The sequence below is a fragment of the Amycolatopsis australiensis genome, from assembly GCF_900119165.1.
Lineage (GTDB): Bacteria > Actinomycetota > Actinomycetes > Mycobacteriales > Pseudonocardiaceae > Amycolatopsis > Amycolatopsis australiensis.
On the sequence record NZ_FPJG01000006.1, the window covers coordinates 5,293,055 to 5,349,097 of the forward strand.

Here is a 56,043-nt window from a genome sequence, read left to right on the forward strand (position 1 = left end):
ACAAGGCACTCGTCGACCTGCAGGCCGCCCAGGACGCCGCGGCGCAGGCGGAGAACGACGCCAAGGCCGCCCGGTCGGAGGCGGACGCGGCGTCGGCGGCCATCGAGCGGGCCCGGGCCGACCTCAAGACGTTCGCCGCCGCCAGCTTCCAGCAGGGCAGCACGGTCGGCTCGCTCTCGGCGTACCTGAGCGCCGACAGCCCCAAGGACATGCTTGCCCGCGCCCAGCTGCTCGACGCCGTCGGCGGCAACCGGCTCAACGCCCTCGAACGGCTCCAGCAGGCGCAGACGGAGAAGTCGAACAAGGACGCGGCGGCCCGCAAAGCCGCCGAGATCGCCCAGCAGAAGCAGGACGCGGCGCGCCAAGCCAAGAACAGCGCCGACGCGGCGCAGAACGCGGCGGTGCGGGCGCAGGACGACCAGGCGTCGCAGACCACGCAGCTGGAGAAGAACAAGTCCGACGTCGAGCAGCAGCTCTACGCCGCGCAGGCCAAGGTCAACGGGCTGCAGGGACAGCGCCAGCGCTACCAGGACTGGCTCGCCGAAAAGCAGCGCGAGGACGAGGAGCGTGCCCGCCAGGCCGCGCTCGGCTCGTCCGGCGGGGGCGGGCGGCCCGCGGGCGGCCCGGCGCCGGCGGGCCCGGCGGGCTCGTCGATCGAGGCGGTGATCGCGCGGGCGCTGTCGAAGCTCGGCATGCCGTACGCGTGGGGCGGCGGCAACGCGAGCGGCCCGACCCGCGGCATCCGCGACGGCGGCGTCGCCGACCAGTACGGCGACTACAACAAGATCGGCTTCGACTGCTCCGGCCTGATGATCTACGCGTTCGCCGGGGTGACGTCGCTGCCGCACTACAGCGGCTACCAGTACACGGCGGGGCGCCGCGTCCCGCTGTCCCAGATGCGCCGCGGTGACCTGCTGTTCTGGGATGGCCCCGGCGGCATCCACCACGTGGCGCTCTACCTCGGCGGCGGCCAGATGGTGGAGGCGCCGCAGTCCGGCCTGCGGGTCCGGGTCGCCCCGGTGCGCTACGGCGGGATCATGCCGTACGCCACGCGGTTGATCGGCTGAAAACCGGTCGACGCCGTCGCCGCCTGCCGCCAGGATCCGGCTGGTGGACGACGAGCTGAACGCGCTGCGGCGCGCCCGGATGCGGTGGAACGCGCCCCTGTCGGAGCCGCACGCCGAGCTGCTGCTCGACCGGATGGCCCTCGGCGGTGACCGGCTGGCCGACCTCGGCTGCGGCTGGGGCGAGCTGCTGCTGCGCGCCCTCGAGCGGGTCCCGGACCTGCGCGGCACGGGCATCGACACCGACCCGGAAGTGCTGGAGCGCGGGCGCGCGGCGGCCCGGGCGCGCGGGCTGGCGTCGCGGGTCGAGTTCACCGAAGCCGACGCCGCGACGTGGGACGGCCCGGCCGGGCGTGCGTTCTGCATCGGCGCGTCGCATGCCTTCGGGCCGGCGAAGGCCGCGCTCGACCGGCTGGCGCGGGTGGTGCCGTCCGGCCGCGTGCTCTACGGCGACGGGTTCTGGTCCGCTCCGCCGTCCGCGGCGGCCCGCGAGATCTTCGGCGAAGACGTCCTGACGCTGCCCGGCCTGCTGGAAGCCGTCGACGCCGCCGGCTGGCGGGTGCTGCACCTGAGCACCGCCGACCAGCTCGAATGGGACGGCTTCGAGTCGGCGTCGCGGCTGGCCTGGCAGGAGTGGCTGCTGGCCCACCCGGCCGATCCGCGCGCGCCCGGCGTCCGGGACTGGCTCGACCGGCGGTTGCGCGAGTACGTCCGGGACTACCGCGGCGTGCTGGGCTTCACCTACCTCGTGCTCGGCCGCTAGATTCGCCGGATGCGCTACGCGGGGATCGTGCTGGCCGGGGGTTCCGCCCGCAGGTTGTCCGGTGTGGACAAGCCGGCACTGTCGGTCGGCGGGAAACCCTTGCTGGCGCGCGCCGTCCACGCCCTCGACGGCGCCGCGCGGGTGATCGCGGTCGGCCCGCGCCGTCCGGGCTTCGACGTCGTGTGGACCCGGGAACCCGTCCCCGGCACCGGCCCGGTGGCCGCGCTGGCCGCCGGACTGGTGTTCGTGCCCGAGGACGCCGAAGCCGTCGTGGTGCTGGCCGCCGACCTGCCCGGCGTCCGGCGGTCCACAGTGGACCGCCTGCTGGCCGCGCTCGGCGACGGTGACGGCGCCGTCCTGGTCGACGCGGCGGGGGCGCGGCAGTGGCTGCTCGGGGCCTGGCGGGTCGCGTCGCTGCGCGCCGCCCTGCCCGCGGAGACCGAGCACGCGTCGCTGCGGCGCGTGCTCGGCGGCTTGCGGATCACCGAGGTCCCGGCCGAACGGGGCGAAGCGGACGATATCGACACGCCCGAAGATCTCGAGCGGCACCGCTGAGGGCGGGAACCGGACCAGCTTCACAGATGTCACACCGGGGTGGGTGTTGGCTACTGACGGGGCACCCCGTGCGTCCGCGTGCCGGAGGGACGGACGGCCGGGGGACGCAGTACGGTCGCACCGCGTGATCACCGTCGCGGGGGCGGCGCACGAACTTTCGAGGAGGCAGAGTGACCGAGCCCGGCTACGCCGAGGGCGGGAACGGGCAGCAGCCCGCGACGCCGGCCCGGGACGCCCAGTTGCTGGAGCGGACCGTGTTCGAGGTCAAGCGGATCATCGTCGGCCAGGACCGGCTGGTCGAACGGATGCTGGTCGGCCTGCTGGCCAAGGGCCACCTGCTGCTCGAAGGCGTGCCCGGCGTGGCGAAGACCCTGGCGGTGGAGACGTTCGCCCGGGTCGTCGGCGGCTCGTTCTCCCGCGTGCAGTTCACGCCCGACCTGGTGCCCGCGGACATCCTCGGCACCCGCATCTACCGCCAGGGCGCCGAGCGGTTCGACGTCGAGCTCGGCCCGGTCGTGGCCAACTTCGTGCTCGCCGACGAGATCAACCGCGCGCCGGCCAAGGTCCAGTCGGCGATGCTCGAGGTGATGGCCGAGCGGCACGTGTCGATCGGCGGGCAGACGTTCCCGATGCCCGACCCGTTCCTCGTGCTGGCCACCCAGAACCCGATCGAGAACGAGGGCGTGTACCCGCTGCCGGAAGCCCAGCGCGACCGCTTCCTGTTCAAGATCGTCGTCGAGTACCCTTCCGCCGAGGAGGAGCGCGAGATCATCTACCGGATGGGCGTCACGCCGCCCACCCCGCACGAGGTGCTCAGCCCGGCCGAGCTGGTCCGGCTGCAGGGCGTCGCGTCGCAAGTGTTCGTGCACCACGCCCTGGTCGACTACGTCGTGCGGCTCGTGCTGACCACCCGCACGCCGAACGAACACGGCCTCGCCGACGTCGCCGGCTGGGTGTCCTACGGCGCCTCGCCGCGGGCGAGCCTCGGCATCATCGCCGCCGCGCGGGCGCTGGCGCTGGTCCGCGGCCGGGACTACGTGCTGCCGCAGGACGTCGTCGACGTGGTACCGGACGTGCTGCGCCACCGGCTCGTGCTGTCCTACGACGCGCTCGCCGACGGTGTGCCCATCGACCACATCATCACGCGCGTGCTGCAGACCGTGCCGTTGCCGCAGGTCTCGGCCCGGCCGCAGGGCGGGCCGGGCCAGGGCGGCCCGGTCCCGGCGGGCGCGCCGGTCAGGTAACCCGGCGATGGCGAAGAACGAGAAGGGCACCCGCCCTTCGTGGGCGCCCCCCATCCTGCGGGGCGACCGGCTGGAGGCCGGGCTCCGGACGCTGGAGCTCGACGTCCGCCGCCGGCTCGACGGGCTGCTGCAGGGCAACCACCTCGGCCTGGTGCCGGGGCCGGGGTCCGAGCCCGGCGAGGCGCGTCCCTACCAGCCCGGCGACGACGTCCGCCGGATGGACTGGGCGGTCACCGCCCGCACGACCACCCCGCACATCCGCGAGACGGTGGCGGACCGCGAGCTGGAGACGTGGGTGGTCGCCGACCTCTCGGCCAGCCTCGACTTCGGGACCGCGCTGTGCGAGAAGCGCGACCTGGTGGTCTGCGCCGTCGCGGCGGTCGCGCACCTGACCGGGGGCGGCGGCAACCGGATCGGCGCGTTGATCTCCACCGGCGCGGAGACGACCCGCATCCCGGCGCGCGGCGGCCTGGCGCACGCCCGCGGGCTGGTGCGGAAGGTGGCCGAGACCCCGCGGGCGCCCGAGGGCACGCGCGGTGACTTCGCTGCCGCTTTGGAAGCGCTGCGCCGTCCGCCGCGCCGCCGTGGCCTGGCCGTGGTGATCTCGGACTTCCTGGGCGACACCTCCTGGGAGCGGCCGCTGCGGGCGCTGGGCGGGCGGCACGAGCTGATCGCGATCGAAGTCCTCGACCCGCGCGACGTCGACCTGCCCGAGGTCGGCACGGTCGTGCTCGCCGATCCGGAGACCGGGAGACAGCGCGAAGTGCACGCGTCGGCCTTGCTGCGCAAGGAGTTCGGGGCCGCGGCCCACGCCCACCGGCAGCAGGTGGCGGCCGGCCTGCGGCGCGCGGGGGCGGCGCACCTGACGTTGCGCACGGACGCCGACTGGATCGCCGACATGGTGCGGTTCGTCGTCGCCCGCAAGCGCCGCTGGTCGGGAGGTGTCGCGTGAGGGAGCTTGCGACCGAACCATTCGACACAGCGCTGCCGGCTCAGGCCGCACCGGGCGTCGGCGAGGTGTGCGCATGAGCTTGACGGGCTTCACCGCGCCTTGGTGGTTCCTGCTGCTGATCGCCGTCGCGGCGGTCGCCGTCGGATACGTGCTCGCGCAGCGGGCGCGGCGCAAGCGGACCATGCGGTTCGCGAACCTCGACCTCCTGGAGAAGGTCGCGCCGAAGAGCCAGGGCTGGACCCGGCACCTGCCGGCGGTGCTGATCGTGCTGTCGCTGCTGGTCCTCACCGTCGCGCTGGCCGGGCCGACCGCCGAGCAGAAGGTGCCGCGCAACCGGGCCACCGTGATGCTGGTGATCGACGTGTCGCTGTCGATGGAGGCCACCGACGTCGCGCCGACCCGGCTCAAGGCGGCCCAGGAAGCGGCGACGCAGTTCGCGCAGAACATGACCCCGGGCATCAACCTGGGCCTGATCTCGTTCGCCGGCACGGCGACGGTGCTGGTCAACCCGACCACCGACCGCAACGGCGTGATCAAGGCGATCGAGAACCTCAAGCTGGCGCAGTCGACGGCGACCGGGGAGGGCATCTTCGCGGCGTTGCAGTCGGTGGAGAGCTTCTCCAGCGTCGTGGGCGGAGCCGACGGCCCGCCGCCGGCCCGGATCGTGCTGATGTCCGACGGGAAGCAGACCGTCCCCGAGGACCTGTACGCGGCACGCGGCGGCTACACGGCGGCGCAGGCGGCGAAGCAGGCCGGGGTGCCGATTTCGTCGATCTCGTTCGGCACCACCCACGGCTCGGTCGACATCGACGGCAAGGCCCAGCCGGTGAGCGTCGACGACGAGTCGCTGCGCGAGATCGCGCGGCTGTCCGGCGGCGAGTTCTACAAGGCGGCCAGCGCCGAAGAGCTGAAGAAGGTCTACGCGGACCTCGGCGAGCAGATCGGCTACGAGCTGAAAGACGCCGACGCGAGCAAGCCGTGGGTGATCGTCGGGACGCTGCTGCTCATGCTGGGCGCCGCGGCCGGCTTGTTCCTCGGCCAGCGACTCCCATGACTCAGGCTCGGCGGACGCCGTAGAGGCTTCCGCCGAGCAGGGTCACCCCGGAGAGCACGCCGCTGACGAACGGCACCCACGCCGGGGCGCTGCCCAGCAGGGCGAGACCGGCCACGCCGAGCACCGTCAGCACCACCCCGACCACGAGGATCGACCGGGTCTGCCACGCCGAAGCGAGCGCGACGAAGTGGACGCCGACGATCGTGGCGATCCACGCGACGTTCGCCTGCACCGGCGCGTCGAGCAGGCGCAGCACGAAGAATCCGACGACGAGCAGCACGACCTCGGCGGCGACGATCACCCGGTAGCCCGGCCCGAACATCGGCCTGCCTTCGAGGGTGGGCCGGCCGCCCGCGCGCAGACCGAGCACCACCACCGCGGCGAGCGCGAGCACGGCGAACGCGCGCAGCACCCAGCCGAGCGCGGCCGGCACCGGCGGACCGGCGTTGACCAGGACGAACACCGTACCGAACGCGGCGCCGATGAGCGCCCCCAGGAACTGCTGTCGCATCCGGCGAACCTACCGGACGGCGCTCAGGGGATCGCGAAGCCGTTCTGGCGCCAGGCTTCGTACACCGTGATGGCCGCGGTGTTGGCGAGGTTCAGGGACCGGCTCGTCGGCAGCATCGGCAGCCGCACGCGATCGGTCACCTCCGGCGCTGCCTGCACCGAAGCGGGCAGTCCCACCGACTCCGGCCCGAACATCAGCACGTCCCCGGGCCCATACGCGACATCGGTGTACAGCCGCGTCGCCGACGCGCTGAACGCGTAGACCTTCGCCGGCAGCAGCACTTCCCAGGCCGCGGACAGGTCGGCGTGGACGTGCACGCGCGCCAGGTCGTGGTAGTCGAGCCCGGCCCGGCGCAGCTGCTTGTCCTCCAACGTGAAGCCGAGCGGCTCGACCAGGTGCAGCTCGCAGCCCGTGTTGGCCGCGAGCCGGATCGCGTTGCCCGTGTTCGGCGGGATTTCCGGGTGGTAGAAGAGAACGCGGAACACGGCTCAGGCCTCGAGCAGGGCCGCGTACACCTCGCGGACCGCGTCCGGGGGCGCGGCGGGCCGCAGGGTCGCCGGGTCGATGAACACGTACCGCAGGTTCGCCGCCAGCAGCGGGGTTTCCCCGCGGTGGATCTCGAAGTCGAAGATCAGCGACGTCGTCCCGAGGTGGTCGAGGTACTGCGAAACGACCAGTTCCTCGTCGTAGCGGGCGGGGGCGCGGAACTTGAGGTTCGCCTCCGCCACCACGACGTCCGCGCCGTGGGCCAGGAAGGCGTCGTGCGAGCCGAACAGCGTCTTCTCCGCCTCGAACGCGCACATGTCCACATAGGCCAGGTAGTGAGCGTTGAAGACGATGCCCTGGCCGTCGCACTCGTGGTAGCGCACGCGCAGCGGCATCTCGACGATCGGGCGGCGGGGTTCGGTCACGCGCCCAATCTAGTTCAGCCGTGCAGCGCCCGGTACGCGGCCGCCGCTCCGGGCTGCAGCGGCACCGGCTGGGTGCCGATCAGCGTGCGCACGTCCAAGAACTGCGTCCCGACCGCCTCCGCGGGCACCAGCGCGGTGGCCCGCTCGACGAGCACCCGGACCACGGCCGCGGCGACGTCGTCCGGCAGCGCGGGGGAGCAGACCAGCAGGTTGGCCACGCCGATCGTGCCCGCCGCGCCGACACCGCGGTACGCGCCGTCGGGGACCTGGACCTGGTCGTACACCGGCCCGTACGCGGCACGCAGCGCGGGCACCACCGAATCCAGGGGCAGCAGGGCGATCGGGGTCGCGCGGGCGAGGTCCGCGAGCTTCGGCGTCGGCACGCCGCCGGACCACAGCATGGCGTCGATCCGCCGTCCGGCCAGCGCGCGGACGGCGTCGTCGAAGAGCAGGTGGCGCGCTTCGACCGGCACCCCGGCCTTCCCGAACAGGCGCTCGCCGAGCTGGGCCGCGCCCGATCCGTTCGCGCCGAGCGACACCGGACGGCCCGCCAGGTCGGCGAGCCGGCGCACCGGCCCGTCCGCCCGCACGACCAGCTGCAGGTAGTTCTCGTAGACGCGCCCCAGCGCCAGCAGCGGCACCTTCCCGGTGAAGGGCGCCCCGCCGGTCAGGGCCGTCTGGGCGACGTCGGCGAGCACCAGACCGAGGTCGGCCTGCCCGCGGCGCACCAGGTCGACGTTGGCCACGCTGGCCTCGGTCGGCACGGCGGTCGCGTGCAGCCGCGGCTCGGCGCGGCTCAGCTCGGCGGAGAGCAGCTCGGCGAAGGCCAGGTAGAAGCCGCCGGGCTCGCCGGCCGCGATGGTGACCGCCCGGTCCGGGCCGCCGTAGCCGGCCGCCGAGCAGCCGGCCACGGCGAGCCCGAGGCCGCCGAGCAGCGCGGTGCGGCGGGTGAGCGTCATCGCGGCACCTCCCGCAGCGGCAGCGTGACGCGGACTTCGAGGCCGTGCGGGTCGGCCTGGCGCAGGTCGAGGACGCCGCCGCGGGTGCGCACCTGCTGCTGCGCGATGGCCAGCCCGAGCCCGGTCCCGCGCGGCGCGCCTTCCCCGCCCGCGCGCCAGAACCGCTCGGTCGCCCTGGCGCGGTCCTCTTCGGACAGTCCGGGACCGTCGTCGGAGACGACCAGGGTCGCCGTTTCCGCGCCGGTTTCCCAGCCCGTCGTGATCGTCGCGCCGTGGCCGGCGTAGTGCACGGCGTTGTCCAGCAGCACGTCGAGGACCTGAGCCAGCTCGCCTTCCGGGCACCGCACGATCACCGGCTCGGCGTGCCCGGGCGGCGGCACGATGACCGCGCCGGCGTCTTCGGCGGCCGGGCGCCAGGCGTCGACGCGTTCCGCGAGCACGGCCGCGAGGTCGCACGCCTCGTCGGCGCCGCCGGCCGCGACGCGCGTGGCGGTGCTCTCGGCCAAAGCGAGGGCCAGCAACCCGTCCAGAAGCTTTTCGAGACGTTCGACTTCGGCGACGGTGGCCCGGTAGGTCGTGTCGTCGCCCTCGATCCGGGCGGCCAGCGAGTCGACGCGCAACCGCAGCGCCGCCATGGGGTTGCGGAGCTGGTGCGAGGCATCGGCGACGAGCCGGTGCTGCTGCTCCGCGGCCTCCAGCACGGCCTCGGACATCCGGTTGACCTCCTTGGCGAGCACGCGCAGCTCGCGGGGCCCGGCGCGTTCGGGAACGTGCGCGCGATGCCCGGCGGCGACGGCCAGCACCCCGGTCTCCAGTTCGTGCAGCGGCCGCACCATCCACCGGGCCAGCAGCACGGCGAGCAGCACGAACACCACGGCGACCAGCAGCGCCCCGGCGGCGACGGTGCTCCAGCGGGCGGCGACGTCCGCGGCGGCCGCCGCGACCGACGCCCGCAGCACGACGACGCCGGACACGCGGGTGCCGGTGCCCACCGGGCGTGCGAAGTACGCGGGATCGGCCGACCACGGCGCGAGCCGGCCGACCCGCGGCGCCGGCTCGTTGCGCATCGTCGCCTCGATCAGCGCGTGCACCGCCGGGTCGGCGGCGGTCAGCCCGCCCGCCTGCACCAGCGGCACGCGCCGGGCGTCGACGATGACGACGCCTTCGCCGTACAGCTCGGCGTAGCGGGCCGCGTCGGCTACGAGGGCGGCCGGGTCGCGCGTGTCGACGGCCTGCTGGGCCAGCACGACGAACCGGTCGACGTCGGCGGTGCGCGCGATGACCAGCTGCTGGGTGCGCTGGTCGGCGGTGGCGCCGAGCAGCGGCACGGCGAACGCGGCGACGACCGCGAGCGCCAGCGCGACCAGGACCACCAGCAGCCGGGTGCGCACCGGTCAGTCCCGGCCGAGCCGGTAGCCGAAACCGCGGATGGTGGTGAGCAACCCCGGCCGGTCGAGCTTCGCGCGCAGCTGCGTCAGATGCACGTCGAGCGAGCGCGACACCGCCAGGTACGCGTCGCCCCAGACCTCGTCCATCAGCTGCTGGCGGCTGACCGCGGTGCCCGGCCGGGCGGCGAGCACGGCCAGGATCTCGAACTCCTTCGTGGTCAGCCCGGCGTCGCGCCCGGCGACGAGCACCCGCCGGGCGCCGAGGTCGATCTCGACGTCTTCGACGTGCACGACCTCTTCGGCCGGGGCGTCGCGGGCCACCGCGCGCCGCACGACGGCGTCCATCCGGGCCAGCAGCTCGGCCAGCCGCACCGGTTTGGTCAGGTAGTCGTCGGCGCCGAGCCGCAGGCCGCGCACGACGGACCGTTCGTCGCCGCGGGCGGTGAGCACGATCACCGGCACCGGCGACACGGCCCGGATCTTGCGGAGCACGTCGAGCCCGTCGAAATCGGGCAGGCCCAGGTCGAGCAGGACGAGGTCGGCGTCGCGGTGCCGGTGCAGCGCGTCGGCCCCGCGGCCGACCAGGGTGACCGGATGGCCGCGCGCGTGCAGCGACTCGGCGAGCGCGCCCGCGACCCCCGCGTCGTCTTCGACGAGGAGCACGCGCACGGCCATCCTTTCTCAGCGTTCTTCCGGGCGTTCTTCCAGCTCGGAGGTCTTCGAGGTTTCCCGCATTGTGCCGTAGACGATGAGGGAGACCAGCACACAGCCCGCGACGTACCAGAAGAACACCGGTTCGTGCCCGGCGCTCTTGAGCGCCTGCGCGATCAGCTCGGCGGTGCCGCCGAAGATCGCCACGGTCAGCGCGTACGGCAGCCCGACCCCGAGCGCGCGGATCTTCGTCGGGAACAGCTCGGCCTTCACGATCGCGTTGATCGAGGTGTATCCGGCGACGATCACCAGCCCGGCCAGCACGAGGAAGAACGCGCCGACGGGGTTGCGGGTCGAGCCCATGACCGTCATCAGCGGGACGGTGAGCAGCGTGCCGCCGATGCCGAAGAACAGCAGCAGCGGGCGGCGGCCGATCCGGTCGGAAAGCCGGCCGGCGACGGGCTGCAGGATCGCCGCGACCAGGATCGCGCAGAAGAGCACGACGGTGACCTGCCGGCGCGGGATGTGGGCGGTGTTCTCGAGGAACTTCTGGCTGTAGGTGGCGAAGGTGTAGAAGCCGACCGTGCCGCCGAGGGTGAGGCCGACGACGAGGGCGATCTCCTTGGGGTACTTGGCCAGCGCGCGCAGCGTGCCGCGTTCGCCCTTGGTTTCTTCCGCCTCGCGCCGGTAGCTCTCGGACTCGTCCATGCCGCGGCGCAGCCACATGACCGTCAGCGCGGCGATCGTCCCGACCACGAAAGCGATCCGCCAGCCCCAGGCCGTCAGCTGCTGCTCGGTGAGGATCGCCTGCAGGACGAGCTGCAGGCCGAGGGCCAGCAGCTGGCCGCCGTAGAGCGTCACGTACTGGAAGCTGGAGTAGAAGCCGCGCTTGCCGGGAGTGGCCACTTCGGACAGGTAGGTCGCCGAGGTGGAGTACTCGCCGCCGACGGACAGGCCCTGCACGAGCCGGGCGATGAGCAGCAGGATCGGCGCGGCGATCCCGATGGTGTGGTAGCTGGGCGTGACGGCGATGAGCAGCGAGCCACCGGCCATGAAGGTCACGGAGAGCACGAGCGCGCTGCGGCGGCCGAACCGGTCGGCGAACCGGCCGAGCATCCACCCGCCGAGCGGCCGCATGAGGAACCCGACGGCGAACACGGCGGCGGTCCCCAGGAAAGCGGCCGTGGTGTCCGTGGTGGGGAAGAAGGACTTGGCGAAGTAGGTGGTGAACGCGGCATAGGCGTACCAGTCGTACCACTCGATCAAGTTGCCGATCGAGCCGCGCAGCACGTTGCCGACAACGCGCTTTTCACTGACGGCCCCACCGGCGGAGCCGCTGATCCGGGTTGTCATCGTCGACCTCCTGTGTCGCGACTCACGGTGACCAACGAGGGGGTGAGCGGCAAGGCCGGAGGGGAGTTCCTAACACGCGCTTAGGACGATGACTCCGGGAGCGGATCCGGGCGGTACGGCAAGCTAGCCGGCCGGCCACTCGTAGGACAGTTCGTAGCGGTCGGCGGCGAGCACCATGTCGTTCATCTCCAGCGGCGTGCCGCCGACGGCGTACGCGATGCGGGTGACGGTGATGACCGCTACGCCGTCGCTCAGCTGGAGCCGCGTCGCCTCGGCGGGCGTCGGCATCCGCGCGCCGACGTGCTCGGCGAACGAGCCGATCTCGTGGCCGGCCTCCTCCAGCCGTGCATACGTGCCGCCCGGTCCGGTGTCGACGTTTTCGATCGCGGTGTCGCGCGTCAGTTCACGCGGGAGCCGGGACACGGCGAGTTGGACGACCACTCCGTCGGCGCGCATCACGCGGTCGCGAACGGTGACCTCGGTCCCTTCGTCGACGGCGAGGTGGCCGGCCACGCGTGCGCCGGCCGGTTCGAAGCGGATCTCGGCGGACGTCGACGCCTCGAAGCCACCTGCGGCGGCGTCGGCGAGGAACGCGCCGCGGTTGCGCTCGCGGGCCTCGCGGGAGAGCCGGGATGGCGCGATGCGCCGGATGGCCGCCGATGGCCGGACGAAGGCTGGGACTCCGCTTGTCCTGTCGACCACGACGCCATGGTCCCACTTACCCAGCGGACCAACAACGATGTGCCTGCCCTGCGACACGGCCGGCCCTCGGGAATGCGATCGCCGGCCACGAGCCGTCGCCGTGACCCCGCTGTGGTCCCCATCGCACGTTACCCGCGAGTTGTGTGGAAGAACGCATCGGTGACCGTTGGTTACCGGTGCGTTCTTTGGTTGAGTTCTGCCGTCGTCCTGACACGTGCTCGGGACGACGACCGGCACCCCGGGCGCGGGTGCGCGGCGCGGCGGTGCTGCCGATAACCTCGTGCGCGACATCAGCGCACGTTCACGAAGAGGGAGAACACTGTGGGACGGTCGGTTCTGGTCACCGGGGGCAACCGGGGCATCGGTCTGGCGATCGCCCGGGACCTCGCCGCGCAGGGGCACCAGGTCGCCGTCACCCACCGTGGTTCCGGGGCCCCCGAGGGCCTCTTCGGCGTGCAGGCCGACGTCACCGACACCGAGCAGGTCGACGCCGCCTTCAAGCTCGTCGAGGAGCACCAGGGCCCGGTCGAGATCCTCGTCTCCAACGCCGGCCTCACCGACGACACGCTCCTCATGCGGATGAGCGACGAGCAGTTCGAGCGCGTCATCGACGCCAACCTCACCGGCGCCTACCGCGTGGCCAAGCGGGCTTCGCGCGGCATGCTGCGCGGCAAGTGGGGACGGTTCATCTTCATCTCGTCGGTCGTCGGCCTCTCCGGCTCCGCCGGCCAGGCCAACTACGCCGCGTCGAAGGCGGGTCTGGTCGGCTTCGCGCGTTCGCTGGCGCGGGAGCTCGGCTCGCGCAACATCACCTCGAACGTCGTCGCGCCCGGGTTCGTGCACACCGACATGACCGACGAGCTGCCCGAGGACCGCAAGAAGGAGATCCTCGCCCAGGTGCCTTCCGGCCGGTACGCCGAGCCGTCGGAGATCGCCGCCGCCGTGCGCTACCTGGCCTCCGACGAAGCCGGCTACGTCAACGGTGCCGTGCTGCCCGTCGACGGCGGCCTCGGCCTCGGCCACTGATTCCCGTTCCACCCGAACCCAAGCTTGGAGGACCCGTGCCCGGACTGCTCGAAGGCAAGCGGCTGCTGATCACCGGCATCATCACCGACGCCTCGCTCGCCTTCCACGCGGCCAAGATCGCCCAGCAGGAGGGCGCGACCGTGGTGCTGACCGGCTTCGGCCGCATGTCGCTGGTCAAGACCATCGCGAAGCGGCTGCCGAAGGAAGCGCCGGTGCTGGAGCTGGACGTGACGAACCAGGAGCACCTGGCCTCGCTGGCCGGCCGCGTCCGCGAGCACGTCGACGGCCTCGACGGTGTGCTGCACTCGATCGGCTTCGCGCCGCAGAGCTGCCTCGGCGCGCCGTTCATGGACGCGCCCGCCGAGGACGTCAAGACCGCCGTCGAGGTTTCGTCGTACTCCTTCATGTCGCTGGCGAAGGCGTGCCTGCCGCTGCTGGGCCGCGGTTCCTCGATCGTCGGCATGGACTTCGACGCCCGCGTCGCGTGGCCGGTCTACAACTGGATGGGTGTCGCGAAGGCCGCGCTCGAGTCGGTCAACCGGTACCTGGCCAAGGAGCTGGGCCCGCAGGGCATCCGGGTCAACCTGGTCAGCGCCGGCCCGATGAAGACCATGGCCGCGAAGTCGATCCCGGGCTTCACGGAGCTGGAAGACGGCTGGGGCGACCGCGCGCCGCTCGGCTGGGACAGCTCGGACCCGGACCCGACCGCGAAGAGTGTCTGCGCGCTGCTGTCGGACTGGCTTCCCGCCACGACGGGCTCGATGATCATGGTCGACGGCGGGGTCCACGCCCTCGGCATCTGAGCCCTCACACGGCCACCGGCTCCCGGTCGTCGCCGCGCTGGACGGCGGCGGCGACCGTGAGCGCGGCCAGCGTCGCCGCGCCGAGGGCGATCCCGGTCCAGGCGACGCTCGGGAAGCCGAGCCCGGCGTCGATCGCGACACCGCCGAGCCACGGGCCGACCGTGTTGCCGACGTTGAACGCCGAGGTCGTGCTGGCTCCGACGAGGGTCGGCGCGTCCCCGGCGACCTGGTAGGTCCGCACGTTGAGCGCCGGGTTGGCGCCGAAGCCGGCCACCCCGAAGACCAGCACCGCCGCGACGGCCACCACCGTGTCGGTCGTCAGAGCCAGCACGAACAGGGCGGCCAGCGCGAGCCCGACGCTGCCGTAGAGGGTGGCGAACGGCCGCCGGTCGGCCAGCCGGCCGGCCGCGCTGATGCCCAGCAGCGCGCCGACGCCGAACAGCGCGAGCACGCCCGGCACCCAGCGTTCCGGCAGGCCGTCGGTCTCGGTCAGCAGGGGTGCGAGGTAGCTGAACGCGGCGAAGATCATGGCCTGGCACAAGGCGATCACGCCGAGCGCGAGCCAGACCCGGCCGCGCCGGTACAGCCGCAGCTCGCCGCGGACGCTCACCGCGTCGCCGGTCGTCTCCGGCACCAGCGCCGCCACGCCGGCCACCGCCACCAGGGTCACCGCGGCCACCGCCCAGAACGCCGTCCGCCAGCCGGCGTGCTGGCCCAGGAACGTCCCGGCGGGCACCCCGGCGATGTTGGCGACGGTCAGCCCGCCGACGAGCACGGCCATCGCCCGGCCACGCCGGTCGACGGGCACGAGCGCGATCGTCGTCGCCGCGGCCACGGCCCAGAAGCCGGCGCAGGCGAGTGCCGCCACGACCCGCGTCGCGAAGAGCAGGGCGTAGCCGTCCGCGAGGGCGCCGACGACGTGCGCCGCGACGAACACGCCGAGCAGCGCCAGCAGCGTCCGGCGGCGGGGGAGGCGCAGGGTGCCGATCGCCAGCAGGGGCGCGCCGACGACCATGCCGATGGCGAAGGCGGAGATCAGCAGCCCGGTGTCGGGGATGCTGACCCCCAGGTCGGCGGCCATCCCGGGGAGCAGGCCGGTGATCATGAACTCGGACGTGCCCAACGCGAACACGCTGAGCCCAAGGACGAAGACGGCCAGGGGCACGGGTCCTCCTCAATTATGTATTGATCAGTACAAAATTCGGGCAAGGCTGGGCGTGTGCGGTGCTTCGCTCAGCGCGTGATGGCGGCGAGCGCGAGGTCCGCGACGGCGTGCATGGCTTCGCGGCTCGTGCCGCGGCGGGCCATCACCCGCAGGCCGGAGGTGGTGCTGAGCAGGAACTCGGCCACGTCGGCCGGGTCGAGGCCGTCCCGGAGGCTGCCGTCGAGCACGCCTTCGCGGACGCACTCGGTGAACATGGCCAGGTTCTGTTCGGTGTCGTGACGCAGCGCCGCGCCCACTTCGTCGTCCGGGAGCCCCAGTTCGGCGAGCGTGTTGACGACGAGGCACCCGCGCCGCCGGGTCTCCAGGTCGTCCTCGACGGCGGCGTCGAGGACCTTCGCGATCCGCTCGGCCGCGGTCCCCGGACCGTCGAGGATCGCCTGGCGCTTGGCCAGCTGGGTGGTCGTGTAGTGCGCCAGGGAACGCCGGAACAGCGCCCGCTTGCTGCTGAAGGTGTTGTAGACGCTGCTGCGCCCGAGTCCGGTGGCCTCGCACAGGTCCTGCGTGGACGTCGCCTCGTAGCCGTGCTCCCAGAACGCGTGCATCGCGTTCTCGACCGCGGTGGTCTCGTCGAACTCGCGTGGCCTGGCCATGTGAGCACCATAGCAGAGTTTTGGACTGAACGATTCACAACGGGGTCGCGTCAGCGTGCGGGGCGCCACATCGGCAAGATGACGGGGGTGGGATACGACGCGTTGCTGTGGCTTTCCTTCGGCGGCCCGGAAGGGCCGGACGACGTCATGCCGTTCCTCGAGAACGTGACCCGGGGCCGGGGCGTGCCGCGGGAGCGCCTGCTGGAGGTGGCCGAGCACTACCAGCACTTCGGCGGCGTCTCACCGATCAACAAGCTGAACCGCGACGCGATGGCCGCCGTCGAGAAGCAGCTCTCGGCCGCCGGCATGGACTTGCCGGTGCACTTCGGCAACCGCAACTGGCACCCGATGGTCGAGGACACCCTGGCGGCGCTGACGGCGTCCGGCGCCCGGCGGGTGCTGGTGTTCCCGACGAGCGCGTACGGCGGCTACTCGGCGTGCCGCCAGTACGACGAGGACATCGAGCGCGCCCGCGCGGCGGCCGGCCCGGACGCCCCCGAACTGGTGAAGATCCGGCAGTTCTTCGACCACCCGCTGTTCGTCTCGGCGGTGGCGGACGGCCTGCGCGCGGCGCACGCTTCGCTGGGCGACGTGCCGGGGGTGCGCACGGTGTTCACGGCGCACTCGGTGCCGGAGAGCGCGGACCTGGCGTCCGGCCCGCCCGGCGAAGGCGGCCGCCGGTACTCGCGCCAGATCGCCGAAGCGGCGCGTCTGGTCGCGGCGGAAGCGGGCATCACGGAGTACGACGTCGTGTGGCAGTCGCGGTCCGGGCCGCCGCAGGTGCCGTGGCTGGAGCCGGACATCGTCGACCACATCGACGCGCTGCACGCGTCGGGCGTCCGCGGCGTGGTCGTGTCGCCGATCGGGTTCGTCTCGGACCACCTGGAGGTGATCTGGGACCTGGACAACGAAGCGGCCGAACGGGCGGCGGAGCACGGAATGGCGTTCGCCCGGGCGGCGACGGCGGGATCGGACCCGCGGTTCGCGGAGCTGGTGGTGGAGCTGATCCGCGAGCACACGCACGGCGTGCCGCCGCGCAAGCTGTCCCCGTTCCCGGCGGCGGGCTGCACGGTCAACGGCGCGCCGTGCGCCCTCGGGTGCTGCGAGCCGGCCAAGCGCCCGGCCCGCTGACCCGCGCCCCAATGTGGCCTTCGGTGCGTGAGACGCAACGAAGGCGGCCTTCGGTGCGTGAGACGCAACCAAGGCCGCCTTGGGGCGCTTGAGGCTCAGCCCTCGCGAGCCGCGGATTCCGCGAAGACCCGCACGGCTTCGTTGACCGCCGCGCATCGGGCCGTGCGGACCGCGTTCGACAGCGGCCGCAGCGCCTGGGCCCGCAGCGTCGAAGCCGAAGCCGACAACGCCCCGCCCGGGTCGTCCGACGACGCGATCGCCAGGATCGCCGCGATCTCCTCCGCCCGCTGCAGCACTCGCAACGCGCGCCCGGGCGTGCCCGCCGGCCAGTCGACCTCCGGCCGCGACCGCAGGTGCGCCGACAGCTCCGCGCGCACGCCCGGCCGGTCGGAAGCCACGTCCAGCGCCTGCAACGCGCCCGCGCTCGCCCGGATCGCGTCCGTCAGCCCGTGCTCGGCTTCGCCCAGCCCGAAATACTCCACCGACGCGGGCGAAGACAGCGAATACACCGTCCAGCGCATCAGCCCTTCCGCGACCGGCTCCGGCACCAGCCCGAACCCGAGTTCGGCCAGCACCACCGCGTCGCCCGCGCGCAGCGCCGCCTCGGTGAACGGGCCACCGCCGCCGAGGCCGCGGACATCACCCGCCACCGGGAGCACCAGCTGGAGGCTTTTCGCTCCTTGCGAACGCAGCGCCATCAGCAGCTGGACCGGCGTCGCCGCCCGGTTGAAGGCCAGCGGGAGCGCGAACGCCTCCGCCGCGGCCGCGTCGGCGGCCACGACGTCGTGGGCTTCACCCCACGCGAGCAGGGCGTCGAGCACATCGTCGGACGCGGCGGCTCCGTTCAGCCACGCGGCGGACCAGACGGCGAAAGTCGCACTGGGACGGCACACGACGCCCCATTTTACCGGTCCGGCCCGCCCGGGCGGCGCGCGCCCACGCTGGAGTCGCTCCACGTCGACGCACCGCCGATCCGGCAGTAGCGTCGAACGGGTGAACGCAGTTCCAGAGGCTCTTCCCCGCACCGCCGGGGCCCTGCGCGCGGCCGGGTACGAGCCGCGCCCGATCGCGCAAGAGATCCACGACAACCTGCTGACCGCGCTGAAGAACGGTGAGGACGCCTGGCCCGGCATCGTCGGGTTCTCCCGTACCGTGCTGCCGCAGCTGGAACGCGCGCTGCTGGCGGGGCACGACGTCGTCCTGCTCGGCGAACGCGGCCAGGGCAAGACCCGCCTGTTGCGCACCCTCGCCGGCCTGCTCGACGAGTGGACCCCTGTCATCGAGGGCTCCGAGCTGGGGGAACACCCGCTGCAGCCGATCACGCCCGCGTCGATCCGCCGGGCCGCCGAGCTGGGCGACGACCTGCCCGTGGCCTGGCGTCACCGCTCCGAGCGCTACACCGAAAAGCTCGCCACGCCCGACACGTCGGTCGGTGACCTGATCGGCGACGTCGACCCGGTCAAGGTGGCCGAAGGCCGCAGCCTCGGTGACCCCGAAACCATCCACTTCGGCCTGGTCCCGCGCGCCCACCGCGGCATCGTCGCCATCAACGAGCTGCCCGACCTCGCCGAACGCATCCAGGTCGCGCTGCTCAACGTGATGGAGGAGCGCGACATCCAGGTCCGCGGCTACACGCTGCGGCTGCCGCTGGACGTCCTGCTCGTCGCCACCGCGAACCCCGAGGACTACACCAACCGCGGCCGGATCATCACCCCGCTGAAAGACCGCTTCGGCGCCGAGATCCGCACCCACTACCCCCTGGATGTGGAGGCGGAGGTGGCGGTCGTCAAGCAGGAGGCCAACCTCGTCGCCGAGGTCGGCGAGCCGCTGCTGGAGGTCCTCGCCCGGTTCGTCCGGAACCTGCGCGAATCGACGGTCATCGACCAGCGCTCCGGCGTGTCGGCGCGCTTCGCCGTCGCCGCGGCGGAGACCGTCGCCGCCGCGGCCTTGCGGCGCTCGGCGCTGACCGGCGAAGAGCCCGCGGTGGCGCGGCCGGTCGACCTGGACGCCGTCCCGTCGGTCCTGCGCGGCAAGATCGAGTTCGAGCCGGGCGAAGAGGGCCGCGAGATCGAGCACCTCGTGCACCTGATGCGCCGGGCGATCGCCGAAACCGCGCGCGGCCGCTTCGCCGGGCTCGACCTGCGCCCGCTGGCCGACGCCGTCGAGGAAGGCCACCTGGTCGCCACCGGCGAACGCGTCCCGGCCAAGGACGTCCTCGCGGCGCTGCCGGAACTGCCGGTGCTGCACGAGGTCGCGTCACGCGCCGGCGTAGCCCCCGACGAGCCCGCCGGGCGGATCGCGGCCGCCGTCGAACTCGCCCTCGAATCGCTGTTCCTGGCGCGGCGGCTGGCCAAGGACTCCGATGACGCGACGACCGTCTACGGCCGATGACCGCGGTCCCGCTTCCCGACGGCTACTCCTACGGCCCGTGGCACGACGGGCCGGACCCGCTCGCGCCACCGGCCGACCTGCGCGACGCGCTCGACGAGATCGGCCGCGACGTGATGGCCGGGGCGTCGCCGCGATCCGCGCTGGAGGAACTGCTGCGGCGCGGCACCGAGCGCACCGCGGGCCTGGACGAGCTGACCCGGCGCCTGTGGCAGCGGCGGTCGCAGATCCAGCGCCGCAACAACCTCGACGGCACCCTGCAGGAAGTCCAGCGCCTGCTGCAGGAGGCCCTCGACGCGGAACGGCGCGAGCTGTTCCCGGACCCCGACGACGAAGCCCGCTTCCGCGAGGCCCAGCTGGACGCGCTGCCGCAGGGTACCGCGGCCGCCGTCAACGAGCTGGCGAACTACGACTGGCGCTCCGGGCAAGGGCGGGAGAACTACCGGAAGATCCGGGACCTGCTCGGCCAGGAGCTGATGGAGTCGCGGTTCCAGGGCATGAAGCAGGCGCTGCAGAACGCCGGGCCCGAGGACGTCGAGCGGATCAACGAGATGCTCTCCGACCTCAACGACCTGCTCGAAGCGCACGCGAGCGGCGCGGAGGACGTCCAGCGGCGCTTCGCCGAGTTCATGCGCAAGCACGGCGAGTTCTTCCCGGAGAACCCGCGCGACGTCGAGGAACTGATCGACGCGCTGGCGCAGCGCTCGGCGGCCGCGCAGCGGATGCTGAACTCGATGTCCGCGCAGCAGCGCGCGGAACTGGCGGAGCTGACCCAGCAGGCGTTCGGTGACCCGCGGCTGGCGCAGCAGCTGTCCAGATTGGACAGTCAGCTGCGGGCGGCGCGCCCGGGCGAGGACTGGACGGGCTCGGAGCGCTTCCGCGGCAACAACCCGCTGGGCATGGGCGAAGGCGCGCAGGCGATGGCCGACCTCGCCGAACTGGACGCGCTGGCCGAGCAGCTGAGCCAGTCCTACCCGGGCGCGAGCCTGGAGGACATCGACCTGGAGGCCCTGGAGCGCCAGCTCGGCAAGGACGCCGGCGTCGACGCGCGGCGGCTGTCCGAGCTGGAGCGTGAGCTGCGTCGCCAGGGCCTGTTCGAACGAGCCGCCGACGGCTCGCTCCGGTTGTCGCCCAAGGCGTTGCGGCGGCTGGGGGAGACGGCGCTGTCCGACATCGTGAACGCGTTGCGCGGCAAGACGGGCGAGCGGGAGACGGAGTCGGCGGGCGCGGCCGGCGAGCCGACCGGCGCGTCGCGGCCGTGGCGGTTCGGGGACATGCAGCCGTGGGACGTGCCGCGGACGATCCGCAACGCCGTGCTGCGGTCGGTGTCGGTGGGCGAGCGGCGGGTCCGGCTCGACGTCGAGGACGTCGAAGTGGTGGAGACCGAGCACCGCTCGCGCGCGGCGGTGGCGCTGCTGGTGGACACGTCGTGGTCGATGGTGCAGGAGGGGCGCTGGCTGCCGATGAAGCGCACGGCGCTGGCGTTGCACCAGCTGATCACCACGCGTTTCCGCAACGATGCGCTGCAGCTGATCACGTTCGGCCGCTACGCGACGCCGGTGGAGCTGCCGGAGCTGATCGGGCTGGAGGGCGCGTGGGAGCAGGGCACGAACGCCCACCACGGGCTGCTGCTGGCGGGCCGCCACCTGCGCCGCCACCCGGACGCGCAGCCGGTGGTCCTGATGGTGACGGACGGCGAGCCGACGGCGCACCTGGAACCGGACGGCGAAGCGGTGTTCGACTACCCGCCGCAGCCCCGCACGCTCCACAAGACACTGTCCGAAGTGGACAGGCTGGCGAAGCTGGGAGCATCGATCTCGGTGTTCCGCTTGGGCGACGACCCCCGCCTGACGGCGTTCGTGGACGTGATCGCCCGCCGCTCGGGAGGACGGGTGGTGGCCCCGGACCTGGACGGCCTGGGTGCGGCGGTGGTGGGGGACTACCTGCGAACCCGGCGCCGCTGAGCCGGGTGGGCCGGTTTCGGCGGGCGGCCGGGCGGGCAGCGAAGCGGCCACCCGCGCCGCCGAGCCGGAATCAGTCCGGCACCACGCCCGACCGGTGCAGCGCTTCCGCCGCGCGGGTCGTGTCCTCGTGGCCCGGCGGCAGGTACGCCTCGTGGTCCGCCAGCACCTCCTGCGCCAAGGCGCGCGCCCGGGCGATCGCGCCCTCGGTCAGGAGTGCCTCCACCGAACGCCTCCGCAGCCGCAACATCCGGCTCAGGCGCGGGGCCAGCTCCGCCGACGGCAATGCCCGGAAATGGCGCCACAACGCCGCCGCGTGGGCGGGCAGCTCCTCTCCCGCCGTCTCCGCCACGTCGAACGCGCGGTCCAGTGCCCCGGCCAGCCGCTCCTGCGTGTGCAAGCGGCCCAGCACCGCCCGCTGCGTCAGCCGGTGCATCGTCACGACCTCGCCGCTGACGTCCGGCTCGGCGAGCGCCGCCGCCGCCAGACCGGCCACGGCCGCGTCCACCGCCACCGGGTCCGGGCCCGCGCGGCGAAGCAGCGCTCGTCGCACTCCCCACGGTGCCAGCACCGCCAGCAGCTCCGCGAGTGCCGGCGCCCGGCTGTCCCGGGTCCCCACCGCCGACAGTGCTGCGAGAGCGGTGCTCTCGACACAGGGCGGGTGATCTTCTCCCGGCTCCCGCTCCAGCGGCGGCACGTGCGGGAGCCGGCCGAGGTACGCCGCGAACCCCGTCGCCCGGATCACCGGGCCCGCCTGCGTGAGCGCCAGTGGCAGGTACCCCAGCTCCCGGGCGACGACGGCCGCGTCCGGGCCGGCGGCGCGGCCGGACCGGGCCTCGAGGAAACGGACCGCCTCCGCCTCCCCGAACCCGCCCACCGGCACCGTGCCGCCGAGGATCTCGAAGTCCGGCACCGTCGTCGTCACCAGGACCCGGGCGCGTGCGGGCAGCCAGCGGTTCAGCGCGTCGGGATCCGTCGCGCCGTCGAAGACGACGACGGCATCGTCGAGACTGTCCAGCCAGGCCAAGCCCGCTTCGGCGTCGAAGGACGGCCCGGCCAGCGCGGCGTAGGCGCGCTCGGTGTTCGCCGGATCCTGCGCGGCCACCCACACCACGGGGAAGCGCCCGCCCCGGACGTAGGCGGCGGCGAGGTGGGTCTTGCCGACGCCGCCGCGTCCGAGCAGCACGCAGAACCGGCCCGCGCGGAACGTCTCGTCGATCTTCGCCAGGAGCGGATCCCGCGGCACGGCCGACGGCGGTTCACGCGGAACGGCCCCGGACACCAGCCGCGGGCCCGCCCGCCGCCGCGACCGGAGCACGACCGCCGTGACCAGCGCGATCACGGTGACCGCGATGGCTGCCACGATCCCGGCGCTCATCGGGTCAGGCTAACCGCGCCGATGCCCGTGCGACGGCTACGGAAGAGTGACGCTCGTTCAGGGCCGGTGCCGTCGCAGGCGCACGGCGCGCGGATCGATCCACTGCCCGTGCGCGGGTTGCGCCACGAGCGGGTCGGCCCACCGCACGCGCACCCGGTCCGGGTGCGCCTCCTGGATGCGCGCCTCCGTCCACCGGCCCGGTTCCTCCTCCACCCACCACGGGTCGGCCAGGCAGGCGAGCCCGTCGCGACGGACGACGTCCTCGGCTTCTTCACGCTCGGCCGGTTCGGCCAGCGCCGCGTGGAAGACGGTGACCGGCTCCCACAGCGGCCCGCTCCGGCGGACGTGGCCCAGCAGCTCGTCGTCCTCCGCACGCCGGACTTCGACCGCCGGCAGCAGCGAGCGGACCGCCGCGACGACCTTCTCGGTCTGGGCCCGCAGCGCCGCCAAGCCGTCCTGTTCCGCGGCCGAGCCGACGTAGGCGTCCAGGTCCGCGCGGACACCCTGCTTCCACACCGCCACCAGCCGCTGCGCCTGCGCGATGTCCTCGTCGGGACGGCCGGCGGCCAGGACGAGGTCCGCGCGGAGCCCGGGCCGGATCCGGCCGCGGTCGGGCAGGCCGAACACCTCCGCCGGGCCCGCGGTCGCCGCGGTCAGCGCCGCCGCCGGGGACAGGCCCGCCGCCACCAGGTGTCCCAGCTCCCGGTGGAGGCTCGCGCCGTGGACCGTGCCGGGGTTCGGCGCGTCGGTGCCCGCCAGCAGCGTTACCCCGGCCTCGTGCAGCAGCCGGACGTTGTCCTTCGCCACCGCGAAGTCCGGCAGGTGCGGCGGCAGCCAGCGCCGCCCCTGCCGCTCCACGACCGCGCGCCAGGCCGGACCGAGCCGGGTCAGCAGGTCCGGCTCGGTGAGCAGCGGCAGCACGGCGCCGTCCGGGAAGCCGTCGGCCACCGACAGCGTCGTGACGACCGCGACCCCCGCCGCGGCGACGGCGTCCACCTGGGGCCCGGCCAGCGCGTCGAACGGCGCGTGGGCGAGGACGTCGACCCCGGCCGGGAGCAGGTCCACGGCCCCGCGGGCGGTCGACACGTGCGCCACCACCAGCAGCCCGGCCCGGTGGGCGGCCTCGGCCAGCGCGGCGATCGTCGGCACGTCCAGTGACGGCATCGGCATCGGCCCGCCGGTGCCGTCGTCGTAGAGGACCTTGAGGTGCGCCGCTCCTTCGGCGACGCGGTCGGCGACGAACCGCTCGGCGTCCCGCGGGCCCGTGACGTACGGGAACGGCGCGTACATCATGCTCGGGTGCCCGCCGGGCGCCGTCGCCCCGACGCTCGACGAGCGCACGTCGGCCGCGTCCGGCCGGGCGGCTTCGGCGAGCGCGTCGCGCACGGTGCCCGGCTTGCTGAACATGTCGAGCACGGTCGTCACGCCGAACGTGAGGGCCTGCCGGAGCGCGCCGGGCAGCAGGTGGACGTGCGCGTCGATCAGGCCGGGCAGCAGGGTGGCGCCGCGGGCGTCGACGTGCTCGTCGCCGGGCCGCAGCAGGGTGTCGTCGCCGACCGCGGCGATGCGGCCGTCCGCGACGCGCACGGCGGTGTGCTCGGTGAGGCGCTCGCCGTCGAAGACGCGGGCGCCGGTGATGGTCGTGGTCACGGCCGTCACGGTAGAAGTTGACATCGTGTGAAGGTCAACTCCTAAAGTAGGGCGCGTGCGGTACTCGATCAGCCAGGTCGCCAAGGCGTCCGGCGTGTCGGCGCGGATGCTCCGGCACTACGACGCGATCGGCCTGCTCACGCCGTCTTCGGTGGCGGCGAACGGCTACCGCTGGTACGGCAGGCCCGAGCTCCTGCGCCTGCAGCGCATCCTGCTGCTGCGGCGGCTCGGGCTCGGCCTGGCCGAGATCGGCGCCGTGCTGGGCGACCAGGTCGACGAGGCGGCCGCGCTGCGCGGGCACCTGGCCGAGCTGAAGGACGAGCGCCGCCGCCTCGACCGGGTCATCGCCACGGTCGAGGAGACGATCGCCGACCTCGGTGACGCCCGGATCGACGACCCGGAGCGGTTCTTCGCCGGGCTTCGCCGGGACGGGGCCGCGATGCGGCAGGCCTACCGGGAGACGTTCGGCGCGGGCGCCGAGGCGGCCTTCGACACCGCCGAGGCCGCTCAGCAGGGGTTCACCACCGCGGACTACGAGCACGCCGCCGCCCAGAGCGCGGCGCTGTTCCGGCGGCTGGCCGGGGTCATGCGTTCCGGCGTGGCGCCGGAGGACCCCGCCGCGCTCGACGCCGTCGCCGAACACCACCGGTCGGTGAGCCGCTTCTGGCAGCCGACGGCCCTGGCCTACGCCGCGATGGGCGGGCTCTACGTGACCGATCCCCGGCAACGCGAGCTGGCCGCGCGGGCCGACCCGGAGCTGCCGGCGTGGCTGGCCCGCGCCATCGGAGCCTACGCACGCGAGCGGCTCGTCCCACCGGTCGGGAGCGCCTGACAAGCGAGCGCTTACAGTCGAGGGCATGCAGACTTGGTCATCGGTCGACGTGCCCCGCATCCCCGGCACCCCCCGCCCGCTGCGGCTCCACGACACCGCCACCGGGCAGATCCGCCCGACCGCGCCCGGCGCCACCGCCCGGATGTACGTCTGCGGCATCACGCCCTACGACGCGACGCATCTGGGGCACGCCGCGACGTACCTCGCCTTCGACCTGGTGAACCGGGTGTGGCGGGACAACGGGCACGAAGTCCACTACGTGCAGAACGTCACGGACATCGACGAGCCGCTGCTGGAGCGCGCCGAGCGGGACTCCGACGACTGGGTCGTGCTGGGCATGCGCGAGACCGCGCTGTTCCGCGAGGACATGACCGCGCTGCGCGTGCTCCCGCCGAAGCAGTTCGTCGGCGCGGTGGAGAGCATCCCGGAGATCGTCGAGGTCATCGCGAAGCTCCTCGCCAACGGCGCCGCCTACCGCGCCGACGACCCCGGGTTCCCGGACGTCTACTTCGACCACACCGCGACCGGCAAGTTCGGCTACGAGTCGAACTACGACGAGCCGACCATGCGGAAGTTCTTCGCCGAGCGCGGCGGTGACCCCGACCGCGCGGGCAAGCGCCACCCGCTGGACGCGCTGCTGTGGCGCGTCGCCCGCGAAGGCGAGCCGTCGTGGGAGTCGGAGCTCGGCCCCGGACGTCCGGGCTGGCACATCGAGTGCAGCGCGATCGCGGTCAACCGGCTGGGCCTCGGGTTCGACCTGCAGGGCGGCGGCTCGGACCTGATCTTCCCGCACCACGAGTACAGCGCGGCGCACGCCGAAGCGGTCGCCAAGGACGGGCCGTTCGCCCGGCACTACGTGCACGCCGGGATGATCGGCCTCGACGGCGAGAAGATGTCCAAGTCACGCGGGAACCTCGTGTTCGTCTCCCGGCTGCGGGCCGACCGGGTCGATCCGGGCGCGATCCGGCTCGCGCTGTTCGCCGGCCACTACCGCGCCGACCGGGCGTGGACGTCCGAGCTGCTCACCGAGGCGGAAGCCCGGCTCGCGCGCTGGCGCGAAGCCGTTTCGCTGCCGGCCGGCCCGTCGGCGGAGGACACCGTCGCCCGCCTGCGCGACCACCTGTCCGACGATCTCGACACCCCGAAGGCGCTGGCGGCGATCGACGCGTGGGCGGGCGACGCCCTGTGCCGCGACGGCCGGGACGAGACGGCGCCCGGCCTGATCCGCACCGCGGTCGACGGCCTCCTCGGCATCACCCTCTGACGGCAGGGCGCCACTTTCCCGGAAAGTGGCGCCCCTCGCCGGTGTATAACGACCTACACGGCGACCGGCCGGCCGGCGGCCAGCGCCAGGTGGTCGCCTGACCAGTCGCGGCGCAGCCACCGGTCGTGCGAAGCGATGACGACCGCGCCCGGCGCCGTTTCGAGGGCCGTGAACAGTTCTTCCGCCAGGGTCAGCGAAATGTGGTTCGTCGGCTCGTCGAGGAGCAGCACGTCCGGTGGCTCGGCGAGCAGGATCGCCAGCGCGAGCCGTCGCCGCTGACCCACCGAGAGCGCCCCGACCGGCTGGCGGAGATCCCGGGACGCGAGCAGGCCCAGCCGACTCAGCGGGGGAGCGTCCTCGCCGAGCGCGTCGCGGTACACCCGGACCGCCGTCCGCTCGGGCGACGGGAACGCGACATCCTGCTCCAGCAGCCCGACGCGCACACCGTGTCCGAAGTGGACTGTCCCGGCGGCGGGGGCGAGCCGTCCGGCCAGCACGTTCAGCAGCGTCGACTTGCCGGCCCCGTTGCCGCCGGTGACGAGCAGCCGTGCCGACGCGCCGACGTCCAGCCGCGGCAGCCGCAGCCGTCCCGGTACTTCCACGTCCCGCACGGAGATCGCCGGCCCGTCAGCGTGCGCGCGGCCGGTCAGCTCGGCGCGGAACCGCAGCGGCGCCGGTGGCTTGCGCACCTGCTCGCGCTCCAGGATCTCCAGCCGCTGCTCGGCGTCGCGGACCCGCCGCGAGATCGTCTTCTGGACGCGGGCGCCCTTGAAGTGGTGGATGAACTTGTCGTTGTCACGCGGGCCGCGGCCGTAGGCGACGTTGCGCGCCGTGACGGCGACGGTCTCCCGCAGCTCCTTCAGCTCCTCCTGCTCTTCGGCGTAGCGCTGCTCCCACCGCGCCCGCTCGGCCTTCTTGTGGCCGAGGTAGTCGGTGTAGCTGCCGCCGTAGCGGACCGCCCCGCCGGCCTGGCGGTCGGCCGCGGCCGGGTCGAGGTCGACGATGTCGGTGCAGACCGCGTCGAGGAACACCCGGTCGTGCGACGACAGCACGACGATGCCGGTCAGCTCGACCAGGTGGCGCTCGAGGAAGGCCAGCGCCGCGTCGTCGAGGTGGTTGGTCGGCTCGTCGAGCAGCAGCGTTTCCGGCTGCCGGATCAGCAGCGCGGCCAGCCCGAGCCGGGACCGCTGCCCGCCCGACAGCGTGCCGAGCGGCCGGTCCGGTTCGACGCCGCCGAGCCCGAGCCCGTCGCAGACGAGTTTCGCGCGGCGATCGGCGTCCCACAGGTCGTGGGCCTGCGCCCACTCCAGGACCCGGCCGTACTCCTCGAGCACCGCCGCGTCGTCGGGCCGGTCGGTCATCGCCGCGGTCAGCTCGTCGAGCCGGGCCGCGGCGGCCCGGATGTCGGCGAGCGCGTCGTCGAGCACGTCGGCGAAGGTCGCCGCCATGCCGAAAGGCAGCTCCTGCAGCAGGAACCCGACGTCCGGGCCGCGCAGCACCTCGCCGGACCGCGGCTCTTCGAGCCCGGCGAGCAGGCGCAGCAGCGTGGACTTGCCGCTGCCGTTCTCGCCGACGAGGCCGAGCCGCCGGCCGGCGGACGCGGTCAGCGAGACGCCGTCGAGGACGACGCGGGTGCCGTAGCCGAAGACGACGTCTTTGGCCTGCAACGGAAAAAGGGTGGACATGTGCGATCACCGGGCCCTGGGGGAAGAAAGCGGAAATCCCGCCGGGCGTCGTGGCACGCGGGAGCGTCGGCTCGACCGGGTGCCGCCTCGGAAGCGGGACGGGCGCGGTTCAGTTCCTCATAGTGGAACCAGGTTAACGCAACAACAGTAGAGTTAGTCAACGGGTTATGGCCTGGGTCACATCCGGCAGCTGCGCGGTCGACCGTTCGGCGGCCGCGGTCCCGTCGGTGAGGAACTCCAGCAACGCGGTCAGCTGGCGGCGGTCCAGGCGCGCGAGCCGCTCGCCGACGAACCGGGCCATCGGCGCGTACAGCTCGGCGAGCTCGGCCATCCGGTCGGGCAGCGGCCGGACGGCGAGCCGCCGGCGGTCGGCCGGGTCCGGGACTCGCTCGGCGAGCCGGTGGCGTTCCATCCGGTCGAGCAGGCGGGTGAACGCGCCGGTGGACATGCCGAGGTGCCGGGCCAGCTCGCCGGGGGAGTCGCTCACGCCGCCGTGGAGCAGGTGCAGGCAGTGCAGCTCGGTCGGCGTGACGCCCATCCGCTCGGCGACCGAGGCGTGGAAGAGCGCGGTCGAGCCCACGAAACGCGGCAGGGCGAGAGCGGCGGCGGTGGCGAGTTCGCGCTGGTCGGGCAACGTCCATCCCGGGTCGTTCACGGCGCAGTCACTGCCCTGTGCAGTGACTGCCCGGCCAACGATAGCGAAGTGTCTTGACAAACCAGCTGGTGGGTCCAACTATAAAAGGTACCTTTCGAAATTTCTCTTTCAGATGAGGTGACGATGGCCGAGCTGCCGCCGCGGAAGCGCATCGAGGACGTCGAGCTGCTGCGCGCCCTGGCGCACCCGCTGCGCTCGGCGCTGCTGAACCACCTCACGGCGGTCGGGCCGCGCACCGCCAGCGAGTGCGCCGAAGCGGTCGGCTCGACCGCGTCCAACTGCAGCTGGCACCTGCGGCAACTGGCGCAGTACGGCCTGGTCGAGCGGGCCGAGGGCGAGGACGGCCGCGAGCGGCCCTGGCGGGCCCGGCAGGTCGGGCTGGAGATCGGCCGGTTCGCCGACGACCCGGCCCGCCGGGCCGCCCAGCTCGGTGTGGTCGGCGCGAGCCTGGGCCACGAGCAGGAGCTGACGCAGCGGTACCTGGACTCGCTCGACGACCTCGATCCGGCCTGGGTCGCGGCGTCCGGGCTCGCGAGCTACACGCTGCGTGTCACGCCGGAGGAGCTGACCCGGCTGAGCGACGCGATCGACGCACTGGTCCGGCCCTATGTCGGCGCCATCCGGCCGGACGCGCCGGCGAACGCGCGGCCCGTGCACGTCAGCCTGCGCGCCTTCCCGCGCATCGAGCATTCGGGGAAGGCGGAGGCGTGAAGCGGCTGCTGGGGGTGCCCGGGTTCGCGCGGTTGTGGGTGGCCGCGTTCTTCGGCGAGACGGCCGAGTGGATGCTGCAGGTGGCGTTGCCGGTCTACGTCTTCCAGCGCACCGGCTCCGCCGCGACGACGGCACTGAGCATCGTGCTCGGCCTGCTGCCCGCCGTGTTGCTGAGCCCGCTCGCGGGTGTCGTCGCCGACCGCTGGAACCGGCGCGCGGTGCTGTTCGGCGTCTGCTGCGGGCTGGCGCTCGTCGCGCTGCCGCTGCTGGCCGAGCCGGCCGTCGTCGTGGTGTACGCCGTGATGGCCGCGCAGGCGGCCCTCGCGTCGGTGTTCGAACCGGCGCGCAACGCGCTGGTCCCGGAGCTGGTCGGCGTCGAGGAGGTCACCGGCGCGAACGGGCTGATGAGCGTGAACGGCAGCGTCGCCCGGCTGGCCGGCGGCTGGGCCGGGGGTGCTCTGCTCGGCTCCGGCGGGCTCGCCGACGTCATCACCGGTTACCTGGCCGTCCTCGCGGTGGCGGCCGCGCTGCTGGCCAAGCCGTTCCGCCGGGCCGGCGGGTCCGCGCCGGCCGCAGCGCGCCAGCCGGTGGTGCGCGCCTGGCTGGACGGGCTGCGCGAGCTGACGCACAACCGCCGGTTGTGGCGTACCGGGTTCGCGCTCGCGTGCACGTCCCTGGCGCAGGGCATGTTCCTCGTGCTCTTCGTGGTCTACGTCCTCGACGTGCTCGGCGGCAGCGAAGCCGACGCGGGGCTGTTGCGCGGGGTCCAGGCGATCGGCGGCCTGGCGGCCGGGTTCGCGCTGGCCACCGTGGCGCGGCGGGCCGCGCCGGCGGCGTTGCTCGGCTGGGGCTCGGTGGTGCTGGGCCTGCTGTCGGCCGTGATCTGGAACCTGGCGTTCGTGACGACCGCGCTCGGCCTGTACGTCGGGCTGTTCGTGCTGGCCGGCGCCCCGGGTGTCGTGGTCGGCGCCGGCGTGCTGTCGGAGATCCAGAGCGCGGCCGCGCCCGAGCGGGCCGGGCGCGTGCTGAGCACGACGTTCGCCGCCGCCGCCACGTTCACCACCGCCGGCGCGCTGCTGGCCGGGACGCTGGTCGCGGTGACCGGGCCGGCGGCGCTGCTGGACGTCCAAGCCGGGGTGTACGTCTTCGCCGGGGTGCTCGTGCTCGTCCCGAAGCGCAGGTTTGGCGAATCTTCCCGCGCTCCGGTGGCTACGGTGGAGGGGTGCCGCACCTCTTCGCCACCAGCGACCTCCACGTGACCCACGAGGGCAACGGCCCGATCCTCGCCTCCGTCGTCCCCGAGACTCCGCAGGACTGGCTGCTCGTCGCCGGCGACGTGGCCGAGCGGGCCGAGGCGACGATCGGGACGCTGAAGACCCTCCGCGACCGGTTCGCGAAGGTCGTGTGGGTGCCCGGCAACCACGAGCTGTGGACGACCCACGGCGACCCGTGCCAGCTCCGTGGCCAGGCCCGGTACGAGTACCTCGTCGAGGAGTGCCGGAAGATCGGCGTCCTGACCCCGGAAGACGAGTTCCCGGTGTGGCCGCACGGGTCCCGCCCGCTGACCGTCGCGCCGCTGTTCCTGCTCTACGACTACAGCTGGCGGACGCCGGAGGCGGCGGGCAAGCCGCTGGAGGAGGCGCTGGGCCAGGCCCGGGCCGCCGGCGTCGTCTGCACCGACGAGTACTTCCTGCACCCGGACCCGTACCCGAGCCGCCAGGCGTGGTGCGAAGCCCGGCTCAAGATCAGCACCGAGCGCCTCGACGCGATTCCCGAGGACCACGGCACGATCCTCATGTCGCACTGGCCGCTGCACCGCCACCCGACGGCGCCGCTGTACTGGCCGGAGTTCGCGCTCTGGTGCGGCACCACGAAGACCGAGGACTGGCACCTGCGCTACCGCGCGGAGATCGCGGTGTACGGCCACCTGCACATCCCGCGGACGACGGAGGCCGACGGCGTCCGGTTCGAGGAGGTCTCGCTGGGCTACCCGCGCGAGTGGCGCAAGCGGGCGCGCGGCGCGGTGCCGATGCGCCGCATCCTGTGGCCGTCATGATCCGGCGCGCCGCCGCTCCCTGAGCGCGCGCACCCGGCCGCGGCTGGCGCACGCGGGGGCGGGACACCACCGCCGCCGGCCGCCCGGGTCGGCGAACACGCCCCGGCAGTCCTGCTCCGGGCAGGCCCGCAGATCGTGCCGCAACGGGCCGGTGAGCCAGTCCGCCGCCTGGTGGGCCAGCCGGGCCAGCGCCGCCGCCGAGGTCGGCGGGGGGCTGCGGTGCAGCCGGTCGAGCGCGCTCAGGCGCACCGGCTCGGCGGCGAGGAACGCGGTCAGCGCCCGCACCTGCTCCGCGGTCGGCGCGACACCGTCGACCGCGCCCAGCGCCAGCGGCCGCAGGGCTTCGCGCAGTTCGCGGGCCGCGTCGAGGTCCTGCTCCGTGACCGGGGCCGGCGGCGTCAGCTCCGACCGCGCCAGCCAGTCGCGCCACCGCGCCACGGTCGGGATCCGCTCCACCGGCCGCGAGCCGAAGTGACGGCCGCGGGTGGCGAGCAGGTTCAGCCAGGGCGCCCCCATGTCGAGGCGGAATTCTTCGGGCACCTCGCCATTGTAACGGGTCAGCCGTTACACTCGCCGGCGTGACTGGGGAACCGAAAGTGCGGACGCTGCTGGGCGACATCGAGCCCGCCCGGCTGGGCGTCACCGACTCACACGACCACCTCTTCTTCGCCTCGAAACTGCTGCCCGGCGAGGAGCTCGACGACCCCGGCGCGGCGCTGGACCAGCTCGTCCGGTTCAAGGCCGCCGGTGGCGGCACGCTGGTGCAGTGGACGCCGTACGGGCTCGGGCGCCGGACCGGGGAGCTGGCCCGGCTGTCCCGCGAAACCGGCATCCACATCGTCGCGGCCACCGGCCTGCACCGGGCCGCGCACTACTCGCCTGCCGTGCTCGGCGCGGTCGCCGACGACCTCGTCCGGATCTTCGTCGCGGACCTGACCGAGGGCACCGGGCCCGCCGAGCTGCCCGAAGACCTGCGGGCCCGGCAGCGGGCCGGCCTGATCAAGGTCGCCGGCGGCTTCCACACGATCGACGCGCACGCCCGGACGACGCTGACCGCCGCCGCGGTGGCGCAGGAGGAGACCGGAGCGCCGATCGCCGTCCACCTCGAGCTGGGCACCGCCGGGCTCGAAGCCGCCGAGCTGCTGTGCGGGACCCTGGGCGTCCCGGCCGATCGGGTGATTCTCGGGCACCTCAACCGCAACCCCGACCTGCGGGTCCTGCGCGCCATCGCCGGGACCGGCGTGTTCCTGGCCTTCGACGCGCCGTCGCGGGCCAACCACGCGACGGACTGGCGCCTGACCGACTGCCTGGAAGCGCTCGTCGAGGCCGGCCACGGCGATCAGCTGCTGCTCGGCGGCGACACGACGACCGCCACGGCCCGGCGCGAGGTGGGCGTGCCCTACCTGCTCGAAACCCTGGCGCCGCGGCTGGCGAAGTTCCTCGGCGACGACGTGGTCACGGCGATGCTGGTGGCGAACCCCGCACGGGCGTTCGCCACCAGCTGGTCCCGCTAGGACGTCAGCGCAGGCCGAAGCCTTCCTGTCCGCCGCCTCGGCCGCGGCGGCGCAGGTAGCGCTCGAACTCGGCGGCGATCTTGTCGCCGCTGACGTCCTGCTCCGCGACCTCGATCTGGGCGTCCCCGCGCTCTTCGAGGCTGCGGACGTACTCGCTGATCTCCTCGTCCTCGTCGGCCATCTCGCTGACCGTGCGCTGCCACTCCTCGGCCTGCTCGGGCAGCGCGCCCAGCGGGATCTCGACGTCGAGGATGTCCTCCAGCTTGTGCAGCAGCGCCAGCGTCGCCTTCGGGGACGGCGGGTGCGACACGTAGTGCGGCACCGCCGCCCAGATCGACACGGCCGGGATGCCCGCCTGCACGCAGTAGTCCTGCAGGATCCCGACGATGCCGGTGGGGCCCTGGTAGTTGTTGAGGTCCAGCCCGTAGAGCGAGGCGGTGTCCTTGTCGTAGGCCGTCCCGGTGACCGGGACCGGCCGGGTGTGGGCCGTGTCGGCCAGCAGCGCACCCAGCGTCACCACGGTCGCGACGTCGAGCTGCTGGATGTGCTCCAGCAGCTCGGCGCAGAACGCCCGCCAGCGCATGTTCGGCTCGGGCCCCTGCACGAGCACGACGTCGCGGTCGAAGCCGTCGGGACGGCACACCGACAGCCGGGTCGTCGGCCAGTCCACCCGTCGAGTGACGCCGTCCACCATGCGGACGGTCGGGCGGCTGACCTGGAAGTCGTAGTAGTCGTCGGGCTCCAGTTCCGCCAGCGGCGTGGCGTCCCAGTTGAGCTGCAGGTGCTCGACCGCCCGGCTGGCCGCGTCACCTGCGTCGTTCCAGCCTTCGAAGGCGACGACCATCAACGGTCGGGTCGGTTCGGGGCGGCCGCCGGGCGGCCGCGGGGTCTCGTCGACGGGCTCACTCACCGGACCAGCCTACGACCACCGGCCTTACCCTGTTCAGCATGTCCGACCGCCTGTCGTCACCGTTCCTCGAGGCTCTCCGCTCGCGCGTCCTGGTCGCCGACGGGGCCATGGGCACCGCGCTGCAGGCCCACGACCTGAGCCTGGACGACTTCGGCGGCCTCGAAGGCTGCAACGAGATCCTCAACGTCACCCGCCCGGACGTGGTCCGCACCGTCCACCGGGGCTACCTGGAGGCCGGCGCGGACGCCGTCGAGACCAACACTTTCGGGGCCAATTTCGCCAACTTCGCCGAGTACGGCATCACCGGCCGGATCTTCGAGCTGGCCGAAGCCGGCGCGCGGCTGGCCCGCGAGAGCGCCGACGAGTTCGCGACGCCGGACCGCCCGCGGTTCGTCCTCGGCTCGGTCGGCCCGGGCACCAAGCTGCCGACGCTCGGCCACGCGCCGTTCGCCACGCTGCGTGACGCCTACCGCGAGGAGGTCCGCGGCCTGCTGGCCGGCGGCGTCGACGCGGTGATCGTCGAGACCACGCAGGACATCCTCCAGACGAAGGCGTCGATCATCGGCGCGAAGCGGGCGATGGCCGCCGAAGGCCGGTCCGTGCCGATCCTCGCTTCGATCACCGTCGAAACCACCGGCACCATGCTGCTCGGCACCGAGGTCGGCGCGGCGCTGGCCGCGCTGGAGCCGCTCGGCATCGACGTCATCGGGCTCAACTGCGCCACCGGCCCGGCCGAGATGAGCGAGCACCTGCGGCAGCTCGCCAAGCACGCCCGGGTGCCGCTGTCGGTCATGCCGAACGCCGGCCTGCCGGAGCTCGGCCCGGACGGCGCGGTGTACCCGCTCGGCCCGGAAGCGCTGGTCGAGGCGCTCACCGGGTTCGTGCGCGAGTTCGGCGTCGGCCTGGTCGGCGGCTGCTGCGGGACGACCGGCGAGCACATCCGGCAGCTCGCCGCCGCCGTCTCCGGGACGAAGCCGGTGCCCCGGCGGCCACGGCCGGAGCCCGGCGTGTCGTCGCTCTACCAGGCGGTGCCGTTCAAGCAGGACGCCAGCGTGCTGATGATCGGCGAGCGGACCAACGCCAACGGCTCGAAGGCCTTCCGGACGGCGATGCTCGAGGGCCGCTGGGACGACTGCGTCGAGATCGCCCGCGAGCAGACCCGCGACGGCGCGCACCTGCTGGACCTCTGCGTCGACTACGTCGGCCGCGACGGCACCGCGGACATGGCCGAGCTGGCCGGGCGGCTGGCCACGGCGTCCACCCTGCCGATCATGCTCGACTCCACCGAGGTCGCCGTGCTGGAGGCCGGGCTGCAGCGGCTCGGCGGCCGCTGCGCGGTCAACTCCGTCAACTACGAGGACGGCGCCGGGCCCGGGTCCCGCTTCGCCAAGGTCATGGAGCTGGTCAGCGAGTACGGCGCCGCCGTCGTCGCGCTGACCATCGACGAAGAAGGCCAGGCGCGGACCGCGCGGAAGAAGGCCGACATCGCGACCCGGCTGATCGAGGACATCACCGGCAACTGGGGCCTGCGGCCGTCGGACGTCATCATCGACGCGCTGACCTTCACCATCGCCACCGGCCAGGAGGAGTCGCGCCGCGACGGCGTCGAGACGATCGAGGCGATCCGCGAGATCAAGCGCCGCCACCCCGATGTCCAGACCACGCTCGGCCTGTCGAACATCTCGTTCGGGCTCAACCCGGCCGCCCGGCAGGTGCTGAACTCGGTGTTCCTGCACGAGTGCGTCCAGGCCGGGCTGGACACCGCGATCGTGCACGCGTCGAAGATCCTGCCGACGGCGCGGATCCCCGACGACCAGCGCGCGGTGGCCCTCGACCTGATCTACGACCGGCGCCGGGACGGGTACGACCCGCTGCAGGAGCTGATGGCGCTGTTCGAGGGCGTGAGCGCGGCGTCGTCCAAGGCGTCGCGGGCCGAAGAGCTGGCCGCGCTGCCGCTGTTCGAGCGCCTGGAGCGCCGGATCGTGGACGGCGAACGCAACGGCCTCGCCGGCGACCTCGACGCGGCACTGGAGCAGCGGCCCGCCCTGGAGATCATCAACGACACGCTGCTGTCGGGCATGAAGACCGTGGGCGAGCTGTTCGGCTCCGGGCAGATGCAGCTGCCGTTCGTGCTGCAGTCCGCCGAGGTGATGAAGGCCGCCGTCGCCCACCTCGAGCCGCACATGGAGAAGGAGGACGACGCCGGCAAGGGCCGGATCGTGCTGGCCACCGTCCGCGGCGACGTCCACGACATCGGCAAGAACCTCGTGGACATCATCCTGTCCAACAACGGCTACGAGGTGGTCAACCTCGGCATCAAGCAGCCCATCTCGGCCATCCTGGACGCGGCGGAGGAGCACGGCGCCGACGCGATCGGCATGTCCGGGCTGCTGGTCAAGTCCACGGTGATCATGAAGGAGAACCTCCAGGAGATGAACTCCCGGGGCGTCTGGGCGCGCTGGCCGGTGCTGCTCGGCGGCGCGGCGCTGACCCGGTCCTATGTGGAGAACGACCTGACCGAGCTGTACCTCGGCGACGTCCGCTACGCGCGGGACGCCTTCGAGGGCCTGCGGCTGATGGACGCGATCATGGCCGCCAAGCGCGGCGAATCGCCGCTGGTGGACGCCGAGGCGGAGAAGAAACGCCGGGAGCGCAGGGAACGCCGCGAGCGTTCGCTGCGGATCGCCGAGGCGCGCAAGGCTCGCAAGGCCGAAGCGGAAGCGCAGGAAGGGCCGCCGCCCGCGCGGTCGGACGTGGCCACCGACGTCCCGCTGCCGTCGCCGCCGTTCTGGGGCTCGCGGGTGGTCAAGGGCGTGCCGGTCGCCGACTACGCCGCGATGCTCGACGAACGCGCGACCTTCATGGGCCAGTGGGGGCTCAAGGGCGCCCGCGGCGGCGCCGGGCCGACGTACGACGAACTGGTCGAGACCGAAGGACGGCCGCGGCTGCGGTACTGGCTCGACCGGCTGACCGCCGACGGCGTCCTGGCCCACGCGGCCGTCGTCTACGGCTACTTCCCGTGCTACGCCGAGGGCGACGACCTCGTCGTGCTCACCGAGCCCGAGCCGGACGCACCCGAGCGGCTGCGGTTCACCTTCCCGCGGCAGCGGCGCGACCGCCGCCTCTGCCTGGCCGACTTCTACCGGCCGAAGGAAGCGGGCGAGGTCGACGTCGTCCCGTTCACGGTCGTCACCATGGGCCGGCCGATCGCCGACTACGCGAACGAGCTGTTCGCCGCCGACGCCTACCGCGACTACCTGGAGGTCCACGGCCTCGGCGTCCAGCTCACCGAGGCGCTGGCCGAGTACTGGCACTGCCGGATCCGGCAGGAGCTGACCTTTCCCGGCGGTGTGGCGGTCGCCTCAGAGGACCCCGACGACGTCGAGGAGTTCTTCAAGCTCGGCTACCGTGGGGCGAGGTTCTCCCTGGGCTACGGCGCCTGTCCCGACCTCGAAGACCGGGCGAAGATCGTCGCCCTCCTCGAGCCGGGCCGCATCGGCGTGAAGCTGTCCGAGGAGTACCAGCTGCACCCCGAGCAGTCGACCGACGCGATCGTCTGCCACCACCCCGAAGCCAAGTACTTCAACACCTGACCCGGAGGGATCCACTGTGGACGGACTCGATGCCGTGCTGTGGGACATGGACGGCACGCTCGTCGATTCCGAGAAGCTGTGGGACGTCGCCCTCTACGAGACGGCGGAGTGGCTCGGCGGCAAGCTCTCCGAAGAGCAGCGGATGACGCTCGTCGGGTCCAACATGGACGACACCTCGGCCTGCCTGCTCGAGGTCGCCGGCCTTCCGGTGACGCCCGAGGCGATCGCGTCGACCGGGGCGGAGATCCGCCGCCGCACGGCCGGGCTGTTCGACGACGAGCTGCCGTGGCGCCCCGGCGCGCGGGAGGCGCTGACGGCGGTGCGCGAGGCCGGCCTGCGCTCGGCGCTCGTCACCTCGACCGAGCGCGACCTGACCGAGCTGGCGCTGAACACGATCGGCCGGGACTTCTTCGACGTCACGGTGTGCGGCGACGAGGTCGAGGGGCTCAACAAGCCGCACCCGCGCCCGTACCTGAAGGCGGCCGAGCTGCTGGGCGTGTCGCCGGAGCGGTGCGTGGCCGTCGAGGACTCGCCGCCGGGCACGGCCTCCGCCGTCGCGGCGGGCTGCACGGTGCTGGTCGTCCCCAACGACGTCGAGGTCGAGCCGGGGGAGCGGCGCGTGTTCCGCGACTCGCTGGTCGGCATCGACGTGCCGGCGCTGGCGGCGTTGCTGGGCTGAACACGCCCATGTCGCATTTCCGCTAGCCCCCGCCGCCGCGCTCGGCGATGCTGGGTCGCGTGCATGAAGACTTCGAGCGGTGCGTGCGGGCCGTGCAGGCGAAGGACGCCCGGTTCGACGGTTGGTTCTACACGGCGGTCCTGACGACGAAGATCTACTGCCGGCCCAGCTGCCCGGTGGTCCCGCCGAAGCCGCGGAACATGAGCTTCTACCCGAGCGCGGCGGCCGCGCAGCAGGCCGGGTTCCGGGCGTGCAAGCGCTGCCGTCCCGACGCCAGCCCCGGCTCGCCGCTGTGGAACGAGCGCGCCGACCTGGTGGCGCGGGCAATGCGGCTGATCGCCGACGGGGTCGTCGACACCGAAGGCGTCCACGGCCTCGCCGCCCGCCTCGGCTACAGCGTCCGGCAGGTCCAGCGCCAGGTCTTCGCCGAACTCGGCGCCGGACCGCTGGCCCTGGCCAGGGCCCAGCGCGCGCAGACCGCGCGGACCCTCATCGAGACCACGGCCCTGCCGATGACGGAGCTGGCGCTGGCGGCCGGGTTCGGCAGCATCCGGGCGTTCAACGACACCGTCCGCGAGGTGTTCGCGCTGACCCCCAGCGAGCTGCGGCAGCGCGCGAAGGGCACGCCCTCGGCGGCGGCCGGCGCCATCGTGCTGCGGCTGCCGTACCGCAAGCCGCTGTGCCCGGACAACCTGTTCGGCCACCTCGTGGCGACCGGAGTGCCGGGGGTGGAGGAGTGGCGGGACGGCGCCTACCGCCGGACCCTGCGGCTCCCGCACGGCCACGGCGTGGTCGCGCTGCGGCCCGAGGACGGCCACATCGCCTGCCGGCTGAACCTGACCGACCTGCGCGACCTCCCCGCGGCGACCAGCCGCTGCCGCCGCCTGCTGGACCTCGACGCGGACCCGGTGGCCGTCGACGACCAGCTCGCCACCGACCCGCTGCTCGCCCCGCTCGTCGCGGCGGCGCCGGGCCGCCGGGTGCCGCGCACGGTCGACGGGGCCGAGTTCGCCGTCCGCGCCGTCCTCGGCCAGCAGGTCTCGACCGCGGCGGCCCGCACGCACGCGGCCCGGCTCGTCGTCGCGCACGGTGAACCGGTCGACGACCCCGAAGGCGGCCTGACGCACCTGTTCCCGTCCCCGGAGGCGCTGGCCTCGCTCGACCCGGAGACGCTGGCCATGCCGCGCAGCCGCCGCCGGACCCTGCTGGCGCTGGTCTCGGCGTTGACGGACGGCCTCGACCTCGGCGCGGGCAGCGACTGGGAAGCGGCCAGGGCCGCCCTCACCGCGTTGCCCGGCTTCGGACCGTGGACGGTCGAGAGCATCGCGATGCGCGCGCTCGGCGACCCGGACGCGTTCCTGCCCACCGACCTAGGTATCAAGTACGCGGCGGAGACCCTCGGCCTGGGCGGCCCGGCCGCCGTCGTCGCCCGGTCCGGGGCGTGGCGCCCCTGGCGCGCCTACGCCACCCAGCACCTGTGGGCCACCGGTGACCACGCGATCAACCGGATGCCCGCCGCTTAGGAGATCCCATGCGTTCCCACACCATCGTGGACAGTCCCTGCGGACCGCTGACGCTCGTGGCCGAGGGTGCCGCGCTGTGCGGGCTGTACATGCACGAGCAGCGCCACCGGCCCGCCGAGCCGACGTTCGGCTCGCGCGGCGCCGGTGAGGTCTTCGAGGCCGCCGAGGCACAGCTGGCGGAGTACTTCGCCGGGCGGCGACGCGAGTTCGACCTCCCGCTGGCCTTCCGCGGCACGCCGTTCCAGCGGTCGGTGTGGGCAGCGCTGCTCGACATCCCGTACGGCGAAACCGCGTCCTACGGCGAACTCGCGCGGCTGCTCGGCAACCCGGCGGCGTCCCGCGCGGTCGGGCTGGCCAACGGCAAGAACCCGATCTCGATCATCGTCCCGTGCCACCGGGTGGTCGGCTCGACCGGCGCGCTGACCGGCTACGGCGGCGGGCTGGAACGCAAGCGGTACCTGCTCGACTTCGAGCGCGGCGCGGCCGCTGATCCCAGCAGCTGGGAGCCGGCGTCCACGGCCGTGTGAGATGGACGGCAGCCGCGGCGGGGCGGGGCGGCGTGGCCGGGGCCGGGATGGAAGGATCTGCAGACCGTGAAGACCTTCGATGAGCTGTTCGCGGAGCTTGCCGAGCGCGCGCGTACCCGTCCCGACGGGTCCGGCACCGTCGCCGCCCTCGACGCCGGGGTGCACGCCCAGGGCAAGAAGGTGCTCGAGGAAGCCGGTGAGGTGTGGATCGCCGCCGAGCACGAATCCGACGAGCGCCTCGCCGAGGAGATCTCCCAGCTGCTGTACCGGGTGCAGGTGCTGATGCTCGGCCGCGGGCTGTCGACCGAGGACGTCTACCGCTACCTGTGACGGGTCGCTCCAACAACGAGGAGAGAAGCGAAATGCTGCGTGTTGCCGTGCCGAACAAGGGAGCCCTCGCCGCCGCGGCGACGGAGATGCTCGGCGAAGCGGGCTACCGCAAGCGGCATGAGCAGCGCGACCTGACCGTGCTCGACCCGGTCAACGAGGTCGAGTTCTTCTTCCTGCGGCCCAAGGACATCGCGATCTACGTCGGCTCCGGCGAGCTGGACCTCGGCATCACCGGCCGCGACCTCGCGCTCGACTCCGGCGCCCCGGTGGAGGAGATCCAGGCGCTCGGCTTCGGCGGCTCGACGTTCCGCTACGCGGCCCCGGCGGGCAAGGACTGGAAGCCGGCGGACCTGCACGGCAAGCGCCTGGCGACGTCGTACCCGCGGCTGGTCCGCGACGACCTCGCCCGCCACGGCGTCGAAGCCGAGGTGATCCGGCTCGACGGCGCGGTGGAGATCTCGATCCAGCTGGGGGTCGCGGACGCGATCGCCGACGTCGTCGAGTCCGGCCGGTCGCTGCGCCAGCACAACCTGGTCGCGTTCGGCGACCCGATCTGCGTGTCCGAAGCGGTGTTGCTGCAGCGTCGCGGGACGCCCGAGAGCCGGGCGAAGTCGCAGCTGGCCGCGCGCCTGCGCGGGGTGGTGTTCGCGCAGCAGTACATGATGCTGGACTACGACTGCCCGCGGACGCTGCTGGAGCGGGCGATGGCGATCACGCCCGGCCTGGAGTCCCCGACGGTGGCGCCGCTGGCCGACGACGAGTGGGTGGCCGTGCGGGCGATGGTGCCGCGCAAGGAAGTCAACCGGATCATGGACGAGCTGGCCGAGGTGGGCGCGAAGGCGATCCTGGCCTCGGACATCCGTTCCTGCCGCCTCTGACCCGTCCGCCGGTCGTGAGCGGGAATCAGTGGCAGAACACTGCTTCCCATTCACGACCGGCGTCAGCGTGGGCGGTTCGGCTTCTTCGGCAGCAGGTCGTAGAGCCCCTTGCGGGCGCCGTTGTCGTTGACGTTGCGGGCCACCGCGACCTCCGAGATGAAGTCCTCGAAGACGAACTCCTCGTCGGCAGGCACCACCGCCGGGGCCTGGTTCTGCTCCAGGTAGCCGTCGAGGGTCGCCGCGATTTCGCGGAACGACAGCGCCTGCAACGTCTCCGGCGCGTAGGTCGTCACCGGGACGCCGTGGGCCGCCGCCTCGTTCATCACCACGCCCAGCGGCAGGTGCGAGAGCATCGGGATGCCGAACTCGTACATCTCCTGCAGCGCCGCGGCCGCGTAGTGCGAGATCGGCCGCCGGTACAGGCTCGGGACCAGGCCGAACCACGACAGCGGCTGGCGCCCGACGGTCTGCTCGACGTAGCGCACCTGGTCGGCCAGCAGCCGCAGCGCGCGGATGCTCGTCTTGTCGGGCTGCACCGGCACCAGGATGCCGTGCGACGCCGCCAGCGCGTTGTTCGTCAGCACGTCCAGCGCCGGCGGGCAGTCGATGATGCAGTGGTCGTAGTTGGCGAACTGGATGACCCGCGCCAGCTGCCAGCCGGGCACGCGGAACGAGTCGAGCCGCCGGATCAGGTCGAACATCCCCGGCGAGGTCGGCACGACGTCGAGCGCGCCGCCGCGGCCGAGGTTGCTGCGCGGGTGCGGGACGACGAGTTCCTCGATCGGGCCCTTCCACGTCTTGGCCAGGGCTTTCGCGAGGCTCGGCTGGTCCGCGGCGACCTCGGACAGGCCGAGCATCTCGGTCGTCGCGTGGCCCTGCGGGTCGAGGTCGACCAGCAGCACCCGGCGGCCCCGCTCGGCCAGTGCGGCCGCGGCGCCGACGCTCAGTGAGGTCTTGCCGACCCCGCCTTTCTGGTTGACCACCGAAGTGATCTGCATGCCGGAGCGCTCCTCAAGTCGGTCGTTCCGCGAAGGTTATTGGATGCGGGCCCGTTGTGGGTGGCTATCCGCCTCCGGCCTGTCGCGGGCGCACCAGCAGGGCCTGCGCGCCGGTGGCCACCGGGCCGTCGCCGTCGTGCAGGATGCTGGTCGCCGTGCCGATCCCGGACCGCCCCACCAGCGTGACCGCGTCGAGGCCGATCCACTCGCCCGACGGCGGCCGCCGCAGGTGCACGGTCAGCTCGGAGTTGATGAACCACCACTGCCGCGGGTCGAGGTAGTTCGACACGCCGTTGCCGGAGTCGGCGACGGTGAACAGCCGCTGCAGCCCGCTCGGCTCCTCGCCGTCGACCAGGGGCACCCGCTGGCGGGCCCAGACGGCGGCCGGGCCGGGCACGTCCATCCCGCCGCGCACCGCGCGCCACTCCATCGCGTCGAGGTAGCCGCTCTGCCAGCCCTCGGGCCACGGCGACTCCGTGACGCTGTCCGGGGCAGGCAGCAGCGGGCCGCCGTCGGTGGCGATCTCGGCCGTGGCGGACGTCGCGAGCCGCCACGCCGACGCCCGCGCCACGACGCGGCCGGCGGCGGCCAGCTCGGCCTGCAGCAGCTCGACCGACCGGCCCGGCCGCTCGACGCGGGCCCGCACGGTGAGCTCGGCGACCGGTGCCGGGCCGAGGATCTCGACCGTCACCCGTGCCAGCTCGGCCGGGTGGGCGGGTTCGACGTGTTCGAGGGCGCGGACCAGCAACGCCGACGGCGGCCCGAAGTGCTGGGAGTCGGCGGACCACGGGCCGGCCGTGTGCCCGGTCGCGGAGAAGCGGTCGCCGCCGAGCGGGACGTAGAACGCGTCGGCCATCAGTCGGCCCGGTCCAGGGGCGTCTCGTCACCCGCGTCGGGCTCCGGCCAGCCGGGGTATTCGGGTGGGGTCCCGCCGTACTCGGGGCAGTGCGCCTGGTGGTCGCACCAGTTGCAGAGCTTGCTCGGGTTGGCGCGGAAGTCGCCGGTCCTGCCCGCCTTGAGGATGGCCTGCCAGATGGCTTCCAGCGTGCGCTCGAACCGGATCAGCTCGGCTTCGTCCGGGGTGTAGGCCAGCGACTGGCCGTCGGTGAGGTACATCAGCTTCAGCTGGCGCGGGACGATCCCGCGCAGCCGCCACAGCACCACGGCGTAGAACTTCATCTGGAACATCGCCTTCGCCTCGCCGATTTCGCGGGGCGCGGCGCCGGTCTTGTAGTCGACGACCCGGATCTCGCCGGTCGGCGCGACGTCGAGCCGGTCGATGTAGCCACGCAGCAGCACGCCGGAGCCGAGCTCGATCTCGACGTGCAGCTCGCAGGCCTCCGGTTCGAGCCGCCGCGGGTCCTCCAGCTCGAAGTAGGCGTCGAGCAGCTTTTCCGCCGACCGGAGCCATTCCGCGTGGTCCTCGGGCCGTTCGCCGTCGAACAGCCCGGTCCACTCCGGACGGTCCGCGGACAGGTCCGTCCACGCCGGGCCGAGCAGTTCCCGCGCCCGCGGCGGCACGCGCTCGGCGGCCGGCAGCGCGAAGAGCCGCTCCAGCACCGAGTGGACGAGCGTGCCGCGCAGCTGCGCCTTCGTCGGCACCTCGGGCAGCCGGTCGACCGCGCGGAACCGGTAGAGCAGCGGGCACTGCTTGAAGTCGCTGGCCCGTGACGGCGACAACGCGGGCCGCCGCCGCACCTGCGTGGCGACGGCGGACTCGGTGAGCGGGCCGGTGGTGACGGTGTCGGCGTCGGGCATGGGCAGAGCGTAACGCCGGGGTCCGACAGTTCCGGCGACCGCAACGCCCGGGACCCGCGGCGGTGGCCGTCCGTGCGCGACACCACCCGGACCGGATCACCCGGTCCCCACACCGGGGGCTCTAGGCTCTCCGGCATGGCCGCGACCAGTGAGCAGGGCACCGGCGGCACCCGGCAGGCCGTCCGCTCGGACGGCGGCCTCGTGCTGTTCCGCGTCGCCGGCGTGCCGGTGCTGCTCGCGCCGTCGTGGTGGGTCGGCTCGCTGATCGTCGTCGTGCTCTACGCGCCGCTGGTCGGGCGGCTGCTCCCGGACGCGTCGACACTGACGTCGTGGCTGCTCGCGGCCGCGTTCGCGCTGCTGCTGGGGCTTTCGGTGCTCGCCCACGAGCTGGGGCACTGCCTGGCCGCGCTGCGGCTGGGGATCCCGGTGCGGCGGCTGCGCCTGTTCCTGCTCGGCGGCCTGTCCGAAGTGGCCCGCACGCCGAAGCGGCCCGTCCACGAAGGGCTCGTCGCCGCGGCGGGCCCGGCGGTGTCGCTGCTGCTGGGCGGGTTCTGCGGCCTGCTGATGTTCGCCGTCCCGCCGGACGGCGCGGTCTGGATGCTGGTCGCCGAGTGCGCGGTCGCGAACCTCGCCGTCGCCGTGTTCAACCTGCTGCCCGGCCTGCCGCTCGACGGCGGACGGCTGGTCCGCGCCGGCGTCTGGGCGGTCACCGGGGCCCGCGCGAAAGGCACGCGCGCCGCGGTCGCCGGCGGCGCGGTCGTCGCCGCCGGGCTGCTCGTGTGGGCGTTGTGGGGCCTGGCGACCGGGAGCCCGGACCGCTGGCTGCGGCTGGGTGTGTGCGTCGTCACAGCCTGGTTCGTGATCCTCGGCGCGCGGTCGGAGCTGGCCGCGGAAGCTCGCCGGACCTGGCCGGAAGGTCTGGACCTCGGTGAGCTGGTGCGGCCGGTGCTGCAGCTGCCCGCCGAGAGCCCGGTTTCGGACGCGCTGGCCGCGTCGGCGGGCCGGGGCGTGGTGCTGGTCCGCGCCGACGGCGTCGCGGCCGGCCTGCTCGACACGGGCGCGGCCGAGCGGCTGGCCGGCACGTCGCCGCACGCGCCGGCCGAACTGGCCGCCGAGCCGATCCGCGCCGAGACCGTGCTGCTGGCGTCGGAACCGGGGGAGGACGTCGTCGAGCGCGTCCGCGAAACCCCGGCGTGGCAGTTCCTCGTCGTCGACGACGAGGGCCGCCCGGCGGGCGTGCTGCGCCGGGACGACCTGCGGGCCGCGCTGAACCGCCGTACCCGCTGAGGTCACGGCACGGGCCGCCTGCGAAGATCTGTCGTCGGGCCAACCGGGGTAGCAGGAGGAAGTGTTGTCGGTCAGCGGACCGTTTCGCGCGGGTGATCGGGTGCAGTTGACCGACTCGAAGGGACGGCACTACACCCTGACGCTCGCCGACGGCGGGGAGTACCACACCCATCGCGGCGCGCTCGCCCACGACGACCTGATCGGCCGTCCCGAGGGGTCGGTGGTCACGTCCGCCGGCGGGTCGACCTACCTCGCGCTGCGCCCGCTGCTGCCGGACTACGTGCTGTCCATGCCCCGCGGCGCGCAGGTGATCTACCCCAAGGACGCCGCGCAGATCGTGATGTGGGGCGACATCTTCCCGGGCGCGCGGGTGCTCGAGGCGGGCGCCGGCTCGGGCGCGCTGACCTGCTCGCTGCTGCGCGCGGTCGGCCCGGCCGGGCACGTGCACTCCTACGAGATCCGCGAGGACCACGCCGAGCACGCCGAGCGCAACGTCGAGAAGTTCTTCGGCGGCAAGCCGGCGAACTGGTCGCTGACGGTCGCGGACCTGGCCTCGCACGAGGGCGAGGTCGACCGGGTCGTGCTGGACATGCTCGCGCCGTGGGACCAGCTGCCGAACGTGGCGGCCTGCCTGGTGCCGGGCGGCGTGCTGACGGTCTACGTCGCGACGGTCACCCAGCTTTCGCGCGTCACGGAGTCGCTGCGCGAGCAGCAGTGCTGGACCGAGCCCGAATCGTGGGAAACGCTGATGCGGCCGTGGCACGTCGTCGGCCTGGCGGTGCGCCCGGACCACCGGATGGTGGCGCACACGGCGTTCCTGCTGACCGCGCGCCGGCTCGCGGACGGGACCGTCTCACCCCGCGTGTCGCGGCGGCCCAGCAAAGGCTGAGACAGCCCCCGCCAGCGTCGGAGCCGGCCGGTCTAACCCGGCACGCACCAGCGGCCGTTCTCCTTGTGCAGCGGGAACGGCGTGTCCTTGGTGCCGCCCGGCGCCACGACGTGGACTTTCGCGGTCGCGGACTCGCCGCGCAGCTGCGGCGGCTCCGCCAGCGTCGCCGTGACCGGGCCGGCCGCGTCCCACGTCCGCTGCAGCCCGGCCAGCGCTTCGGCGCTCTGCGGACGGCACGTCAGCTTCCCGAAGGCCGCCGAGTCGTGCGCGGCGATCGCGTCGACGATCGCCTTGGCCAGCACCTTCACCGCCGCCGTGTCGACCTCGTCCGGCGGGGCGGACGACGGCGGCCGGGACGGCGGCGGTGGTGTGCCCGTCGCCGCGGGCGGGGAGCCGGACGGCGCGACGAGCAGCAGTCCCAGCACCACGCCCGCGGCGGCCACGCCGAGCAGCACCAGCCCGGCGACGAGCGCCCGCTTCACCGACGGCGCGGGCTCACGAGCCGTCCGCCTTCACGTTGGACAGGCACCACAGGCCGGCTTCCTTCTGGGCCGACATCGTGCCGACCTTCGTCTTCGTGCCGTCGGTGGCCGAGTAGCGCACGGTGGACTTGTCACCGGTGTCCTGCGGCGCTCCGGTCAGCTTCACCGTGACCTTCGGGATCTCGCCGGTGGTGCCCTCGTAGACGCTGCGGCAGATGACGTCGCCCAGCGCCTTCTCGTCGCCCGCGTTGTAGGCCTCGATCGTCGAGTCGAACAGTTCCTGCGAGCTCGGCTTGCCGCCCGGGGCGGGGCCGCCGGCCGGCTTGGTGCTCTTCGTCGACGGGCTGGTCGGCGAGCTGGGCTTGGGCTTGGACGCCGACGGCTTGGACGTGGGTGCCGGCGTCGCCGAGGTGCTGCTCGCCGGCGGCGCGGCGGTGTTGTCGTCGCCGCTGTTGAGGAGGACCAGCGCCGTCACACCGCCGCCGACGATGACCACCGCGGCGACCGCGATGCCGACGATGAGGCCGGTTTTCTTCTTCTTGGGCGGCGGGGCGTCGCCGAAGCCACCGCCGCCGTACGGGTCGTAGCCGCCGAAGCCCGGCTGCTGCGGCGGCTGGCCCCACTGGTCCTGCTGCCCGTACTGCGGATAGCCCTGCTGGGGCTGAGAGCCCGTCTGCGGCGGGTAACCGCCCTGCTCGTAGGGCCCCGGCTGGCCGAACTGCTGGGTGCCGCCGTAGCCCGGCTGGGGCTGCGGACCGCTCTGGGGGTAGCCGCCCGGCTGTCCGTACGGCCCGGGCTGCTGCCCGTAACCGCCGGGCTGCTGGCCGTAGCCGCCCGGTTGCTGCGGCGGGTAGGTCATGAGTGGTGCCCCCTAGCGTTCCATCGACGGAGAAACCGGCCGTCGGGCGGCCGGCGTCGGCCCGATGCTAGCCATCGGGCGTGGCCGCCGCGCGGTTAGGGCGGAACTGGCCGCGAAAGCCCGGTCGCGGCAGGGTTGGCGCCTCCCGGACGCGGGTACTCCGCCCGTGCTTGGTTCGTCCCGGTGCGGACAACCCCGCGACGCGCCCGTGCCACGGCACCGAAATGGCCGCTTGCGCTGCGGGAATGTCCGTGCTGGACCAGGCGAGGAAACCGCGACGCGCCGATCTTGTGATCCGGAAAGGGCTTTTCTTGTCGGTGATCGCCGGTACCGTGGAATGAAAAGCACTCCGAGGAGGTGCCCGATGCATCATGACCTTCCCGGAGGTCGGCGCGAGGAGGCCGACCCTTCAGCAACATCCGGACCTGGGACGACGGCGGACGAGCAGGCTCGGCAGATCCGTTTTCTCGAAGAGGAAGTGGCGCTGCTGCGCCGCAAACTGACCGACTCGCCACGGCAGAACCGCGTTCTCGAACAGCGGCTCGCCGAGGCCTCGGAACGGGTGAGCCAGCTCACCGAGCGGAACACCAAACTGGTCGAGACCCTGCGCGAAGCACGAGGACAGCTCCTCGCGCTCCGTGAGGAGGTCGACCGGCTGGCCCAGCCACCGTCCGGGTACGGCGTCTTCGTGGAGGCGTACGAGGACAACACGGTGGACGTCTTCACGGCCGGCCGGAAGATGCGGGTGTCCGTCTCGCCCGCGGTCGAGATCTCGTCGCTGCGGCGCGGACAGGCGCTGCGGCTCAACGAGGCGCTCACCGTCGTCGAAGGCGGTGGCTTCGAACGCACCGGCGAGGTGTGCGCGCTGCGCGAGGTGCTCGCCCCCGACGTCGAGGGCGGCAGCCCCCGCGCGCTGGTGGTCGGGCACGCGGACGAGGAGCGGGTGGTCCTGCTCTCCGACCTGCTGGCCGAGCAGACGCTCAAGCCGGGCGACTCGCTGCTGGTCGACTCCAAGGCCGGTTACGCGTACGAGCGCGTGCCGAAGGCGGAGGTCGAGGACCTGGTGCTGGAGGAGGTGCCGGACGTCCGCTACGAGGACATCGGCGGCCTGTCCCGGCAGATCGAGCAGATCCGCGACGCGGTGGAGCTGCCGTTCCTGCACGCCGACCTGTACCAGGAGTACCAGCTGCGGCCACCGAAGGGTGTCCTGCTCTACGGCCCGCCGGGCTGCGGCAAGACGCTCATCGCCAAGGCGGTGGCGAACTCGCTGGCCAAGAAGGTGGCCGAGGCCCGCGGCGACGCGGCGGACGGGAAGTCCTACTTCCTGAACATCAAGGGTCCCGAGCTGCTCAACAAGTTCGTCGGGGAGACCGAGCGGCACATCCGCCTGATCTTCCAGCGGGCGCGGGAGAAGGCCTCCGAGGGCACCCCGGTGATCGTGTTCTTCGACGAGATGGACTCGATCTTCCGGACCCGCGGGTCGGGTGTTTCCTCCGACGTCGAGACGACGATCGTGCCGCAGCTGCTGTCGGAGATCGACGGTGTCGAAGGCCTGGAGAACGTCATCGTCATCGGCGCCTCCAACCGCGAGGACATGATCGACCCGGCGATCCTGCGGCCCGGCCGGCTCGACGTCAAGATCAAGATCGAGCGTCCGGACGCCGAAGGCGCGAAGGACATCTTCTCCAAGTACCTGCAGGAAGGCCTGCCGATCCACGCCGACGACCTCGCGGAGTTCGGCGGCGACCACAAGGCCACGTTCGACGCGATGATCCAGCACACGGTCGAGCGCATGTACGAGGAGAGCGACGAGAACCGGTTCCTCGAGGTCACCTACGCCAACGGGGACAAGGAAGTCCTGTACTTCCGCGACTTCAACTCGGGCGCGATGATCCAGAACATCGTGGACCGGGCGAAGAAGTCGGCGATCAAGTCGGTGCTGGAGACCAAGCAGCCGGGTCTGCGCGTCCAGCACCTGCTCGACGCGATCGTCGACGAGTTCGCGGAGAACGAGGACCTGCCGAACACCACCAACCCGGACGACTGGGCCCGGATCTCCGGCAAGAAGGGCGAGCGGATCGTCTACATCCGCACGCTCGTCACCGGCAAGAACCAGGACTCGGGGCGGGCGATCGACACCGCCACGAACACCGGTCAGTACCTGTAGTTCCGACACGCGAAGGGGCGGTGCCGCGGCACCGCCCCTTCGTCGTGTGTCAGGTGTATAACGCCCTATACGTCTTGGCTGGATCAACCACCGTACCGGTGCCCTGGGTTCCGGCTGCCGGTCGACGGGCTGTTCGGCGCCCGCGCGGTTCGGTCTACCCGTCGGCGGGTAGCAGCGCCTCGGCGAGCCGGCGCCAGTGCGGCATCGCCGCAGTGCCCGGAGCGAGCCCGATCACCTGGATGCCGACGTGGTCGGCACCCGCGTCGAGGTGGCCGCGCAGCTTCTCGGCGATCGTGTCCAGGTCGCCCCAGAACACGAGGTCGTCGACCAGGCGGTCGCTGCCGCGGCCGCCGTCGATGTCCGCTTCCGTGTAGCCGAGGCGGCGGAACTTCGCGACGTTGTACTTCTGTGTGAGGTACGGGTGCAGGTGCTCGCGGGCGATCTCGCGCGCCCTGGCCGGATCCGTCTCGAAGAGCACGGCGTGCTCGACGCCGAGGAACGGGCCGTCGCCGAGGATTTCGCGCGCCTGGGCGGTGTGTCCGGGTGTCACGTGGTAGGTGTGCGCGCCCGCCGAGCGGTCCCTGGCCAGTTCCAGCATCTTCGGGCCGTACGCGGCCAGCAGGCGGCGCATCGGTGCCCTCGGCGCGGGATTGGCGCTCGTGGTGGCGTCCATCGCGTCCAGGTAGCCGTGCATCGCCTGCAGCGGCTTGGCCCCGGGTTTTCCGGCGCCGAAGCCGAGGCCCAGCAGGTGGCGGTCCGGGTAGGCGTCGGCCAGCAGCACCGCTGCGCCCCGCGTCCAGCGTGGCTCGCGGGACCAGATCTGCGCGATCCCGTTGACGACGGTGAGGCGCTCGGTGACCGACAGCAGGAACCCGGCATGGGTAAGCGCTTCCCGGCCGTCGCGCTCGGGGATCCACACCGCCGGCCAGCCCAGTTCTTCCAGTTCCCGGACCGCGTCGCGGATGGCGGCCGCCGGCTGGTCCTCGAAGTCGAACGTCCAGATCCCGTAGCGGCCCAGCCGCATGCCCTCGATCGTGCTCATGGATCGAAGTATCGCAGATTTACGATATGAGTCAACGTGGGCCTGCCGGGAACGGGGAGGGGAGAGATCAGAGAGAGTGGCCGAGCGCGGCGACGAACTCGGCGATCCGCGCTTCGTCACGCTTGTAGTGCGTCCACTTGCCGACGCGCGTCGCGCGCACCAGGCCGGCCCGCTGCAGCGCCGCCATGTACGCCGACACCGTCGACTGCGCCAGCCCGAGCTTCGCCTGGATGTGACTCACGCACACCCCGACCTCGACCGGATCGGCGATGGCCTCCTCGACGGGGAAGTGCCGCTCCGGCTCCCGCAGCCAGCCGAGCACCTGCAGCCGGATCGGGTTCGCGAGCGCCTTGAACACGTCGAGCAGCTGCTCGACGTCCGGCTGCGGTTCCGCGCGTGTCGTGGTCATGGGCCTCACGATCAGCATAGCCGCGACCCGCCACCGGCGCGTGCTGCCGGACCTTGGCGTATAACGACCTATACTCACCGGCTGTGAGCGAAAAAACCCGGCGCCGCGCGCCCATCACCGAATCGGACGTCCTCGCCTGGCTGGAGACGACAGCCGCCGCCGTCGAAGCGGGGGAGGTGAGCGCGCAGGAGCTGATCGACCTGCTCGGCGAGTTCCGCCGGGCCTCGGCGGCCTGCGCCGACGCGTCCGACTGGCTGCTGCTCGCCGCCCGCGAAGGCGGCGCCAGCCTCCGCCAGATCGCGCCGGTCTTCGGCAAGGGCTACGTCCGGGCGCCGGCGGCGCGCCTGGAGAAGCTGCACCGCCAGGCGCAGAACGCCGACCAGTGGCTGGCCATCCTCCGGCACAAGGCGACGGCATGAACCGCGTCGCGCTCGGCCTGGCCGCGCTGGGCCGCCCCGCGTACATCAACCTCGGCCGGGAGGGCGCGCTACCGCGGACACGGGACGTCGGTTCCATGCGGGCCGCGACTTTCGCCGTGCTCGACGACGCCTACGCGGCGGGCGTCCGGCACGTCGACGTCGCGCGGTCGTACGGCCGCTCGGAGGAATTCCTGGCGGCGTGGCTGGCCGAGCGCGGGCACACCGACGTGGAGGTCTCCAGCAAGTGGGGCTACGCCTACGTCGGCGACTGGCGGCTGGACGCCGAGGTGCACGAGGTGAAGGAGCACTCGGCGGCGCGGTTCGCGGCGCAGTGGGCGGAAACCCTGGCGCTGCTGGGGGACCGGGTCGGTCTGTACCAGGTGCATTCGCTCACTGTGGACAGTCCCTTGTTCACCGACGAGCCGCTGGTCGAGGCGCTGGCGGAGCTGTCGGCGAACGGCGTGGCGGTCGGGTTCTCGACGTCGGGGCCGCGGCAGGCGGACGCGATCGAGCGGGCGTTCGGGCTCGAAGTCGCCGGGCGGCCGGTGTTTTCGGCGGTGCAGTCGACGTGGAACGTGCTGGAGCCGTCCGCGGGACCGGCGCTGACCGCCGCGCACGCGGCCGGGAACCGGGTGCTGGTCAAGGAAACCCTCGCCAACGGCAGGCTCGCGGTCGAAGCGCCGGCGGCGGTGCGGGAGATCGCCGCGGCGCACGGCACGGGGCCCGACGCGGTCGCGGTGGCCGCCGTGCTGGCCCAGGAGTGGGCCGACCGGGCGGTCATCGGCCCGGCGAGCCCGGCGCAGCTGGCGGCGAACCTGCGCGCCACGGCACTGGAACTCACCGCGGCCGAACGGGACGCGCTGGCCGTGCTCGCCGAGGAACCGGGCGAGTACTGGCGACACCGGTCCTCCTTGGCGTGGGACTGACGGGCTGCACTACCCTTCGCTGGCACGCCACGGACGACAGGAGGCCGGAGCAGGTGCGTCATCGGCAGGCGATCGCGTTGGCCGCGGTCGCGTTGGTGGGCCTCACGGGCTGCGACGGGCCCGATCCGAACAACCTGGAGACGTACTACGACGATCCGGTGCCCACGTCCTCGGCGGTCCCGCGCGCTTCGGACGCTCCGGTGAGTCCCGCGAAGGCGGCTCCGGTCACGCCTCCGCCGGCCGTGCCCGATGCCGGACGGCTCGCGGAGCGGGCGTTGCTGTCCGACGCCGACGTCGCCGAAGAAGGTGTGCGGCCGGCCTCGAACGAAGTCGCGGGGTGCCTGGCGGACGGGCCGTCGGCGGCCAGCCGGACGGCGACCTGGCGCTATTCCGGCGGGTCGGTGCTGAGCCACCGCGTCGTGGCGTTCGACGACCGGTCGGCCGCCCACGCCCTCGCGGACGACGAGTGCGCGGGCAAGACGGTGAGCGTCCCGGTCCAGCCCGGGGTCGAGCTGCAGCGGGCCCGGTGCGACGGCAAGACCTGCACCGTGTTGCTGGCCAAGGGAAGGCTCGTGTCCGAGCTGACGGTCTCGGCGAGCACCGAGGCCCGCGCGGTGGACGCCGCCAAGCGCCTGCTGCCGGCGATGACGGCGAAGCTCACCGCTCAGCCGTAGCGGCGGAACCACTCCTGGACGCCTTCGCGGCCGTCGGGGATGAAGGGCAGCTCGGGGGCCGGGTCTTCGACCCAGGCGCGCAGCTCCGCCAAGGGGATCCAGCGGCCTTCGACGATCTCTTCGGGCTGGTGGCGGATGGGCCCGTCCCAGCGGACCTCGAAGGCGAAGTTGTGACAGCGGTTGCGGCCGTCGTCGTAGACCTTGGTGAACAGCGGCACGGGTTCCACCCCCTGGACGCCGAGCTCCTCGGCCAGCTCGCGGCGGGCGCACTCGGCCGGGGTCTCGCCGGCCGCGACCACGCCGCCGGCCCAGCAGTCCCACGTCGACGGGAACACGTCCTTCACCGCGGTGCGGAGGTGCACGTAGACGGCCTTTCCGTCACCCGAACGGACCAGGACGACGCCGGCGGCGTGCCACAGGCCCTCGGCGCGGACGCGGGCGCGGGTGGCCGTGCCGACGACCGAGCCGGCCTGGTCATAGCGGGCAACGAGTTCGTCACTGCCTGGCATGGGTGCATCGTTCCACCAGTGCGACCCCGTAGGGTGGTGGACATGCGGCGGATCATGGGAACCGAAGTCGAGTACGGCATCTCCGTGCCGGGCGACGCGACGGCGAACCCGGTACTCACCTCCACCCAGGTCGTCCTCGCCTACGCGGCGGCGGCCGACATCCCGCGCGCCCGGCGGGCGCGGTGGGACTACGAGGTGGAGTCCCCGCTGCGCGACGCGCGCGGGTTCGACCTCACCGGGCCCGGCGGGCCTGGCCACGACCCGGACGTCGAGGACCTGGGCGCGGCGAACGTCATCCTGACCAACGGGGCGCGGCTGTACGTCGACCACGCGCACCCGGAGTACTCGGCGCCCGAGGTGACCAACGCCCGGGACGCGGTCATCTGGGACAAGGCGGGCGAGCGGGTGATGGAGGAGGCGGCGATGAAGGCCGCGTCCGTGCCGGGCCAGCCGCAGCTGCAGCTGTACAAGAACAACGTGGACGGCAAGGGCGCCAGCTACGGCACGCACGAGAACTACCTGATGGCGCGGTCGACGCCGTTCACCGCGGTGATCGCGGGGCTGACGCCGTTCTTCGTCTCGCGCCAGGTCGTGACCGGCTCCGGCCGGGTCGGGATCGGGCCGCAGAGCGAGGAAGCCGGGTTCCAGCTCTCCCAGCGTGCGGACTACATCGAGGTCGAGGTCGGCCTGGAGACGACGCTGAAGCGCGGGATCATCAACACCCGCGACGAGCCGCACGCGGACGCGGACAAGTACCGTCGGCTGCACGTCATCATCGGCGACGCGAACATGTCGGAGTACTCGACGTACCTCAAGGTCGGGACGACCGCGCTGGTGCTGGACCTGATCGAGGCGGGCATCCGCTTCGACGACCTGAAGCTGGACGAGCCGGTCAAGGCCGTGCACCAGATCAGCCACGACCCGACGCTGAAGACGCAGGTCGCGCTGGCCAACGGCAAGAAGTACACCGGGCTGGACCTGCAGTTCGCCTACCACGAGATCGCTTCGCAGAACCTGGAGCGCACGGGTGCGGACCAGGCGTCGAAGGAGGTGCTGCGGGTCTGGGGCGAGATCCTGGACGCGCTGGCGCGCGATCCGCAGGAGTGCGCGGACCGGCTGGACTGGCCGGCGAAGCTGCGGCTGCTCGAGGGCTACCGGCAGCGGGACAACCTCGCGTGGGGCGCGCCGCGGCTGCGGCTGGTCGACCTGCAGTACTCGGACGTGCGGCTGGCGAAGGGCCTGTACAACCGGCTGGTGACGCGCGGGTCGATGAAGCGGCTGGTGTCGGAGGAGGAAGTGCTGGCCGCGGTGACGACGCCGCCGTCGGACACGCGGGCCTACTTCCGGGGCCGGGCGCTGGAGAAGTACGCGACGTCGATCGCGGCGGCGTCCTGGGATTCGGTCATCTTCGACGTGGGCAAGGAGTCGCTGGTGCGGATCCCGACCCTGGAGCCGCTGCGCGGGACGAAGGCGCACGTCGGCAAGCTGCTGGACGAGGCCGCGACGGCGGAGGAGCTGGTGGAGGCGCTCACCGGTTCGGACTAGGCGGGACGCACCACCGATCGCGGCGTTGCCCCGAATGTCGGGGCCGCTGGGTAGGCTAGGAAACATCAGCCACACCGGGAGGCGAGATGGCCCAGGAAAAGATCGAAAAGCACGGCGGCGGCGACTCCGACGAGGAGTTCGACGACACCGGCGCGGCGGGTCAGGAGCGGCGCGAGAAGCTCGGCGAGGACGTGGACACGATCCTCGACGAGATCGACGACGTGCTCGAGGAGAACGCCGAGGACTTCGTCCGGGCCTACGTGCAGAAGGGCGGCGAGTAAGCCGCTGGGGGCGCTGCGCCCTTGCCGACCGTTCAGCCGGCGGCCGGGGGTCCGCGCGGCGGTGGCCTGAGGGGCCGCCGGGCGCGGGGCCGCGGCCGTTCTGGCCCGCACAGATGGGATTTTTGAGCACGTATGGACAACACCAGGGGCATCTCGGGTCCCGCGCTGCCCGCGGCGTACTTTTCGTCGGCGACGTCGTCGTTTTCGGACTTCCTGCGTGAGCAGGCGCCGGAGCTGCTGCCGCACCGGCGGGTGGCGCCGGGCGCGGCGGAGCTGGGCGTGCCGCACGGCACCACGATCGTCGCGTGCACGTTCGCGGGCGGCGTGCTGATCGCGGGTGACCGGCGGGCGACGTCGGGCAACCTGATCGCGAGCCGCGACA

Annotated in this window: 57 protein-coding genes (2 of these 57 only partly in view); 32 read left to right on the forward strand and 25 right to left on the reverse strand. The window is 73.0% G+C overall.

Annotation, left to right across the window (positions count from 1 at the left end):
• The 6 genes from BT341_RS26090 to BT341_RS26115 form a co-directional block, all read left to right on the forward strand.
• Positions 1-1,067 carry the 3' portion of an NlpC/P60 family protein gene (locus BT341_RS26090; RefSeq protein ID WP_072478785.1) on the forward strand. The gene continues 247 nt to the left of window position 1, outside the view, so the window shows 1,067 of its 1,314 coding nt (coding positions 248-1,314); its start codon lies beyond the left edge, outside the window; it ends in the stop codon at positions 1,065-1,067.
• Between the two features lie 43 nt (positions 1,068-1,110).
• The gene (locus BT341_RS26095) at positions 1,111-1,827 is read left to right on the forward strand and encodes an SAM-dependent methyltransferase (RefSeq protein ID WP_072478786.1); all 717 of its coding nucleotides are present in this window, start codon (positions 1,111-1,113) and stop codon (positions 1,825-1,827) included.
• Positions 1,828-1,836: 9 nt separating this feature from the next.
• Complete coding sequence (gene mobA, locus BT341_RS26100; protein WP_072478787.1) at positions 1,837-2,382, forward strand: molybdenum cofactor guanylyltransferase; 546 nt, start codon at positions 1,837-1,839, stop codon at positions 2,380-2,382.
• A 170-nt stretch (positions 2,383-2,552) separates the two neighbouring features.
• Positions 2,553-3,626 (forward strand): AAA family ATPase, encoded by a 1,074-nt coding sequence (locus tag BT341_RS26105; RefSeq protein WP_072478788.1) that lies wholly within the window; start codon positions 2,553-2,555, stop codon positions 3,624-3,626.
• A gap of 7 nt (positions 3,627-3,633) precedes the next feature.
• Positions 3,634-4,578: a DUF58 domain-containing protein gene (locus tag BT341_RS26110; RefSeq protein ID WP_072478789.1), complete on the forward strand. Its 945-nt coding sequence runs from the start codon at positions 3,634-3,636 to the stop codon at positions 4,576-4,578.
• A gap of 73 nt (positions 4,579-4,651) precedes the next feature.
• The gene (locus BT341_RS26115) at positions 4,652-5,632 is read left to right on the forward strand and encodes a VWA domain-containing protein (RefSeq protein WP_072478790.1); all 981 of its coding nucleotides are present in this window, start codon (positions 4,652-4,654) and stop codon (positions 5,630-5,632) included.
• A 1-nt stretch (position 5,633) separates the two neighbouring features.
• Here BT341_RS26115 and BT341_RS26120 read toward each other — a convergent pair whose 3' ends face one another.
• From BT341_RS26120 to BT341_RS26155, 8 genes are all read right to left on the reverse strand, one after another.
• Positions 5,634-6,143 carry a hypothetical protein gene (locus tag BT341_RS26120; RefSeq protein WP_072478791.1) on the reverse strand — a complete coding sequence of 170 codons (510 nt, stop codon included), beginning with the start codon at positions 6,141-6,143 and terminating at the stop codon, positions 5,634-5,636.
• Between the two features lie 23 nt (positions 6,144-6,166).
• A complete protein-coding gene (locus tag BT341_RS26125) occupies positions 6,167-6,628 on the reverse strand; it encodes a tRNA (cytidine(34)-2'-O)-methyltransferase (RefSeq protein WP_072478792.1) in 462 nt (153 codons plus the stop codon).
• Between the two features lie 3 nt (positions 6,629-6,631).
• On the reverse strand, positions 6,632-7,054 hold the full coding sequence (locus BT341_RS26130; RefSeq protein WP_072478793.1) for an acyl-CoA thioesterase: 423 nt from the start codon (positions 7,052-7,054) through the stop codon (positions 6,632-6,634).
• Between the two features lie 14 nt (positions 7,055-7,068).
• Entirely contained in the window at positions 7,069-8,013 is a 945-nt protein-coding gene (locus BT341_RS26135; protein WP_072478794.1) for a TAXI family TRAP transporter solute-binding subunit, read from the reverse strand.
• Positions 8,010-9,404 (reverse strand): sensor histidine kinase, encoded by a 1,395-nt coding sequence (locus BT341_RS26140; protein ID WP_072478795.1) that lies wholly within the window; start codon positions 9,402-9,404, stop codon positions 8,010-8,012. Before BT341_RS26140 ends, BT341_RS26135 begins: the two co-directional genes overlap by 4 nt.
• 3 nt (positions 9,405-9,407) lie before the next feature.
• On the reverse strand, positions 9,408-10,076 hold the full coding sequence (locus BT341_RS26145) for a response regulator transcription factor (protein ID WP_072478796.1): 669 nt from the start codon (positions 10,074-10,076) through the stop codon (positions 9,408-9,410).
• A gap of 6 nt (positions 10,077-10,082) precedes the next feature.
• On the reverse strand, positions 10,083-11,405 hold the full coding sequence (locus BT341_RS26150; RefSeq protein WP_072478797.1) for an MFS transporter: 1,323 nt from the start codon (positions 11,403-11,405) through the stop codon (positions 10,083-10,085).
• Positions 11,406-11,528: 123 nt separating this feature from the next.
• On the reverse strand, positions 11,529-12,131 hold the full coding sequence (locus BT341_RS26155) for a GntR family transcriptional regulator (protein WP_425426492.1): 603 nt from the start codon (positions 12,129-12,131) through the stop codon (positions 11,529-11,531).
• Positions 12,132-12,428: 297 nt separating this feature from the next.
• On the opposite strand from BT341_RS26155, the gene fabG reads away from it, so the two are divergent.
• Positions 12,429-13,133: a beta-ketoacyl-ACP reductase gene (fabG, locus tag BT341_RS26160; protein WP_072478798.1), complete on the forward strand. Its 705-nt coding sequence runs from the start codon at positions 12,429-12,431 to the stop codon at positions 13,131-13,133.
• Between the two features lie 35 nt (positions 13,134-13,168).
• The gene (fabI, locus tag BT341_RS26165) at positions 13,169-13,936 is read left to right on the forward strand and encodes an enoyl-ACP reductase FabI (protein ID WP_072478799.1); all 768 of its coding nucleotides are present in this window, start codon (positions 13,169-13,171) and stop codon (positions 13,934-13,936) included.
• 4 nt (positions 13,937-13,940) lie between these two features.
• Here the strand turns inward: fabI and BT341_RS26170 are convergent, their stop codons facing one another.
• Together BT341_RS26170 and BT341_RS26175 are read right to left on the reverse strand one after the other, a co-directional pair.
• The gene (locus BT341_RS26170; protein ID WP_072478800.1) at positions 13,941-15,101 is read right to left on the reverse strand and encodes a Cmx/CmrA family chloramphenicol efflux MFS transporter; all 1,161 of its coding nucleotides are present in this window, start codon (positions 15,099-15,101) and stop codon (positions 13,941-13,943) included.
• Between the two features lie 68 nt (positions 15,102-15,169).
• Complete coding sequence (locus BT341_RS26175; RefSeq protein WP_072478801.1) at positions 15,170-15,751, reverse strand: TetR/AcrR family transcriptional regulator; 582 nt, start codon at positions 15,749-15,751, stop codon at positions 15,170-15,172.
• Between the two features lie 87 nt (positions 15,752-15,838).
• On the opposite strand from BT341_RS26175, the gene BT341_RS26180 reads away from it, so the two are divergent.
• A complete protein-coding gene (locus BT341_RS26180) occupies positions 15,839-16,882 on the forward strand; it encodes a ferrochelatase (protein ID WP_072478802.1) in 1,044 nt (347 codons plus the stop codon).
• A 95-nt stretch (positions 16,883-16,977) separates the two neighbouring features.
• Here BT341_RS26180 and BT341_RS26185 read toward each other — a convergent pair whose 3' ends face one another.
• Positions 16,978-17,775, reverse strand: a complete 798-nt coding sequence (locus BT341_RS26185; RefSeq protein WP_072478803.1) for a hypothetical protein — start codon at positions 17,773-17,775, stop codon at positions 16,978-16,980.
• 100 nt (positions 17,776-17,875) lie between these two features.
• Between BT341_RS26185 and BT341_RS26190 the strand changes: the two genes are divergently transcribed.
• Together BT341_RS26190 and BT341_RS26195 are read left to right on the forward strand one after the other, a co-directional pair.
• Positions 17,876-19,273 (forward strand): ATP-binding protein, encoded by a 1,398-nt coding sequence (locus tag BT341_RS26190; RefSeq protein WP_072478804.1) that lies wholly within the window; start codon positions 17,876-17,878, stop codon positions 19,271-19,273.
• Complete coding sequence (locus tag BT341_RS26195; RefSeq protein WP_072478805.1) at positions 19,270-21,234, forward strand: vWA domain-containing protein; 1,965 nt, start codon at positions 19,270-19,272, stop codon at positions 21,232-21,234. Before BT341_RS26190 ends, BT341_RS26195 begins: the two co-directional genes overlap by 4 nt.
• Positions 21,235-21,304: 70 nt before the next feature.
• Here BT341_RS26195 and BT341_RS26200 read toward each other — a convergent pair whose 3' ends face one another.
• Positions 21,305-22,609: a hypothetical protein gene (locus tag BT341_RS26200; protein WP_072478806.1), complete on the reverse strand. Its 1,305-nt coding sequence runs from the start codon at positions 22,607-22,609 to the stop codon at positions 21,305-21,307.
• A 57-nt stretch (positions 22,610-22,666) separates the two neighbouring features.
• A complete protein-coding gene (locus BT341_RS26205; RefSeq protein WP_245805105.1) occupies positions 22,667-24,259 on the reverse strand; it encodes an amidohydrolase family protein in 1,593 nt (530 codons plus the stop codon).
• 55 nt (positions 24,260-24,314) lie between these two features.
• Here BT341_RS26205 and BT341_RS26210 point away from each other — a divergent pair, with 55 nt between their 5' ends.
• Complete coding sequence (locus tag BT341_RS26210) at positions 24,315-25,091, forward strand: MerR family transcriptional regulator (RefSeq protein ID WP_072478808.1); 777 nt, start codon at positions 24,315-24,317, stop codon at positions 25,089-25,091.
• Positions 25,092-25,116: 25 nt separating this feature from the next.
• The gene (mshC, locus tag BT341_RS26215; RefSeq protein WP_072478809.1) at positions 25,117-26,355 is read left to right on the forward strand and encodes a cysteine--1-D-myo-inosityl 2-amino-2-deoxy-alpha-D-glucopyranoside ligase; all 1,239 of its coding nucleotides are present in this window, start codon (positions 25,117-25,119) and stop codon (positions 26,353-26,355) included.
• Between the two features lie 53 nt (positions 26,356-26,408).
• Here the strand turns inward: mshC and BT341_RS26220 are convergent, their stop codons facing one another.
• Positions 26,409-28,040, reverse strand: coding sequence for an ABC-F family ATP-binding cassette domain-containing protein (locus BT341_RS26220; RefSeq protein WP_072478810.1), 1,632 nt, complete (start codon positions 28,038-28,040; stop codon positions 26,409-26,411).
• A 157-nt stretch (positions 28,041-28,197) separates the two neighbouring features.
• Complete coding sequence (locus BT341_RS26225) at positions 28,198-28,674, reverse strand: MarR family winged helix-turn-helix transcriptional regulator (RefSeq protein WP_072482183.1); 477 nt, start codon at positions 28,672-28,674, stop codon at positions 28,198-28,200.
• A gap of 144 nt (positions 28,675-28,818) precedes the next feature.
• Here BT341_RS26225 and BT341_RS26230 point away from each other — a divergent pair, with 144 nt between their 5' ends.
• Genes BT341_RS26230 through BT341_RS26240 form a run of 3 tightly spaced genes read left to right on the forward strand, consistent with a single transcriptional unit; the run spans position 28,819 to position 31,462 of the window.
• The gene (locus BT341_RS26230) at positions 28,819-29,406 is read left to right on the forward strand and encodes an ArsR/SmtB family transcription factor (RefSeq protein ID WP_072482184.1); all 588 of its coding nucleotides are present in this window, start codon (positions 28,819-28,821) and stop codon (positions 29,404-29,406) included.
• The gene (locus BT341_RS26235) at positions 29,403-30,665 is read left to right on the forward strand and encodes an MFS transporter (protein WP_072478811.1); all 1,263 of its coding nucleotides are present in this window, start codon (positions 29,403-29,405) and stop codon (positions 30,663-30,665) included. Before BT341_RS26230 ends, BT341_RS26235 begins: the two co-directional genes overlap by 4 nt.
• Positions 30,629-31,462, forward strand: coding sequence for a metallophosphoesterase family protein (locus tag BT341_RS26240; RefSeq protein WP_072478812.1), 834 nt, complete (start codon positions 30,629-30,631; stop codon positions 31,460-31,462). The genes BT341_RS26235 and BT341_RS26240 overlap by 37 nt, the downstream gene beginning before the upstream one ends.
• Here BT341_RS26240 and BT341_RS26245 read toward each other — a convergent pair.
• The gene (locus BT341_RS26245) at positions 31,457-32,002 is read right to left on the reverse strand and encodes a CGNR zinc finger domain-containing protein (protein WP_084742999.1); all 546 of its coding nucleotides are present in this window, start codon (positions 32,000-32,002) and stop codon (positions 31,457-31,459) included. The genes BT341_RS26240 and BT341_RS26245 overlap by 6 nt on opposite strands.
• 38 nt (positions 32,003-32,040) lie before the next feature.
• Here BT341_RS26245 and BT341_RS26250 point away from each other — a divergent pair, with 38 nt between their 5' ends.
• Positions 32,041-32,976 carry a phosphotriesterase family protein gene (locus BT341_RS26250; protein WP_245805106.1) on the forward strand — a complete coding sequence of 312 codons (936 nt, stop codon included), beginning with the start codon at positions 32,041-32,043 and terminating at the stop codon, positions 32,974-32,976.
• 4 nt (positions 32,977-32,980) lie between these two features.
• On the opposite strand, the gene BT341_RS26255 is transcribed toward BT341_RS26250, so the two are convergent.
• Positions 32,981-33,886: a PAC2 family protein gene (locus BT341_RS26255; protein ID WP_072478814.1), complete on the reverse strand. Its 906-nt coding sequence runs from the start codon at positions 33,884-33,886 to the stop codon at positions 32,981-32,983.
• A 38-nt stretch (positions 33,887-33,924) separates the two neighbouring features.
• Between BT341_RS26255 and metH the strand changes: the two genes are divergently transcribed.
• The 6 genes from metH (at position 33,925) to hisG (ending at position 41,416) form a co-directional block, all read left to right on the forward strand.
• Positions 33,925-37,479: a methionine synthase gene (gene metH, locus BT341_RS26260; protein ID WP_072478815.1), complete on the forward strand. Its 3,555-nt coding sequence runs from the start codon at positions 33,925-33,927 to the stop codon at positions 37,477-37,479.
• Positions 37,480-37,525: 46 nt separating this feature from the next.
• Positions 37,526-38,158 (forward strand): HAD family hydrolase, encoded by a 633-nt coding sequence (locus BT341_RS26265; RefSeq protein WP_245805350.1) that lies wholly within the window; start codon positions 37,526-37,528, stop codon positions 38,156-38,158.
• Positions 38,159-38,217: 59 nt separating this feature from the next.
• Complete coding sequence (locus tag BT341_RS26270) at positions 38,218-39,681, forward strand: AlkA N-terminal domain-containing protein (RefSeq protein WP_072478817.1); 1,464 nt, start codon at positions 38,218-38,220, stop codon at positions 39,679-39,681.
• A gap of 8 nt (positions 39,682-39,689) precedes the next feature.
• Positions 39,690-40,208 (forward strand): methylated-DNA--[protein]-cysteine S-methyltransferase, encoded by a 519-nt coding sequence (locus BT341_RS26275; protein WP_072478818.1) that lies wholly within the window; start codon positions 39,690-39,692, stop codon positions 40,206-40,208.
• Positions 40,209-40,274: 66 nt separating this feature from the next.
• Positions 40,275-40,538: a phosphoribosyl-ATP diphosphatase gene (locus tag BT341_RS26280; protein ID WP_043784093.1), complete on the forward strand. Its 264-nt coding sequence runs from the start codon at positions 40,275-40,277 to the stop codon at positions 40,536-40,538.
• A 32-nt stretch (positions 40,539-40,570) separates the two neighbouring features.
• Positions 40,571-41,416 (forward strand): ATP phosphoribosyltransferase, encoded by an 846-nt coding sequence (gene hisG, locus BT341_RS26285; RefSeq protein ID WP_072478819.1) that lies wholly within the window; start codon positions 40,571-40,573, stop codon positions 41,414-41,416.
• A gap of 62 nt (positions 41,417-41,478) precedes the next feature.
• Here the strand turns inward: hisG and BT341_RS26290 are convergent, their stop codons facing one another.
• The 3 genes from BT341_RS26290 to BT341_RS26300 all read right to left on the reverse strand — a co-directional run bounded on the left by BT341_RS26290 (position 41,479) and on the right by BT341_RS26300 (position 44,172).
• Complete coding sequence (locus BT341_RS26290; protein ID WP_072478820.1) at positions 41,479-42,414, reverse strand: ParA family protein; 936 nt, start codon at positions 42,412-42,414, stop codon at positions 41,479-41,481.
• Between the two features lie 64 nt (positions 42,415-42,478).
• Positions 42,479-43,270 (reverse strand): thioesterase family protein, encoded by a 792-nt coding sequence (locus BT341_RS26295; protein ID WP_072478821.1) that lies wholly within the window; start codon positions 43,268-43,270, stop codon positions 42,479-42,481.
• Positions 43,270-44,172 carry a RecB family exonuclease gene (locus tag BT341_RS26300; protein WP_072478822.1) on the reverse strand — a complete coding sequence of 301 codons (903 nt, stop codon included), beginning with the start codon at positions 44,170-44,172 and terminating at the stop codon, positions 43,270-43,272. The genes BT341_RS26295 and BT341_RS26300 overlap by 1 nt, the downstream gene beginning before the upstream one ends.
• Before the next feature lie 135 nt (positions 44,173-44,307).
• Between BT341_RS26300 and BT341_RS26305 the strand changes: the two genes are divergently transcribed.
• On the forward strand, positions 44,308-45,459 hold the full coding sequence (locus BT341_RS26305) for a site-2 protease family protein (protein ID WP_072478823.1): 1,152 nt from the start codon (positions 44,308-44,310) through the stop codon (positions 45,457-45,459).
• A gap of 64 nt (positions 45,460-45,523) precedes the next feature.
• Entirely contained in the window at positions 45,524-46,348 is an 825-nt protein-coding gene (locus BT341_RS26310) for a tRNA (adenine-N1)-methyltransferase (protein ID WP_072478824.1), read from the forward strand.
• Positions 46,349-46,380: 32 nt separating this feature from the next.
• On the opposite strand, the gene BT341_RS26315 is transcribed toward BT341_RS26310, so the two are convergent.
• Both BT341_RS26315 and BT341_RS26320 read right to left on the reverse strand, forming a co-directional pair.
• The gene (locus BT341_RS26315) at positions 46,381-46,830 is read right to left on the reverse strand and encodes a hypothetical protein (protein WP_072478825.1); all 450 of its coding nucleotides are present in this window, start codon (positions 46,828-46,830) and stop codon (positions 46,381-46,383) included.
• 13 nt (positions 46,831-46,843) lie between these two features.
• On the reverse strand, positions 46,844-47,689 hold the full coding sequence (locus tag BT341_RS26320; protein WP_072478826.1) for a flagellar basal body-associated FliL family protein: 846 nt from the start codon (positions 47,687-47,689) through the stop codon (positions 46,844-46,846).
• Positions 47,690-48,053: 364 nt separating this feature from the next.
• Between BT341_RS26320 and arc the strand changes: the two genes are divergently transcribed.
• A complete protein-coding gene (gene arc / locus BT341_RS26325; protein ID WP_072478827.1) occupies positions 48,054-49,856 on the forward strand; it encodes a proteasome ATPase in 1,803 nt (600 codons plus the stop codon).
• A 154-nt stretch (positions 49,857-50,010) separates the two neighbouring features.
• Here arc and BT341_RS26330 read toward each other — a convergent pair whose 3' ends face one another.
• Together BT341_RS26330 and BT341_RS26335 are read right to left on the reverse strand one after the other, a co-directional pair.
• The gene (locus BT341_RS26330) at positions 50,011-50,898 is read right to left on the reverse strand and encodes a TIGR03620 family F420-dependent LLM class oxidoreductase (protein ID WP_072478828.1); all 888 of its coding nucleotides are present in this window, start codon (positions 50,896-50,898) and stop codon (positions 50,011-50,013) included.
• A gap of 67 nt (positions 50,899-50,965) precedes the next feature.
• Complete coding sequence (locus BT341_RS26335) at positions 50,966-51,307, reverse strand: ArsR/SmtB family transcription factor (RefSeq protein ID WP_072482186.1); 342 nt, start codon at positions 51,305-51,307, stop codon at positions 50,966-50,968.
• Between the two features lie 83 nt (positions 51,308-51,390).
• On the opposite strand from BT341_RS26335, the gene BT341_RS26340 reads away from it, so the two are divergent.
• From BT341_RS26340 to BT341_RS26350, 3 genes are read left to right on the forward strand one after another with little or no spacing between them, the layout of a single operon-like run.
• Positions 51,391-51,726: a hypothetical protein gene (locus BT341_RS26340; RefSeq protein WP_072478829.1), complete on the forward strand. Its 336-nt coding sequence runs from the start codon at positions 51,391-51,393 to the stop codon at positions 51,724-51,726.
• Positions 51,723-52,652, forward strand: a complete 930-nt coding sequence (locus tag BT341_RS26345) for an aldo/keto reductase (RefSeq protein WP_072478830.1) — start codon at positions 51,723-51,725, stop codon at positions 52,650-52,652. Before BT341_RS26340 ends, BT341_RS26345 begins: the two co-directional genes overlap by 4 nt.
• 53 nt (positions 52,653-52,705) lie before the next feature.
• Positions 52,706-53,326 carry a hypothetical protein gene (locus tag BT341_RS26350; RefSeq protein WP_072478831.1) on the forward strand — a complete coding sequence of 207 codons (621 nt, stop codon included), beginning with the start codon at positions 52,706-52,708 and terminating at the stop codon, positions 53,324-53,326.
• Here the strand turns inward: BT341_RS26350 and BT341_RS26355 are convergent.
• Positions 53,317-53,835: an NUDIX hydrolase gene (locus BT341_RS26355; protein ID WP_072478832.1), complete on the reverse strand. Its 519-nt coding sequence runs from the start codon at positions 53,833-53,835 to the stop codon at positions 53,317-53,319. The genes BT341_RS26350 and BT341_RS26355 overlap by 10 nt on opposite strands.
• A gap of 42 nt (positions 53,836-53,877) precedes the next feature.
• Between BT341_RS26355 and dop the strand changes: the two genes are divergently transcribed.
• The 3 genes from dop to prcB form a co-directional block, all read left to right on the forward strand.
• Entirely contained in the window at positions 53,878-55,380 is a 1,503-nt protein-coding gene (gene dop, locus BT341_RS26360) for a depupylase/deamidase Dop (RefSeq protein ID WP_072478833.1), read from the forward strand.
• Between the two features lie 86 nt (positions 55,381-55,466).
• The gene (locus BT341_RS26365; RefSeq protein ID WP_013226725.1) at positions 55,467-55,661 is read left to right on the forward strand and encodes a ubiquitin-like protein Pup; all 195 of its coding nucleotides are present in this window, start codon (positions 55,467-55,469) and stop codon (positions 55,659-55,661) included.
• Positions 55,662-55,793: 132 nt separating this feature from the next.
• Positions 55,794-56,043: the beginning of a proteasome subunit beta gene (gene prcB / locus BT341_RS26370; RefSeq protein ID WP_072478834.1), read on the forward strand. The gene runs 605 nt beyond the window's last position; 250 of the gene's 855 nt are visible here — the first part of the coding sequence; its start codon is at positions 55,794-55,796; its stop codon lies beyond the right edge, outside the window.

What these genes read in the sequence shown, in the direction of transcription:
- hisG (WP_072478819.1), top strand. Translation starts at nt 40,571, where the DNA reads ATGCTGCGTGTTGCCGTGCCGAACAAGGGAGCCCTCGCCGCCGCGGCG.
- BT341_RS26200 (WP_072478806.1), bottom strand. Translation starts at nt 22,609, where the DNA reads ATGAGCGCCGGGATCGTGGCAGCCATCGCGGTCACCGTGATCGCGCTG.
- BT341_RS26345 (WP_072478830.1), top strand. Translation starts at nt 51,723, where the DNA reads ATGAACCGCGTCGCGCTCGGCCTGGCCGCGCTGGGCCGCCCCGCGTAC.
- BT341_RS26300 (WP_072478822.1), bottom strand. Translation starts at nt 44,172, where the DNA reads ATGCCCGACGCCGACACCGTCACCACCGGCCCGCTCACCGAGTCCGCC.
- BT341_RS26145 (WP_072478796.1), bottom strand. Translation starts at nt 10,076, where the DNA reads ATGGCCGTGCGCGTGCTCCTCGTCGAAGACGACGCGGGGGTCGCGGGC.
- dop (WP_072478833.1), top strand. Translation starts at nt 53,878, where the DNA reads ATGCGGCGGATCATGGGAACCGAAGTCGAGTACGGCATCTCCGTGCCG.
- BT341_RS26305 (WP_072478823.1), top strand. Translation starts at nt 44,308, where the DNA reads ATGGCCGCGACCAGTGAGCAGGGCACCGGCGGCACCCGGCAGGCCGTC.
- BT341_RS26295 (WP_072478821.1), bottom strand. Translation starts at nt 43,270, where the DNA reads ATGGCCGACGCGTTCTACGTCCCGCTCGGCGGCGACCGCTTCTCCGCG.
- arc (WP_072478827.1), top strand. Translation starts at nt 48,054, where the DNA reads ATGCATCATGACCTTCCCGGAGGTCGGCGCGAGGAGGCCGACCCTTCA.
- mshC (WP_072478809.1), top strand. Translation starts at nt 25,117, where the DNA reads ATGCAGACTTGGTCATCGGTCGACGTGCCCCGCATCCCCGGCACCCCC.
- BT341_RS26175 (WP_072478801.1), bottom strand. Translation starts at nt 15,751, where the DNA reads ATGGCCAGGCCACGCGAGTTCGACGAGACCACCGCGGTCGAGAACGCG.
- metH (WP_072478815.1), top strand. Translation starts at nt 33,925, where the DNA reads ATGTCCGACCGCCTGTCGTCACCGTTCCTCGAGGCTCTCCGCTCGCGC.
- BT341_RS26275 (WP_072478818.1), top strand. Translation starts at nt 39,690, where the DNA reads ATGCGTTCCCACACCATCGTGGACAGTCCCTGCGGACCGCTGACGCTC.
- BT341_RS26120 (WP_072478791.1), bottom strand. Translation starts at nt 6,143, where the DNA reads ATGCGACAGCAGTTCCTGGGGGCGCTCATCGGCGCCGCGTTCGGTACG.
- BT341_RS26110 (WP_072478789.1), top strand. Translation starts at nt 3,634, where the DNA reads ATGGCGAAGAACGAGAAGGGCACCCGCCCTTCGTGGGCGCCCCCCATC.
- BT341_RS26290 (WP_072478820.1), bottom strand. Translation starts at nt 42,414, where the DNA reads ATGCAGATCACTTCGGTGGTCAACCAGAAAGGCGGGGTCGGCAAGACC.
- BT341_RS26330 (WP_072478828.1), bottom strand. Translation starts at nt 50,898, where the DNA reads ATGAGCACGATCGAGGGCATGCGGCTGGGCCGCTACGGGATCTGGACG.
- BT341_RS26150 (WP_072478797.1), bottom strand. Translation starts at nt 11,405, where the DNA reads ATGACAACCCGGATCAGCGGCTCCGCCGGTGGGGCCGTCAGTGAAAAG.
- BT341_RS26355 (WP_072478832.1), bottom strand. Translation starts at nt 53,835, where the DNA reads ATGCCAGGCAGTGACGAACTCGTTGCCCGCTATGACCAGGCCGGCTCG.
- BT341_RS26135 (WP_072478794.1), bottom strand. Translation starts at nt 8,013, where the DNA reads ATGACGCTCACCCGCCGCACCGCGCTGCTCGGCGGCCTCGGGCTCGCC.
- BT341_RS26115 (WP_072478790.1), top strand. Translation starts at nt 4,652, where the DNA reads ATGAGCTTGACGGGCTTCACCGCGCCTTGGTGGTTCCTGCTGCTGATC.
- BT341_RS26320 (WP_072478826.1), bottom strand. Translation starts at nt 47,689, where the DNA reads ATGACCTACCCGCCGCAGCAACCGGGCGGCTACGGCCAGCAGCCCGGC.
- BT341_RS26365 (WP_013226725.1), top strand. Translation starts at nt 55,467, where the DNA reads ATGGCCCAGGAAAAGATCGAAAAGCACGGCGGCGGCGACTCCGACGAG.
- mobA (WP_072478787.1), top strand. Translation starts at nt 1,837, where the DNA reads ATGCGCTACGCGGGGATCGTGCTGGCCGGGGGTTCCGCCCGCAGGTTG.
- BT341_RS26230 (WP_072482184.1), top strand. Translation starts at nt 28,819, where the DNA reads ATGGCCGAGCTGCCGCCGCGGAAGCGCATCGAGGACGTCGAGCTGCTG.
- BT341_RS26335 (WP_072482186.1), bottom strand. Translation starts at nt 51,307, where the DNA reads ATGACCACGACACGCGCGGAACCGCAGCCGGACGTCGAGCAGCTGCTC.
- BT341_RS26220 (WP_072478810.1), bottom strand. Translation starts at nt 28,040, where the DNA reads ATGTCCACCCTTTTTCCGTTGCAGGCCAAAGACGTCGTCTTCGGCTAC.
- BT341_RS26195 (WP_072478805.1), top strand. Translation starts at nt 19,270, where the DNA reads ATGACCGCGGTCCCGCTTCCCGACGGCTACTCCTACGGCCCGTGGCAC.
- BT341_RS26265 (WP_245805350.1), top strand. Translation starts at nt 37,526, where the DNA reads ATGGACGGCACGCTCGTCGATTCCGAGAAGCTGTGGGACGTCGCCCTC.